The 56,352-nt window shown below is 55.2% G+C and carries 57 protein-coding genes and 1 tRNA gene (2 of these 58 running past the window's edge); 24 read left to right on the top strand and 34 right to left on the bottom strand.

Annotated elements, in window-relative coordinates:
* Positions 1-567, bottom strand: partial view of a DNA gyrase subunit A gene (gyrA, locus tag ATO67_RS00805; protein ID WP_067642956.1) — the 5' end (the start) only. It extends 2,265 nt beyond the left edge of the window; 567 of the gene's 2,832 nt are visible here — the first part of the coding sequence; the start codon lies at positions 565-567; its stop codon lies off the left edge, out of view.
* Positions 568-819: 252 nt separating this feature from the next.
* On the opposite strand from gyrA, the gene ATO67_RS00800 reads away from it, so the two are divergent.
* Complete coding sequence (locus ATO67_RS00800; protein ID WP_067642953.1) at positions 820-1,449, top strand: MarC family protein; 630 nt, start codon at positions 820-822, stop codon at positions 1,447-1,449.
* A gap of 537 nt (positions 1,450-1,986) precedes the next feature.
* On the opposite strand, the gene ATO67_RS00795 is transcribed toward ATO67_RS00800, so the two are convergent.
* Together ATO67_RS00795 and ATO67_RS00790 are read right to left on the bottom strand one after the other, a co-directional pair.
* Entirely contained in the window at positions 1,987-2,244 is a 258-nt protein-coding gene (locus ATO67_RS00795; RefSeq protein ID WP_067642950.1) for a hypothetical protein, read from the bottom strand.
* Between the two features lie 34 nt (positions 2,245-2,278).
* A complete protein-coding gene (locus ATO67_RS00790; RefSeq protein WP_067642947.1) occupies positions 2,279-2,809 on the bottom strand; it encodes a single-stranded DNA-binding protein in 531 nt (176 codons plus the stop codon).
* A gap of 289 nt (positions 2,810-3,098) precedes the next feature.
* On the opposite strand from ATO67_RS00790, the gene uvrA reads away from it, so the two are divergent.
* Together uvrA and ATO67_RS00780 are read left to right on the top strand one after the other, a co-directional pair.
* Positions 3,099-6,020 carry an excinuclease ABC subunit UvrA gene (gene uvrA, locus ATO67_RS00785; protein ID WP_067642944.1) on the top strand — a complete coding sequence of 974 codons (2,922 nt, stop codon included), beginning with the start codon at positions 3,099-3,101 and terminating at the stop codon, positions 6,018-6,020.
* 42 nt (positions 6,021-6,062) lie between these two features.
* Positions 6,063-6,863, top strand: a complete 801-nt coding sequence (locus ATO67_RS00780; protein ID WP_067642941.1) for a DUF72 domain-containing protein — start codon at positions 6,063-6,065, stop codon at positions 6,861-6,863.
* Between the two features lie 9 nt (positions 6,864-6,872).
* Here ATO67_RS00780 and dusA read toward each other — a convergent pair whose 3' ends face one another.
* Complete coding sequence (dusA, locus tag ATO67_RS00775) at positions 6,873-7,886, bottom strand: tRNA dihydrouridine(20/20a) synthase DusA (protein ID WP_067642938.1); 1,014 nt, start codon at positions 7,884-7,886, stop codon at positions 6,873-6,875.
* Positions 7,887-8,023: 137 nt separating this feature from the next.
* Between dusA and ATO67_RS00770 the strand changes: the two genes are divergently transcribed.
* Positions 8,024-8,713, top strand: a complete 690-nt coding sequence (locus tag ATO67_RS00770; RefSeq protein WP_067642934.1) for a fumarylacetoacetate hydrolase family protein — start codon at positions 8,024-8,026, stop codon at positions 8,711-8,713.
* A 14-nt stretch (positions 8,714-8,727) separates the two neighbouring features.
* A complete protein-coding gene (locus tag ATO67_RS00765; protein WP_067642931.1) occupies positions 8,728-9,255 on the top strand; it encodes a gamma carbonic anhydrase family protein in 528 nt (175 codons plus the stop codon).
* On the opposite strand, the gene ATO67_RS00760 is transcribed toward ATO67_RS00765, so the two are convergent.
* Genes ATO67_RS00760 through ATO67_RS00750 form a run of 3 tightly spaced genes read right to left on the bottom strand, consistent with a single transcriptional unit; the run spans position 9,252 to position 11,357 of the window.
* Complete coding sequence (locus ATO67_RS00760) at positions 9,252-9,656, bottom strand: Fur family transcriptional regulator (protein ID WP_067642928.1); 405 nt, start codon at positions 9,654-9,656, stop codon at positions 9,252-9,254. The genes ATO67_RS00765 and ATO67_RS00760 overlap by 4 nt on opposite strands.
* A complete protein-coding gene (gene znuB / locus ATO67_RS00755) occupies positions 9,653-10,471 on the bottom strand; it encodes a zinc ABC transporter permease subunit ZnuB (protein WP_067644158.1) in 819 nt (272 codons plus the stop codon). The genes ATO67_RS00760 and znuB overlap by 4 nt, the downstream gene beginning before the upstream one ends.
* Positions 10,464-11,357: an ATP-binding cassette domain-containing protein gene (locus ATO67_RS00750; protein WP_067642925.1), complete on the bottom strand. Its 894-nt coding sequence runs from the start codon at positions 11,355-11,357 to the stop codon at positions 10,464-10,466. Before ATO67_RS00750 ends, znuB begins: the two co-directional genes overlap by 8 nt.
* 102 nt (positions 11,358-11,459) lie before the next feature.
* On the opposite strand from ATO67_RS00750, the gene znuA reads away from it, so the two are divergent.
* Positions 11,460-12,470, top strand: coding sequence for a zinc ABC transporter substrate-binding protein ZnuA (gene znuA, locus ATO67_RS00745; protein ID WP_067642922.1), 1,011 nt, complete (start codon positions 11,460-11,462; stop codon positions 12,468-12,470).
* 80 nt (positions 12,471-12,550) lie between these two features.
* Positions 12,551-13,756 carry a zinc metallochaperone GTPase ZigA gene (gene zigA / locus ATO67_RS00740; protein ID WP_067642919.1) on the top strand — a complete coding sequence of 402 codons (1,206 nt, stop codon included), beginning with the start codon at positions 12,551-12,553 and terminating at the stop codon, positions 13,754-13,756.
* 107 nt (positions 13,757-13,863) lie between these two features.
* Here the strand turns inward: zigA and ATO67_RS00735 are convergent, their stop codons facing one another.
* The 3 genes from ATO67_RS00735 to ATO67_RS00725 form a co-directional block, all read right to left on the bottom strand.
* Positions 13,864-14,190: an RcnB family protein gene (locus ATO67_RS00735; protein ID WP_067642916.1), complete on the bottom strand. Its 327-nt coding sequence runs from the start codon at positions 14,188-14,190 to the stop codon at positions 13,864-13,866.
* Positions 14,191-14,366: 176 nt separating this feature from the next.
* Complete coding sequence (gene mgrA / locus ATO67_RS00730) at positions 14,367-15,401, bottom strand: L-glyceraldehyde 3-phosphate reductase (RefSeq protein ID WP_067642913.1); 1,035 nt, start codon at positions 15,399-15,401, stop codon at positions 14,367-14,369.
* Between the two features lie 90 nt (positions 15,402-15,491).
* Positions 15,492-17,948, bottom strand: coding sequence for a beta-mannosidase (locus ATO67_RS00725; protein ID WP_082760129.1), 2,457 nt, complete (start codon positions 17,946-17,948; stop codon positions 15,492-15,494).
* A 419-nt stretch (positions 17,949-18,367) separates the two neighbouring features.
* Here ATO67_RS00725 and ATO67_RS00720 point away from each other — a divergent pair, with 419 nt between their 5' ends.
* Positions 18,368-19,429 (top strand): LacI family transcriptional regulator, encoded by a 1,062-nt coding sequence (locus tag ATO67_RS00720; RefSeq protein WP_067642907.1) that lies wholly within the window; start codon positions 18,368-18,370, stop codon positions 19,427-19,429.
* A gap of 38 nt (positions 19,430-19,467) precedes the next feature.
* Here the strand turns inward: ATO67_RS00720 and gndA are convergent, their stop codons facing one another.
* The 5 genes from gndA to ccoG all read right to left on the bottom strand — a co-directional run bounded on the left by gndA (position 19,468) and on the right by ccoG (position 25,576).
* A complete protein-coding gene (gene gndA, locus ATO67_RS00715) occupies positions 19,468-20,898 on the bottom strand; it encodes an NADP-dependent phosphogluconate dehydrogenase (RefSeq protein WP_067642904.1) in 1,431 nt (476 codons plus the stop codon).
* Between the two features lie 127 nt (positions 20,899-21,025).
* Complete coding sequence (gene ccoS / locus ATO67_RS00710; RefSeq protein WP_067642901.1) at positions 21,026-21,202, bottom strand: cbb3-type cytochrome oxidase assembly protein CcoS; 177 nt, start codon at positions 21,200-21,202, stop codon at positions 21,026-21,028.
* Positions 21,199-23,496: a cation-translocating P-type ATPase gene (locus ATO67_RS00705; protein ID WP_067642899.1), complete on the bottom strand. Its 2,298-nt coding sequence runs from the start codon at positions 23,494-23,496 to the stop codon at positions 21,199-21,201. The genes ccoS and ATO67_RS00705 overlap by 4 nt, the downstream gene beginning before the upstream one ends.
* On the bottom strand, positions 23,493-23,993 hold the full coding sequence (locus tag ATO67_RS00700) for a FixH family protein (protein WP_067642896.1): 501 nt from the start codon (positions 23,991-23,993) through the stop codon (positions 23,493-23,495). The genes ATO67_RS00705 and ATO67_RS00700 overlap by 4 nt, the downstream gene beginning before the upstream one ends.
* On the bottom strand, positions 23,990-25,576 hold the full coding sequence (gene ccoG / locus ATO67_RS00695) for a cytochrome c oxidase accessory protein CcoG (protein WP_067642893.1): 1,587 nt from the start codon (positions 25,574-25,576) through the stop codon (positions 23,990-23,992). The genes ATO67_RS00700 and ccoG overlap by 4 nt, the downstream gene beginning before the upstream one ends.
* 114 nt (positions 25,577-25,690) lie before the next feature.
* Here ccoG and ATO67_RS00690 point away from each other — a divergent pair, with 114 nt between their 5' ends.
* Both ATO67_RS00690 and ATO67_RS00685 read left to right on the top strand, forming a co-directional pair.
* The gene (locus ATO67_RS00690; protein ID WP_067642890.1) at positions 25,691-26,092 is read left to right on the top strand and encodes an SRPBCC family protein; all 402 of its coding nucleotides are present in this window, start codon (positions 25,691-25,693) and stop codon (positions 26,090-26,092) included.
* Positions 26,093-26,101: 9 nt separating this feature from the next.
* Entirely contained in the window at positions 26,102-26,452 is a 351-nt protein-coding gene (locus ATO67_RS00685; protein ID WP_067642882.1) for a VOC family protein, read from the top strand.
* Positions 26,453-26,502: 50 nt separating this feature from the next.
* Here ATO67_RS00685 and ccoP read toward each other — a convergent pair whose 3' ends face one another.
* From ccoP to cobU, 5 genes are all read right to left on the bottom strand, one after another.
* The gene (ccoP, locus tag ATO67_RS00680) at positions 26,503-27,366 is read right to left on the bottom strand and encodes a cytochrome-c oxidase, cbb3-type subunit III (protein WP_067642879.1); all 864 of its coding nucleotides are present in this window, start codon (positions 27,364-27,366) and stop codon (positions 26,503-26,505) included.
* Positions 27,367-27,368: 2 nt separating this feature from the next.
* Positions 27,369-27,521: a CcoQ/FixQ family Cbb3-type cytochrome c oxidase assembly chaperone gene (locus ATO67_RS00675; protein ID WP_067642876.1), complete on the bottom strand. Its 153-nt coding sequence runs from the start codon at positions 27,519-27,521 to the stop codon at positions 27,369-27,371.
* Positions 27,522-27,532: 11 nt separating this feature from the next.
* On the bottom strand, positions 27,533-28,264 hold the full coding sequence (gene ccoO / locus ATO67_RS00670) for a cytochrome-c oxidase, cbb3-type subunit II (RefSeq protein WP_067642873.1): 732 nt from the start codon (positions 28,262-28,264) through the stop codon (positions 27,533-27,535).
* A 12-nt stretch (positions 28,265-28,276) separates the two neighbouring features.
* Positions 28,277-29,899, bottom strand: coding sequence for a cytochrome-c oxidase, cbb3-type subunit I (ccoN, locus tag ATO67_RS00665; RefSeq protein ID WP_067642871.1), 1,623 nt, complete (start codon positions 29,897-29,899; stop codon positions 28,277-28,279).
* Positions 29,900-30,068: 169 nt separating this feature from the next.
* Positions 30,069-30,593, bottom strand: a complete 525-nt coding sequence (gene cobU / locus ATO67_RS00660) for a bifunctional adenosylcobinamide kinase/adenosylcobinamide-phosphate guanylyltransferase (RefSeq protein WP_067642868.1) — start codon at positions 30,591-30,593, stop codon at positions 30,069-30,071.
* Between the two features lie 504 nt (positions 30,594-31,097).
* On the opposite strand from cobU, the gene ATO67_RS00655 reads away from it, so the two are divergent.
* The gene (locus tag ATO67_RS00655) at positions 31,098-31,793 is read left to right on the top strand and encodes a DUF599 domain-containing protein (protein WP_067644155.1); all 696 of its coding nucleotides are present in this window, start codon (positions 31,098-31,100) and stop codon (positions 31,791-31,793) included.
* 63 nt (positions 31,794-31,856) lie between these two features.
* The gene (locus ATO67_RS00650; protein ID WP_067642865.1) at positions 31,857-32,825 is read left to right on the top strand and encodes an acetyltransferase domain-containing protein; all 969 of its coding nucleotides are present in this window, start codon (positions 31,857-31,859) and stop codon (positions 32,823-32,825) included.
* Positions 32,826-32,832: 7 nt separating this feature from the next.
* Here ATO67_RS00650 and ATO67_RS00645 read toward each other — a convergent pair whose 3' ends face one another.
* Complete coding sequence (locus tag ATO67_RS00645) at positions 32,833-33,219, bottom strand: MerR family transcriptional regulator (protein WP_067642862.1); 387 nt, start codon at positions 33,217-33,219, stop codon at positions 32,833-32,835.
* A gap of 165 nt (positions 33,220-33,384) precedes the next feature.
* Positions 33,385-34,755: a magnesium transporter gene (mgtE, locus tag ATO67_RS00640; RefSeq protein WP_106404883.1), complete on the bottom strand. Its 1,371-nt coding sequence runs from the start codon at positions 34,753-34,755 to the stop codon at positions 33,385-33,387.
* A gap of 378 nt (positions 34,756-35,133) precedes the next feature.
* On the opposite strand from mgtE, the gene ATO67_RS00635 reads away from it, so the two are divergent.
* From ATO67_RS00635 to ATO67_RS00625, 3 genes are read left to right on the top strand one after another with little or no spacing between them, the layout of a single operon-like run.
* Positions 35,134-37,440, top strand: a complete 2,307-nt coding sequence (locus ATO67_RS00635) for an FdhF/YdeP family oxidoreductase (protein ID WP_067642856.1) — start codon at positions 35,134-35,136, stop codon at positions 37,438-37,440.
* A complete protein-coding gene (locus ATO67_RS00630; RefSeq protein WP_067642853.1) occupies positions 37,440-37,769 on the top strand; it encodes a hypothetical protein in 330 nt (109 codons plus the stop codon). The genes ATO67_RS00635 and ATO67_RS00630 overlap by 1 nt, the downstream gene beginning before the upstream one ends.
* Positions 37,770-37,786: 17 nt before the next feature.
* Entirely contained in the window at positions 37,787-38,278 is a 492-nt protein-coding gene (locus ATO67_RS00625; protein WP_067642850.1) for a peptide deformylase, read from the top strand.
* Here the strand turns inward: ATO67_RS00625 and ATO67_RS00620 are convergent, their stop codons facing one another.
* A complete protein-coding gene (locus tag ATO67_RS00620; RefSeq protein ID WP_067642847.1) occupies positions 38,279-38,701 on the bottom strand; it encodes an OsmC family protein in 423 nt (140 codons plus the stop codon).
* A gap of 128 nt (positions 38,702-38,829) precedes the next feature.
* Between ATO67_RS00620 and ATO67_RS22760 the strand changes: the two genes are divergently transcribed.
* Entirely contained in the window at positions 38,830-38,997 is a 168-nt protein-coding gene (locus ATO67_RS22760) for a Thivi_2564 family membrane protein (RefSeq protein WP_103088505.1), read from the top strand.
* 76 nt (positions 38,998-39,073) lie between these two features.
* Here ATO67_RS22760 and ATO67_RS00615 read toward each other — a convergent pair whose 3' ends face one another.
* Genes ATO67_RS00615 through ATO67_RS00605 form a run of 3 tightly spaced genes read right to left on the bottom strand, consistent with a single transcriptional unit; the run spans position 39,074 to position 42,174 of the window.
* Positions 39,074-39,901 carry a TolB family protein gene (locus tag ATO67_RS00615; protein WP_067642844.1) on the bottom strand — a complete coding sequence of 276 codons (828 nt, stop codon included), beginning with the start codon at positions 39,899-39,901 and terminating at the stop codon, positions 39,074-39,076.
* 5 nt (positions 39,902-39,906) lie between these two features.
* A complete protein-coding gene (locus ATO67_RS00610) occupies positions 39,907-40,491 on the bottom strand; it encodes a hypothetical protein (protein WP_067642841.1) in 585 nt (194 codons plus the stop codon).
* A 3-nt stretch (positions 40,492-40,494) separates the two neighbouring features.
* Positions 40,495-42,174 carry an NAD+ synthase gene (locus ATO67_RS00605; RefSeq protein WP_067642838.1) on the bottom strand — a complete coding sequence of 560 codons (1,680 nt, stop codon included), beginning with the start codon at positions 42,172-42,174 and terminating at the stop codon, positions 40,495-40,497.
* Positions 42,175-42,396: 222 nt separating this feature from the next.
* Here ATO67_RS00605 and ATO67_RS00600 point away from each other — a divergent pair, with 222 nt between their 5' ends.
* The 3 genes from ATO67_RS00600 (at position 42,397) to sthA (ending at position 46,641) form a co-directional block, all read left to right on the top strand.
* The gene (locus ATO67_RS00600; RefSeq protein WP_067642835.1) at positions 42,397-44,331 is read left to right on the top strand and encodes an LTA synthase family protein; all 1,935 of its coding nucleotides are present in this window, start codon (positions 42,397-42,399) and stop codon (positions 44,329-44,331) included.
* Between the two features lie 113 nt (positions 44,332-44,444).
* A complete protein-coding gene (locus tag ATO67_RS00595; protein WP_067642832.1) occupies positions 44,445-44,984 on the top strand; it encodes a DUF1003 domain-containing protein in 540 nt (179 codons plus the stop codon).
* Between the two features lie 244 nt (positions 44,985-45,228).
* Positions 45,229-46,641 carry a Si-specific NAD(P)(+) transhydrogenase gene (gene sthA / locus ATO67_RS00590; RefSeq protein WP_067642829.1) on the top strand — a complete coding sequence of 471 codons (1,413 nt, stop codon included), beginning with the start codon at positions 45,229-45,231 and terminating at the stop codon, positions 46,639-46,641.
* A gap of 18 nt (positions 46,642-46,659) precedes the next feature.
* Here the strand turns inward: sthA and ATO67_RS00585 are convergent, their stop codons facing one another.
* The 3 genes from ATO67_RS00585 to ATO67_RS00575 form a co-directional block, all read right to left on the bottom strand.
* Positions 46,660-47,316: a hypothetical protein gene (locus ATO67_RS00585; RefSeq protein ID WP_067642826.1), complete on the bottom strand. Its 657-nt coding sequence runs from the start codon at positions 47,314-47,316 to the stop codon at positions 46,660-46,662.
* Positions 47,317-47,777: 461 nt separating this feature from the next.
* Positions 47,778-49,250, bottom strand: coding sequence for a trigger factor (gene tig / locus ATO67_RS00580; protein WP_067644152.1), 1,473 nt, complete (start codon positions 49,248-49,250; stop codon positions 47,778-47,780).
* Between the two features lie 192 nt (positions 49,251-49,442).
* Positions 49,443-49,527: transfer RNA gene (locus tag ATO67_RS00575), tRNA-Leu, on the bottom strand.
* Between the two features lie 546 nt (positions 49,528-50,073).
* Here ATO67_RS00575 and ATO67_RS22200 point away from each other — a divergent pair.
* The 3 genes from ATO67_RS22200 to ATO67_RS22190 all read left to right on the top strand — a co-directional run bounded on the left by ATO67_RS22200 (position 50,074) and on the right by ATO67_RS22190 (position 51,156).
* Complete coding sequence (locus ATO67_RS22200) at positions 50,074-50,220, top strand: DUF1127 domain-containing protein (protein ID WP_082760104.1); 147 nt, start codon at positions 50,074-50,076, stop codon at positions 50,218-50,220.
* A 339-nt stretch (positions 50,221-50,559) separates the two neighbouring features.
* A complete protein-coding gene (locus ATO67_RS22195; protein ID WP_077100706.1) occupies positions 50,560-50,703 on the top strand; it encodes a DUF1127 domain-containing protein in 144 nt (47 codons plus the stop codon).
* Positions 50,704-50,970: 267 nt separating this feature from the next.
* Positions 50,971-51,156, top strand: coding sequence for a hypothetical protein (locus tag ATO67_RS22190; protein ID WP_082760103.1), 186 nt, complete (start codon positions 50,971-50,973; stop codon positions 51,154-51,156).
* Positions 51,157-51,279: 123 nt separating this feature from the next.
* Here ATO67_RS22190 and ATO67_RS00570 read toward each other — a convergent pair whose 3' ends face one another.
* Together ATO67_RS00570 and ATO67_RS00565 are read right to left on the bottom strand one after the other, a co-directional pair.
* Positions 51,280-51,528, bottom strand: a complete 249-nt coding sequence (locus tag ATO67_RS00570; protein WP_067642823.1) for a hypothetical protein — start codon at positions 51,526-51,528, stop codon at positions 51,280-51,282.
* A gap of 408 nt (positions 51,529-51,936) precedes the next feature.
* Positions 51,937-52,848 carry a PhzF family phenazine biosynthesis protein gene (locus ATO67_RS00565; protein WP_067642820.1) on the bottom strand — a complete coding sequence of 304 codons (912 nt, stop codon included), beginning with the start codon at positions 52,846-52,848 and terminating at the stop codon, positions 51,937-51,939.
* A 209-nt stretch (positions 52,849-53,057) separates the two neighbouring features.
* Between ATO67_RS00565 and ATO67_RS00560 the strand changes: the two genes are divergently transcribed.
* Both ATO67_RS00560 and ATO67_RS00555 read left to right on the top strand, forming a co-directional pair.
* A complete protein-coding gene (locus ATO67_RS00560; RefSeq protein WP_067644149.1) occupies positions 53,058-53,831 on the top strand; it encodes an NAD kinase in 774 nt (257 codons plus the stop codon).
* Between the two features lie 11 nt (positions 53,832-53,842).
* Entirely contained in the window at positions 53,843-54,337 is a 495-nt protein-coding gene (locus tag ATO67_RS00555; RefSeq protein WP_067642817.1) for a hypothetical protein, read from the top strand.
* Here ATO67_RS00555 and ATO67_RS00550 read toward each other — a convergent pair.
* The 3 genes from ATO67_RS00550 to ATO67_RS00540 all read right to left on the bottom strand — a co-directional run.
* Positions 54,334-54,804 carry a cysteine hydrolase family protein gene (locus ATO67_RS00550; RefSeq protein ID WP_067642815.1) on the bottom strand — a complete coding sequence of 157 codons (471 nt, stop codon included), beginning with the start codon at positions 54,802-54,804 and terminating at the stop codon, positions 54,334-54,336. The two genes, ATO67_RS00555 and ATO67_RS00550, sit on opposite strands and share 4 nt — an antisense overlap.
* A 77-nt stretch (positions 54,805-54,881) precedes the next feature.
* Positions 54,882-56,013, bottom strand: a protein-coding gene (gene prfB / locus ATO67_RS00545) for a peptide chain release factor 2 (protein WP_170063900.1) whose coding sequence is annotated in 2 segments (ribosomal slippage) — positions 54,882-55,943 and positions 55,945-56,013 — 1,131 coding nt in all. Because the reading frame shifts where the segments join, the coding sequence is not laid out codon by codon here.
* Between the two features lie 99 nt (positions 56,014-56,112).
* Positions 56,113-56,352 carry the final stretch of a penicillin-binding protein 1A gene (locus ATO67_RS00540; protein ID WP_067642809.1) on the bottom strand. Its footprint extends 2,196 nt past the window's final position, so only the last 240 of its 2,436 coding nucleotides appear in the window; its start codon lies off the right edge, out of view; its stop codon occupies positions 56,113-56,115.

The raw sequence follows: 56,352 nt of genomic DNA, 5'->3' as shown, positions 1-56,352 counted from the left end.
GTTGGTTGCCATGCCGACGGCGATGCCGCCTGCGCCGTTGACCAGAAGGTTGGGGAACTTGGCAGGAACCACGACGGGCTCCGACATGGTGCCGTCATAGTTGTCGCGGAAATCGACTGTTTCCTTGTCGAGATCGTCGAGCAGCGCGTGTGCCACCTTCTCGAGACGGCATTCGGTATAACGCTGGGCGGCCGGCGGGTCTCCGTCGATAGAGCCGAAATTGCCCTGACCGTCGATCAGCGGCATGCGCAGCGACCAGTCCTGGGCCATACGGGCCAAGGCGTCATAGATCGCGGAGTCGCCGTGCGGGTGGTATTTACCCATCACGTCACCGGTCACGCGGGCGGACTTGACGTATTTCTTGTTCCAGTCGAGACCGAGTTCGTTCATCCCGTAAAGAATTCGGCGATGAACGGGCTTCAGTCCATCGCGAACGTCTGGAAGTGCACGGCTGACGATAACGCTCATGGCGTAATCGAGATACGACCGCTGCATTTCCTCGATGATGGAAATCGGCTCAATGCCTGGCGGAAGCTTTCCGCCGCCTGGGGGGCTCTGGTCAGTCAAATCGGATCACATTCTATGTTAAGAATCGGATGGATTTTTATAGCGGAAACAGCACGAAAGCGCCAATTTCCAGCGCGGTTTTGAACAGTCTTTTGCGTCATTTGCAAGACGATGCACAGTTTTATCCCTGAGCATGGCGAAAACGGATGGATCAGGGTTCCAAACGGATGCAGACTTACCTACCATAGCACGAAAAATCGACCTGAGACCGAGGCGTTTGCCTTGATTTTCCAGGATGGATGGCGGGGACACATGGCAAGCACCGAACTTCTTCTCAACGCACTCACCACGATGCTTGTCACGCTAGACCCGCCCGGTCTCGCGCCTGTCTTTCTGGCCCTTACGGTTGGCATGACGCGCGCCCAACGTGGTCAGGTCGCCCTTCGCGGCTCGATCATCGCTTTCGGCATCCTTACCATGTTTGCGCTGTTCGGGTCGTCCATTCTGGATATGCTTGGTATCTCGCTGGGCGCCTTCCGCATTTCCGGCGGCATGCTGCTGTTCTGGATCTCGTTCGAAATGATTTTCGAAAAACGGCAGGAGCGTAAAGAAAAGACCTCGGAAGTGGCGATTACGCTGGATCACATGCAGAACATCGCCGTCTTCCCCTTGGCGCTACCATTGATCGCCGGACCGGGCGCAATCTCGGCCACGGTGCTGATTTCAGGGTCCATGCAAACCAGCTTTGACAAAATCCTGTTCATTCTTCTGCTGGCCTTCAGCATGCTGCTGGTTTTTCTGACACTGCTCGCCGCCGACCGGCTGGACCGTTTTCTCGGCAATACCGGTCGTGCCATCCTCACACGTCTTTTGGGCGTATTGCTAGCGGCTCTTTCGGTTCAGTTCGTGGTCGATGGCGTAAAGTCCACCATGGCTTCCTGAAAGAGACAACGCCGGATGCTCTTTTAAAACGCCAATTCACGTTGACATTCGAGAGCCTTGAGAATGCGAAATCTGCTGAACTATCGGGCTGGAGGCTATGCCGGTCAGTGATAAGAAACGTCCGCGCGCCACGGTATAGGCGCGTTGCTTGTCAAAGCCCCTCATCCGATGATGCGCGACCATCATTTCAAGGCAGTACCGATCACAACGACAAGGCAGAAGTCGTCGGTATCGGTACTCAGACGGATTTCCTCAACAAGCCTAGCTGGACGAAAGGCCGCCCAGCAGTCGGGCTAATTCGCCCTGTGCGCTGATATTGTCTGGCAGCAGCGCGCCATTGATAGGGTCGAGAACATTATGACGTACCCGGTCAAGACCGTCTCGCCGGATACGGCCATAGACAACACCATCATCATATTAGCGGAACAAGGCCCGCATTAATTCGCCGGTCGTCAGTAAACGCCAAACTCTCAGGCATCATTTCTCAGTCAGCCCTGATGATCGCGATGTTGGCAGACAAAGCCGAGAACTAGAGGGTTACCGCTTTGCCCTCAAAATCCGCTTCCAGATCGTGCCGCCCAGGAAGCGATTAAAAACAAGAAAATAAGCAACGATCAGCGCAAAGACCAAAACCGCTGGCATGCCCTGAACACTGAATCCGTCCTCCGTGCGCCCGCCAGAGACGGATGCGACGATAAAACCAAAAATCCAGAACGCAGTGAAGAAATCCAATATTGCGGCCAGCACGATACGCCAAGTCGATGGCTGGCGCGCTGGCGTCGTCGTTTCTGTCATAGCCAACCCTTGCCCCTATACGTTTTCCGATCAATCAGAACGGAATATCATCGTCCATATCATTGGAGAAATTACCAGCTGGTTGGCCACCACGGGAAGCGCCGCCGCGCGCAGGCTGGTCATTACCGCCACCGTAATTTCCGCTGCCGCCTCCATAGGATGCGCCACCACCAAAGTCGTCACCGCCACGGTTGCCAGCACCACCACCTTCGCCACGGCCATCCAGCATCGTCAGCGTGGAGTTGAAGCCCTGCAACACAATTTCCGTGGAGTAACGGTCATTGCCGGTCTGGTCTTGCCACTTACGGGTCTGAAGCGCGCCCTCGATGTAAAGCTTGGCGCCCTTTTTCACATATTGCTCGATAACCTTGCAAAGACCTTCATTAAAGACCACGACAGAGTGCCATTCGGTCTTTTCTTTTCGCTCGCCGGACGTGCGATCACGCCAGCTTTCAGACGTCGCGATACGAAGATTTGCAATCGGGCGACCGTCTTGTGTGCGGCGAATTTCCGGATCAGCGCCGACGTTCCCGAGCAAAATTACCTTATTTACGCTGCCAGCCATCTTCTCAATCCTGTCTACCGACCCTCATGGCCAGTATTTTATCTTTAAAATCCTGGACACCATAGCCCATCGTTCGGCCTGATGTGCACCAGATGGAACGACAATCCACAAGGAATGTTCTTTCAGGTCGCTTAGTCTTGCAATTCGTTCTTATTTTGTTCTATTAAGGCTGTATTGATGAGTCAAGTGCAACGAAAAGCGGACGTGAAAAGGTTAATACATCTCGACACGCCGGTCTGCGTCATTACATAAGAGCCTGCCCCTCCCAACGAGTATCCCGAGCCTTGTCATGAGTGAATTAAAGACGATTTCGATCCGCGGCGCCCGCGAACATAATCTCAAGGGCATCGATCTGGACCTGCCACGCAACAAGCTGATCGTCATGACCGGGCTTTCGGGTTCTGGCAAATCTTCGCTTGCTTTCGATACGATCTATGCGGAAGGCCAGCGACGATATGTCGAAAGCCTGTCCGCTTACGCTCGCCAGTTTCTGGAGATGATGCAGAAGCCGGATGTCGATCAAATCGAAGGCCTGTCTCCAGCGATTTCCATCGAGCAAAAAACGACATCGCGCAATCCTCGCTCGACTGTCGGCACAGTGACGGAAATCTATGACTATATGCGCCTGCTTTTTGCGCGCGTAGGTGTTCCCTATTCGCCAGCCACCGGCCTGCCGATTGAAAGCCAGACCGTCAGCCAGATGGTCGATCGCGTACTGGCGCTAGAGGAAGGAACGCGCCTCTACATTCTCGCGCCGATGGTTCGCGGGCGTAAGGGTGAATACAAAAAAGAGCTGGCAGACCTGATGAAAAAGGGCTTCCAGCGCGTAAAGGTTGACGGGCAGTTCTACGAAATTGCCGATGTCCCTGCGCTCGACAAGAAATACAAGCACGATATTGATGTCGTCGTGGACCGAGCCGTGGTGCGTCCGGATATGGCCGCGCGTCTTGCAGACAGTCTCGAAACCTCATTGAAGCTTGCAGATGGTCTCGCAGTTGCCGAATTTGCAGACAAGCCTTTACCCCCTGAAGAAACAGCGGCGGGCGGATCTGCAAACAAGTCTCTGAATGAAACGCATGAGCGTGTGCTGTTTTCGGAAAAATTCGCCTGCCCCGTCTCCGGCTTCACCATATCGGAAATCGAACCGCGTCTGTTTTCCTTCAATAATCCATTTGGTGCCTGCCCTACCTGTGATGGTCTTGGTTCGCAGCAGAAGGTGGATGTGGCACTCATCGTGCCGGAACCTGCGAGAACTCTGAAAGATGGTGCCGTGGCACCTTGGGCCAAATCATCGTCACCCTACTACAATCAGACGCTGGAAGCTTTGGGCAAGGCATTCGGGTTCAAGCTGTCCAGCCGCTGGGACGATCTGACCGACGCCGCAAAGAAGGCGATCCTGCGCGGAACCGACGACAAGATCGAGTTTCAGTATCAGGACGGCGCGCGTTCCTACAAGACGGTAAAAAACTTCGAAGGCATCGTTCCCAATCTCGAACGGCGCTGGAAGGAAACTGACAGCGCTTGGGCACGTGAAGAGATCGAACGCTATATGTCGGCAGCACCATGCCCGGCCTGCGCTGGTTATCGCCTCAAGCCGGAAGCGCTGGCTGTCAAAATCAACAAACTTCATATCGGTCAAGTCACCGAAATGTCGATCAAGCTAGCCCGAGACTGGTTTGAGGTTCTGCCCGAATCGCTGAATACTAAGCAGAATGAGATCGCAGCCCGGATTCTGAAGGAAATCCGCGAACGCCTGCGGTTCCTGAACGATGTCGGGCTGGAATATCTCAGCCTGTCACGAAATTCCGGGACCTTGTCTGGCGGTGAAAGTCAGCGCATTCGTCTTGCATCGCAGATCGGATCTGGCCTCACCGGCGTTCTCTATGTTCTGGATGAACCGTCGATCGGTTTGCATCAGCGCGATAATGCCCGCTTGCTGGACACGCTGAAACATCTGCGTGACATCGGCAACACCGTCATCGTGGTCGAGCATGATGAGGACGCCATTCTTACTGCCGATTACGTGGTTGATATCGGCCCTGCCGCTGGTATTCACGGCGGCGAAGTGATTGCTGAGGGAACGCCGCAACAGGTGATGGCCAACCCGAAGTCGCTAACGGGCAAATATCTGTCCGGTGAGTTGGGTGTCGCAGTTCCGTCAGAGCGCCGCAAGCCAAAAAAAGGCAAAGAGATCAAAGTCGTCGGCGCGCGCGGCAACAATCTGAAAAATGTGACGGCGTCAGTGCCGCTTGGTGTTTTCACGGCGGTTACGGGTGTTTCAGGCGGCGGCAAGTCGACGTTCCTAATCGAGACGCTCTATAAGTCCGCGGCGCGACGCGTCATGGGCGCACGTGAAATTCCGGCAGATCATGATCGGATCGATGGTTTTGAATTTATCGACAAGGTCATCGATATCGACCAGTCGCCTATCGGCCGTACACCGCGTTCGAACCCTGCCACTTACACCGGTGCATTTACGCCGATCCGGGACTGGTTCTCCGGCCTGCCCGAGGCGAAGGCGCGTGGTTATGCACCCGGTCGCTTTTCCTTCAACGTCAAGGGCGGACGTTGCGAAGCCTGCCAGGGTGACGGCGTCATCAAAATCGAGATGCACTTCCTGCCGGATGTCTATGTGACCTGTGACGTCTGCCACGGCAAGCGCTACAATCGCGAAACGCTTGATGTCACATTCAAGAGCAAGTCGATCGCCGACGTGCTCGATATGACCGTCGAGGAAGGTGTTGAATTCTTCGCAGCCGTGCCTGCGGTGCGTGACAAATTGCAGTCGCTCTTCGATGTCGGTCTCGGCTATATCAAGGTTGGCCAGCAGGCCAACACTCTGTCGGGAGGTGAAGCGCAACGCGTGAAATTGGCCAAGGAGCTATCCAAGCGCTCGACGGGACGTACGCTCTACATCCTCGATGAGCCAACGACCGGCCTGCACTTTCACGACGTCAAGAAGCTTCTGGAGATGCTGCACGAATTGGTCGATCAGGGCAATTCCGTCGTCGTCATCGAGCACAATCTCGAAGTCATCAAGACGGCGGATTGGGTGATCGACATCGGTCCCGAAGGTGGCACCGGCGGTGGCGAAGTCGTCGCGACCGGAACGCCAGAACAGATCGTCAAGGAAAAACGCTCTTATACCGGCCAGTTCCTCAAGGAACTTCTGGAGCGCCGTTCCGATAAGAAGATACAGGCGGCAGAGTAATAGACGTTCTGACGTGCAATGGATGCGTGGAGGGAGGAAAAGATGAGCAAGACAGGCACGATCCGAGCCGGTATCGGCGGTTGGACCTTTGAGCCCTGGGAAGGCACGTTCTATCCTGACAAGCTGGTAAAAAGACGCCAGCTTGAACATGCCAGCAGCCAGTTGCGAGCCATTGAGGTAAACGGCACCTATTATGGCAGCCAGAAGCCGGAAACTTTTGCCAAATGGGCATCGGAGGTGCCGGATGGCTTTATATTTTCGCTGAAGGCGAGCCGGTACGTGACCAATCGCAAGGTACTGGCTGAGGCCGGTGAATCAATGACCAAGTTTCTGACCCAGGGGTTGACCGAGCTTGGCGATCATCTCGGCCCGATCCTCTGGCAGTTCGCACCGACAAAGTCGTTCGAGCCTGATGATTTCGCAGCATTTCTCGCCTTGTTGCCGGAAAAGCAGGACGGGATGACGCTTCAGCACGTCGTTGAAGTCCGTAATCCGAGCTTTCAGGTGCCAGAATTCATCGACTTGCTTGCAAAACACAAGGTCGCCGTCGTCTGTGCCGATCATCACGACTATCCGATGCTGCCGGACGTAACGGGAGACTTCGTCTATTGCCGTCTTCAAAAGGGCGAAGACGATATCGAAACCTGCTATCCGGAAAAGGACATGAAGGCTTGGAGCGAGCGGTTGAAGACCTATGCGCAAGGCGGCGCTCCCGACGATCTGCCCTTGATCGCACCTGACCGGAAAGCGGAGAAAAAAGCACGGGACGTGTTTGCATTCTTCATCACCGGCGGCAAAGTCAATGCACCGAATGGTGCGCGGTTGATGCAGACGATGGTTTAGCGCCTGTTGCTAGACCGCAATATTGCTATCGGCAATGTCGAAATTGATCGCCGCGAAAGCGGCGGTAATTACCTCTGGACCCGCGCCCGGTTTCGTTGCGTCACTCGATAAAATCTGGCGAAACCGCCTTGCGCCCGGCATGCCCTGAAACAACCCGACCATGTGCCGAGTAACGTGGTTGAGCCGACCGCCCTTCGCGATATAGTCTCTCGCATACTCCATCATCGTGTCCCGCAACGCCATCCAATCGGCATCCTGCGCCGGTTTGCCGTAAATGCTGTGATCGACATCCGCCAGTATCGACGTGTTGTGATAGGCGGCGCGCCCCAGCATGACGCCATCCATGTGCTTCAGGTGCGCTTCCGCCTGATCAAGGTCGGTAATCCCTCCATTGATCCCGATGAAAATGCCAGGATTATCCTGCTTCATCCGATATACGAGTTCGTAATCGAGCGGAGGTACGTCACGGTTTTCCTTTGGCGAAAGACCTTGTAACCACGCTTTGCGCGCATGGACCCAAACAGCGTCCGCACCGGCCTCTACCACCTTGGAGATGAAGTCCGGCAATACCGTCTCAGGTTCTTGATCATCCACGCCGATCCGGCATTTCACCGTAACAGGCACGGTCGTGACCGCCTTCATGGACGCTACGCAGCGAGCGACCGTTTCCGGTTCACGCATCAGGCAGGCGCCGAACGTGCCCGATTGCACTCGGTCGGAAGGGCAGCCGACATTCAGATTGATTTCGTCATATCCGTAACCGCTGGCAATCTTCACCGCTTCCGAAAGCTTCCCTGGGTCCGAGCCACCAAGCTGGAGCGCGACTGGATGCTCGGCTGCGTGATAGCCCAACAGCTTGTCACGCTGCCCGTAGATAATGGCGTCGGCCACGATCATTTCCGTGTACAGCAAAGCATGACTGGACAACTGCCGGTGAAGAAAACGGCACCGCGTATCCGTCCAGTCGATCATCGGCGCGACTGCAAATATCTTGCCACCGGTTGCGAGAGCTTCTTCGTACATGGATTGTGACACCTCTTTTGCGGGGCTTTTAGCGCAATGTGTGCGATAAAGCCAGTTTACTGCCGAGTGTGATTTTAAACTGGAAATTCCGGCAGAATCGCGGGACAAACATCCCCTGAAATCAGGAGCCAAGCGCTATGTCCGCGACCGTTATTCCCGTTCCTCAGTCCGTTCTTCTGCCCGTTGATGGCACGAGCGAGACATTTCCGGTGCGCCGGGTCTATTGCGTAGGGCGCAACTACGCTGATCACGCGATAGAGATGGGACATGATCCGTCCCGCGAGCCACCATTTTTCTTCCAGAAAAATGCTGAAAATCTTCTGCCCGCGGGCAATGATTTTCCCTATCCTGCCCTCTCGTCCAATGTACATTACGAAGTTGAATGCGTGGTTGCGCTGAAAAGCGGTGGATCGGACATCCCAGTGGAGCAGGCGCTTGACCATGTCTGGGGTTACGCGGTCGGCATCGATATGACGCGCCGCGACATGCAGGATGCGCTCAAGAAAATGGGCCGCTCCTGGGAAAGCGCGAAAGCTTTCGAGCATTCCGCTCCCGTTTCACCTCTCGTTCCGGCCTCCAAAATTGGTCACCCAGCCAATGGCGCTGTTTGGCTGGAGGTGAATGGCGAGCGCAAGCAATCCGGCGATCTCGACCAGATGATCTGGAAAACAGCGGAAATCATCGCCGAACTGTCGAAGCTTTTCACGCTCGCAGCAGGTGATGTTATCATGACCGGCACGCCCGCTGGCGTCGGTCCCATCGTTGTCGGTGATCGTATCGATTGTGGCGTTGGCGGCATCGGCACCTTGTCGGTCAAGATCGTCTGAAACGGAGGAAAACCATGCCGCTTTATCGCCTCGGCGAACGCGTCCCCAAAACCCCGGATCATGACCGCTACTGGGTGGCACCCGATGCCAATGTTATCGGGTCTGTCACGTTGGGAGAGGATGTCGGCATATGGTTCGGCGCGACGCTGCGGGGAGACAACGAACCTGTAACGGTCGGGCGCGGTAGCAACATTCAGGAAGGTGTCATGGTGCATGCCGATCCCGGTTTTCCCGCAACGATCGGTGAAGGCTGCACCATTGGTCACCACGCGATCATTCACGGCTGCACGATTGGCGATAACTCGCTTGTCGGCATGGGCGCCACCGTGCTGAATGGGGCGAAGATCGGCAAGAACTGTCTCATCGGTGCCAATGCTTTGGTGACGGAAGGCAAGGAATTTCCTGACAACTCACTGATCGTCGGCTCACCTGCACGCGCTATTCGCACTCTCGATGACGCGGCTGTCGCAGCCTTAACGCAGTCTGCCAAAAATTACGTGCGCAACTGGCAACGCTTTGCAAAAGATCTGCAGCCGCTCTAGGACGCGCACGCCTCGCACAGTCCGCGAATTTCTATTGTGGTCTTTTCAGCTTTGAACTTCTGGCTTTTTGCCCAGTGGCCCAAGCTGTGATCGACCTGATGATCATGAAACTCCGTGACTTGGCCACAGGCATTGCAGATGGCAAACGCCACACTTCCATGATGATGCGTACAGCAATCTGTTTGCGTGTGAGCGCAAGCGACGAAAGCATTGAGACTTTCCAGGCGGTGAACCAGCCCCAATTCAATCAGCTTTTCCAGCGCCCGATAGACCTGCAGGGGCGCTCGAAAGCCGGCATCACGCAGCTTGTCGAGAATGACATAGGCGCTGAGTGGTGCCTGCGTGCGCGACAGCGCGTCATATACCAGCGACTGGTTGCGGGTGAGATTTGGTGTGGTCATGAGCGGCCTCCTTGCTCCGCCTTGCGCAGAAATCCGGGCGCAGGCAAGAGACTCAAGATGAAAAGCATAACAGCGGCAACAACGATGGATGGCCCTGACGGCGTGTCGTATTGCAATGAGCCCATCAGCCCTGCAATGACCGCGACAGCGCCGATCACGGATGCCAGAACCGCCATGATTTCTGGCGTAGCAGAAAACCGGCGAGCTGTGGCGGCGGGTATGATCAGAAGCGACGTGATCAGCATGATGCCGACAATCTTCATCGCAATGGCGATGACCAGAGCCATAAGCAACATGAAAAGCAGCTTGGAGCGCTCGGGACGCATGCCCTCGGCTTCCGCAAGTTCTGCATTGACAGTGGACGCCAGCAACGGCTTCCACAAATAGACGATCGCCAAAAGTACGATGATGCCGCCACCCCATATTAATTGGATATCGGACACGGACACGGCCAGAATGTCACCGAACAGGAATGCCACGAGATCGATACGAACCCAGGTCATGAAGGCGACGATGACGAGACCGAAGGCGAGCGCGGAGTGTGAGAGAATGCCAAGCAGCGCATCGGACGATAAAGCCTGACGCTTTTGCAGGAATAGCAGAATCAGAGACACGACCGACGCGACGATAAAGACACTGACGATCAGGTTGAGTTGGAACAGCAGGGAAAGTGCGACGCCCAGAAGCGCGGAATGCGCCATTGTATCGCCGAAATAGGCCATGCGCCGCCAAACGACGAAACAGCCGAGTGGGCCAGCCATTAATGCCACGCCCACGCCCGCGACGATGGCACGGACGAAGAAATCGTCAAACATGCTTGGCTCCGTGGCTGTGCTGTCCATGATCATGGTGCTGGTTAGCGCATCCATGACTATCTTCCGCATGTTCGAGATCATGGTGGTGGCCGTCATCGGGGTGACAATGATCTGTCAGCGTTCCATCGGCATGCTGCACGCGACCGTCTGGAAGATGCGTGTGGTCGTGCTGGTGGCTGTAAATGGCAAGTCCCTTCCCCGCAGCGCCGCCGAACAGACGCATATATTCAGCACTCCGGCTAACTGCTTGCGGCGTGCCGCGGCAGCAGACATGCCCGTTCAGGCAAATGACGGTATCCGTCTCAGCCATGACGATGTGCAGATCATGCGAGATCAGCAGAATACCGCAGCCTGTGGAATTTCGGATGTTTTTGATGAGGTCATAGAGGGCGATCTCACCCGAGAAATCCACCCCTTGCACTGGCTCATCCAGCACCAGCAGATCAGGCTTGCGGGCAATTGCGCGAGCCAGCAACGCACGTTGAAACTCGCCGCCAGACAAATGCTGTACCTCTGCTTTTGCTAGATGAGCAATGCCGGTGGCATCAAGAGCCGCTTCGATTTCGCCCACAGGCAATTTCCCGGTCAGGGTCATTAACCGCTGAACAGTCAGTGGCATCGTCCAATCGACGGACAATTTTTGCGGCACATAGCCGACTTTCAATCCGGCAATGCGCGCAACACTACCCTCGTCCGGCTTTAAAACGCCAGTCGACATTTTTGCACTGGTCGATTTGCCAGAGCCATTCGGGCCGATCAGGGTGACGATTTCACCACGACGAACGGAAAACTCCACGCCCCGCACCAGCCAGCGGCCGTTTCGTTTTACGCCCGCATTGGAAAGTGAAACGAGATCGTTGTCATTCCGGGCCGGAGAATGAAGCATATGTTTTTCCAATTGTCGCTGTTGCCTAAGGCTATTGCATACGTTATAGCGTTACGCAACATATGTAATAACATAACATACGCATACAAGTGGAGCTTACGAATGAAGACTATCGCCGCCATCCTCCTCGCTTCCGCTGCCATGATCGCGTCTTCCAACGCCATGGCTGCACCGAACGTGGTGGTTTCGATCAAGCCCATCCACTCTCTCGTTGCTGCAATCATGCAAGGAGTGGGCGACCCGACATTGATCGTGGATGGCGGCGCCTCCCCTCATACCTACAGCCTGAAACCCTCCAATGCCAAGGCCATCGAAAGCGCCGACGTGGTGTTCTGGGTTGGCGATGGGCTGGAAAAGTTTCTCGAAAAACCGCTTCAGTCACTGGCAGGAAAGGCAACAGTTGTGGAACTGGATGACGCAAAAGGCATCGAAAAACTGAAGTTCCGGGAGGGCGGTCCGTTCGAAGCCCATGACCACAGCGAGCACGAAGGCGACGATCATGCTCACGAGACAGGTCATGATCATGCGCATGGGGAAGACCACAAGCATGAGGCAGAACATAAGCACGACGACGGACACGGCCACGATCATGACGAGGGTGAGTACGACATGCATCTTTGGCTTGATCCCGAAAATGCAAAAGCCATGGCCGTTGAAATTGGCAAGACGCTGATGACGGCCGATCCCGCCAACGCCCAAACCTATCAGGACAACACCAAAAAGTTGGTCGATAACATCGACGCTCTCGACAAGGAAATCGTTGCGACCGTGGCGCCGATCAAGGACAAGCCCTTCGTGGTCTTCCATGATGCCTATCAGTATTTTGAGCATCGCTATGGCGTGAAGACCGCCGGCTCGATAACCGTCAGCCCGGAAAACACACCCGGTGCTGACCGCATCAAGCAAATCCATGCCAAGGTGAAAGCGCTGAACGCCACATGCGTTTTCGCAGAACCCCAGTTCGAGCCGAAGCTTGTCAACGTCGTCATAGAAGGCACCAATGCCAAGTCCGGCACACTTGATCCTGAAGCGGGAACCCTGAAAGCCGGCCCTGATCTCTACTTCCAGATGATGCGCAATATCGCCACATCCTTGAAAGAATGCCTTTCGTAAATCGGACTTGATGTGGAAGGTGGCGCTTGCCGCCTTTCATTTTAACTATCAATGTAATACTATTACAATAGGATTTCACAATGGCTGGAAAACTGCCTGTAACTGTCTTGTCGGGATTTCTTGGTGCCGGAAAAACCACTCTTCTCAACCACATTTTAAGCAATCGCGAAGGGCTTCGCGTCGCCGTAATCGTCAATGACATGAGCGAGGTCAATATCGACGCCGCGCTGATCAGGGATGGTGACGCCAATCTTTCCCGCACGCAGGAGCAGTTGGTGGAAATGACCAATGGCTGCATCTGCTGCACTTTGCGGGACGATCTGCTGAATGAGGTTCGGCAATTGGCCGAGCAGGACAGGTTCGATTATCTCCTGATCGAATCCACAGGCATCGCAGAACCCCTGCCCGTTGCCGCAACGTTCGATTTCCGTGATGAAGACGGAAACAGCCTCTCTGACGTTGCAAAGCTGGATACGATGGTGACGGTCGTTGATTGCGCCAATCTGCTCAAGGATTATGGCTCAGCAGACTTTCTGGCGGATCGTGGCGAGACAGCGGGTGACGGCGACAATCGAACATTGATCGACTTGCTGGTGGAGCAGATCGAGTTCGCCAATGTCGTCATATTGAACAAGGTTTCCACCGCCACGGAGACCGAGCGAGATGCCGCCCGAAAGATCATTATCGGCCTCAATCCGGATGCAAAAATGATCGAAGCGGACTTCGGCAGGGTTGAGCCCAAGCGCGTTTTGGGCACAGGTCTTTTTGATTTTGCAGAGGCTGAAACGCACCCACTGTGGTTCAAGGAACTGCATGGCTTCAAGCAGCACATTCCTGAAACCGAAGAATACGGCATTCGTTCATTCGTCTACAGGGCAAAACGCCCATTCGATCCTGCACGCTTTCATGACTTCATCAACCGCGAATGGCCCGGGGTTATCCGCGCCAAGGGATTTTTCTGGCTGGCCACGAGACCCGACCATGTTGGAGAAATAAGCCAGGCCGGCGCGCAGGTGAAGACAGGAAAGATGGGGCTGTGGTGGTCATCCGTACCCAAACAGCGATGGCCGGAAGACCCGGGTTTCGAGCGGATGCTTCAACCTTACATGGATAATGTATGGGGAGACCGGCGGCAGGAAATTGTCTTTATCGGTGCCGACCCCATGAAGGAGGACGAACTTCGCGCAGCACTTGATCAATGTCTGGTCGACGCAAAGGTATTTACGCCGACCGCATGGCGTCATCTTAAAGATCCGTTCCCAGACTGGAACTGGAAAGCGGCATGAGAAAGGTATCGAACTTCCACTGCACGGATGTTACGGATGATACCTCCTCAAACGAAGACTGCGGCCATGGGGGATATCCACGACCGCAGGTGACGTCGCACGACGGCTTAGCGCGCGCCGGACAGTCCGATGATAATGCCGTTAGCAACGTTGATCAGAAGGTACTGATTGTTGACGCGAACCCAGCGCTGACCCCTACCAGGCTCTCTCAGGCTATGGCGGCGATAATCACGGCGATCGATAATGTTACGACGTTCCGCCGCAGATAGGCGCTGACCGCGATCCCAGCGATGCTTCTTGATGATCACCTTCTTGGTGGTCACAGTTCGTTCCATCGTTCTGTGGCCTGGGCGGTCATCATGACGGCTCTGTGCCTGCGCCATAGGGGCTGCGAGAACGGTAGCGGCAATGAGAATGGAGAAGAGCTTTTTCATGGATGCTTCCTTTCGTGAAGTGATGACACGACATTATCGTCACACGGATGAACGGAAACTGAACTTTGAAATTACAATTCTGTAATGGTTCTTAATGCTTAGCTGGATCAATTAAAGTTTACATTCAAAATCAATCAACGAAAAGCCGCCCTGATAGACATCAGGGCGGCGTGGTTTTATTTTTTAAGTTCTGCGGATTTGGCCCATAGATTGATGTCCGCATCCTTAGCGAAGCGGTCAATTTCTGCCAGTTCCTCCACGGTGAAGTCGGGCTTATCGAGGGCCTTGACGCAATCTTCGACCTGCTCCGGACGGCTGGCACCAATCAACGCCGTGGTAATTCGCCCACCGCGCAGCACCCAGGCAAGTGCCATCTGCGCCAACGTCTGGCCACGGCGTTCAGCAATCGCGTTCAGCCCACGGATGTTCTCGATGTTACGTTCATTGAGGAACGCAGGGTTCAGAGATTTTCCTTGGCTGGCGCGGCTCGTGTCTGGCACACCGCCCAGATACTTCGTCGTCAACATGCCCTGAGCCAGCGGAGAGAACACGATTGATCCGATGCCAAGCTCTTCTAATGTATCGACGAGACCGTCTTCCTCAATCCACCGGTTGATCATCGAGTAGCTGGGCTGATGAATGATACACGGGGTTCCCAGCTCTTTCAGGATAGCGGCAGCCTCGCGCGTGCGCTGCGAATTATAGGAGGAGATGCCGACATACAGCGCCCTGCCCGAGCGAACGATGTGATCGAGTGCCCCACAGGTTTCTTCCAATGGCGTATCGGGATCGAAGCGGTGTGAATAGAAAATGTCCACATAATCCAGACCCATGCGCTTGAGGCTCTGGTCGCAGGAAGAGATCAGATATTTGCGGCTTCCCCACTCACCGTAAGGACCAGGCCACATATTGTAGCCAGCCTTGGACGAGATGACCAACTCATCACGGTATCCCGCAAAATCGGTCCTCAGTATTTCACCGAAGGCTGTTTCGGCGCTGCCGGGAGGCGGGCCGTAATTATTGGCGAGATCGAAATGGGTGATGCCGAGATCAAAGGCCTTTCGGCAAATATCCTGCTTGGTCTTGTGCGAGAAGTCGTTTCCGAAATTGTGCCACAGTCCCAGCGATATCGCTGGAAGCTTGAGGCCCGATGCGCCGCAATGGTTATATTTCATGGACGCGTAACGGTTCTCAGCCGGTTGCCAAGCCATGGGTAGTCCTCCCTAAACAATTATTTGCCTGAGAAAGAACTCCGCAGGCTCTGATGTGGTGGTTTGAACTTAAAGAGATGAAACGTCTCGTCAACCGTGCGACTGAGACGAAAACAGATCAAAAAGCTTGAAAGACGGCGGTAATGTTAGCGTCTTATCTAGCGGCGAGAAGATGATGCGTCGTGTTTCTCCGGCCGTCAGATCGAACAGGTTGTCTGAATAGCGCCCGGCGACATCGGCCTCGACCATCACGAACAAAGCAAGCCCGGTGGCGCTGACCTCCAGCTCGAACTGCCCGTCATCCAGCGCTTTGACACTGTGTGCGAGACCGGGAGGTTGCAGCTCGAGCGCCTTGTAGGTCTCGGCCACGTGGTGCCCCTCGCCCGTCATGCCATTGGAAGCGATGAAATTCCACGACAGCAACGCACCGTCAGGTAGCTGGGCCATATCCACATCGGCCATGATGACTGCCGCATCCGGCCCGCAAGCGCCGCTTGCGGACTTCAGCGGCATGCGTGTGCCATCCGTCAACAGTGCGAAGATGTTCATGTCGATCTCCACCTCCTCCGCCGTATCGTTGACGGTAGAGAACTGCACAACGTTGGTGCCTTCGGATGGAATGGCCGAAACTGCAACGGGCTGGAAAAAATGCCGCGCGGCGTAATGCAGGGCTTTCCAACTACCGCCATAATCCAGGCTTGACCACGAGGCCACAGGCCATGTGTCGTTCAACTGCCAATAGAGCGTGCCCATACAATGTGGTTTGAGCGACCGCCAATATTCTACCGCGGTCTTAATCGCCAGCGCCTGTTGCACTTGGCTGATATAGACGAAGTTCTCGAAGTCTTTCGGGAAGCGGAAGTATCGGAAGATCGTGCCAGCAATCCGTTCATTCCCGCCCGCATTCTTCTGGTGAAGCTCGATGACCGGTGACGAAATATTCATGTCCTTTTCGTCCGCGTAGGTCCTGATCACAGGCATGGACGTATAGGACTGGAAGCCGAACTCCGAGCAGAACCGTGGCTTGACGGCCCGGTAATTGTCGAAAGATTTGTTCTCGTGCCAGACGGACCAGTAATGCATATCTCCGGAACCATCCGCGTGCCAGGCATCGCCGTAATCCAGATAACCGGACGCCGGGCTGGATGGCCACCACAGCGCCGATGGAGCGGCCTTCTTCAAGGCTCGCTCTATGGTTCGGTTCAGGCGGTCGTAAGCGACGAGGTAGCGATCACGGTTATCGCGAGATTCCTCGAACCAGTTCAGCGCACCGACGAGTTCATTGTCACCGCACCAAAGCACGATTGACGGATGCGACGACAGGCGTCTGACCTGATAATCGACCTCGTGTTCGACATTGTCGAGGAAATCGTCTGTGCAGGGATATAGATTGCAGGCGAACATGAAGTCCTGCCAGACCATGAGTCCCAAACGATCGCAAAGATCGTAGAACCAGTCCTGCTCGTAAAAGCCGCCGCCCCAGACCCGGATCATATTCATATTGGCTTCAGCAGCAGATGATAACAGGTCCTCGGTTTTCTCCCGGCTGGTCAGCGAATGCAGAGCATCGGCCGGTATCCAGTTCGCGCCACGGCAGAAGATTTCCCGGCCGTTGATGCGAAACGCAAAGCGGCTGCCCGCCTCGTCCTTATCCGTCAGCAATTCCACCTTACGAAAGCCAATCTGCTTGGTGACGGTCTCGTCCGGTAGTTCCACGGTCAGCGTGTAAAGCGCTTGCTCACCGCTTCCGGCAGGCCACCAAAGCTTTGGGTCTTCCACGAAGAAGACGTGGCGAATAACGGTGTCGCCGGCGCTCACACCGCAATCCAGCCGCAGCCGCTCATCGCCCAGCGACAGATGGGTTGGCACGCTGGCTGGCTGCGCCGCATGAAGCGTCAGTTCGACATGCAGTTCCACGCCGCCATCGACATGATGCTGCGAAGTGCTGACATGGTCGATACGCGCCACGTCCAGACGTCGCAGGGCAATTGTGCCGTAGATTCCAAGGGGTGCCAGTGCGATGTTCCAATCCCAGCCGAAATGGCATTGCGGCTTGCGCAGCATATTGCCGTGCGGGATCGGCGAATTACCGGGATGGTAGGGAACATAAAACGGTTGCGATGCCTGGCGGTCTGCACCCGCCTTGATGCTGGAATGGAAATGGATGCGAATAGTATTTTCACCCTGCTGCAGGGCGCTGGAAACATCTGGCCTGTAGCGTCGGAAACAATTATCAGCCGAAAGAACGGGAATATCGTTCAGGAAGACGACAGCAACGGTATCGAGATAATCGACGTCCAGATACCAGGTAGCATCGGGCTCATCGACGTAAAAACTGCGTTCAATGATCCAGTCGCGATGCCCCACCCATTGCACATCGTTTTCATTGCGCCCGAAATAAGGATCGGGAATGACCTTAGCATCGCGCAAGGCCGTGTGCACATCGCCGGGTATATCCATACGCACCTGATGATCGCCTTCAGCCGATGACAGTTTCCATATGCCGGAGAGATCGATTGCAACGTCGCTTGCGTAAGAAGATGTCATGTCCCATGCCTTGTCATTGTCGTAATGCACCATGTGAGGATAATGAAACACAGAGTCGAAATTCGGGAGCCAGCCTCGTACCCAATGAGCAGGTAATTTGCGAATTTTCTGTGATCGTCCTCCCATCGGTAACGTTACTGTAAAAATAGCAAGGCGTCACGAGCGAATGAAAACAGTCGATGGATCAGTTTGAAAGACGCCAAAAAACAAAATTAAATTCGAATAAAAACATTATATATCAAATATTTATTTTAATTTATTAGTGTAAAGTATATCCTTGAAAAAGGAAATTCCCTTCCTCAAAGCCTTGTCATGGCCGTTGGCACAACGCCCGATCATGGAGGGCGGCGGCGTCTTTGCTATGCAATGGCAAAAAAGCAATCTACCATGGTCCCCCGCAAGGTAATGCGAGTGGCGACATGAATGATGGCATAGAGACTGAACCGGGTGGACAACCGCTGCCCGGCAATGAGCGGCCAACGCTCAAGACAATCGCCTTGATGACAGGCCTTGGCATAACCACAGTTTCTCGAGCTTTGAAAGACGCGCCTGATATCGGCGCCGACACGAAGGAGCGAGTGCGCAAGGTCGCCCAGCAAATCGGCTACCAGCCAAATCGCGCCGGAGTTCGTCTGCGCACCGGCAAGACGAATGTCATCGCGCTGGTCTTGAGCGTGGATGAAGAGTTGATGGGCTTCACCACACAGATGGTATTCGGCATTACCGAGGTGCTGTCCAGCACCCAGTACCATCTCGTCGTTACGCCCCACACCCATGCCAAAGACCCGATGATCCCGATCCGCTATATTCTGGACACGGGCTCTGCCGATGGCGTGATTATCTCGAAGATGCAGCCGGACGATCCACGGGTCCGTTTCATGACCGAACGCAACATGCCATTCGCCGCTCATGGGCGCACCGACATGGGCATCGAACATCCCTATCATGATTTTGATAATGAGGCTTACGTCTATGAGGCAGTGAGACGGCTGTCACAATGCGGGCGAAAGAGAATTGCCGTCCTTTTACCACCGACACAATTTTCATATCACGATTTTGCCCGGCGCGGCTTTGACCGCGGCCTGCGCGATTTCGGTCTCCATGAATTTCCGCTGAACGGCATCATCAGCAACGACACGCCTTTGGACCAGATCAAGGAGGTCAGCCGGACGATGATGAGTGCAGCAGATTGTCCCGACGGGTTGGTGTCGATCAGTGGCACCTCCACCATCGCCTTCGTCGCAGGCGTCGAAGAGACAGGTAAGAAAATTGGCAAGGACATCGACGTCGTATCTAAACAGTCGGCGGATTTCCTCAATTGGCTTCGCCCTGAAATTCACACGATGAACGAAGATATCAAGCTCGCTGGTCGCGAACTGGCAAGGGCGCTACTGGCGCGTATCGATGGAAAACCGGTAGCGGGATTGCAGAGCCTCAGCCAACCGGTCTGGTCCAGCCGCGCACCAAAATTCAGCGAATAACAAAAGGCCCGCAGTAAGCGGGCCTTTCAATGTCAGGATCAGAAAATGTCCAGGCCACTGCCCCATGGACCGTGCGGCTTGTCCACACCGTCGATGCGCTCGAAACCATGCGCGCCGAAGAAGTCGCGCTGCGCCTGAATGAGATTGGCGCTGCCACGGGCGCGGCGGTAAGCGTCGAAATAGCCAAGAGCGGATGCCAAGGCCGGAACCGGCAGGCCAGAGAGAACGGCATGAGAGACGACCCGGCGAAGCGGTGCGTCCGTGTCCTTCACCATCTGTGAGAAAGCGGGCGTCACAATGAGGTTCGCAACGTGCGGATCCTTCGTGAAAGCCGAGGTGATTTCATCTAGGAACTGTGAGCGAATGATGCAGCCAGCGCGCCAGATGCGGGCGATGGTCGGCATCGGCAGGTTCCAGCCGAATTCCTTGGAAGCGGCAGACATCACAGCAAAGCCCTGTGCATAAGCACCGATCTTTGCCGCCAGAAGCGCATTTTCCAGATCGGCGATGAATGCCTTTTTGTCAGCAGGTGCTGCCAACGCCTTTGGCAGACCGAAAATCTTTTCGGCAGATTCGCGCTCGTCTTTCTGCGATGACAGAATACGTGCGGCAACGGCGGCCTCGATGGCAGTGGCTGCAACACCCATATTCTGCGCTTCGATCACGGACCACTTGCCTGTGCCCTTCTGGCCAGCCTTGTCCAGAATGAGATCGACCATCGGCTTGCCGGTGATCGGGTCCGCAGCGCGCAGAACCTTCTCCGTGATTTCAATGAGGTACGAATTGAGGCGACCCTTGTTCCACTCGGCGAAGACATCAGCGATTTCAGACGCGGAAAGATTGAGGCCATCACGCAGGATGCCGTAGATTTCGGCGATCATCTGCATGTCGGCATATTCGATGCCGTTATGGATTGTCTTGACGAAGTGGCCTGCGCCATCATTGCCAAGCCACGCAACGCACGGCTCATTATCGTACTTGGCGGAAATCGATGTCAGAACCTTTTCGACACGCTTCCAGCTGTCTTCCGTACCACCAACCATGATCGACGGACCGTGGCGCGCACCTTCTTCACCGCCGGAAACGCCCATGCCGATAAAGGTCAGGCCGCTGTCCTTGAGGTTGTCGAAACGGCGGATGGTGTCGCGGAAATTCGCATTACCGGCATCGATCATGATGTCGCCGTTTTCGAGATGAGGCTTCAAAATTTCCATTTGCTGATCGACCGGATCGCCAGCCTTGATCATGATGATGATCGGGCGCGGCGGGCGGATAGCGGCGACGAATTCCTCGATGGTTTCGCAAGGAATGATCTGGCCCTGCAATTCGCCTGCGTCGGCATAGAATTTCTTCGTGACTTCCGGGGTTCGGTTGAAAACAGCAATCTTGTTGCCTTTTTCCGCGATGTTGAGCGCAAGGTTCGAACCCATTACGCCAAGACCGATCAAACCGATTTCTGCCTGTTCCACGGATGTATCTCCAAATTGCTTATAACGGCGATGTTGTGGCACTCTAATGTGGAAACGGCAAGGCTGCTGCGATCTGAAACGATTAAATTTTGATGACGCAACTCAGCTTTGCGACAGACGCATGAGACTAGCCTTTACCCACTTGCCCCCTACCGCATGGCTTATCGTCTCCATCGTCCAGCGCGCGCCATGCCGCCCCGTCCATGTCTTCATATTGTCCGTTTTTCAGCGACCACATGAACGCGAAAAGCCCGAGAGCACCCAGGAACAGCGCCACCGGAATGAGGAAGAACAGCATATTCATGCAAAACGAACTCCCGAAGATTGTCCGGTCACGGGCGTCTCTCCGATGGCATCCGGCGTTTTTTCGAAGACGTTGAGACGCAGAGCATTGGCGACGACGAGGAGCGAAGATGTCGACATGGCGATGGCCGCAATCATCGGCGTCGCATATCCAGCAAGCGCAATCGGCACAGCGATGATGTTGTAGCCGATGGCCAATGCGAAATTCTGGCGGATGAGGTTACCCGCCCTCTTGGAGATATCGATTGCGAACGACACTGCGCGCAGATCATCGCGCATGAAAACGAAATCCGCCGCCTGCCGCCCAATGTCTGCTGCGGTCGCGGGCGCCATCGATACGTGGGCAGCCGCGAGCGCGGGCGCATCGTTTATGCCGTCACCGACCATCAAAACGTGCCGACCTTCGCCTTCAAGGACTACGCAACGATTGGCCTTATCAGCGGGTGACAGCTCACCTTTCCACATCGAAATGCCGACACGCTGCGCAACCGCTTCGACAGCCCGCGGCCGGTCGCCAGAGACGATTTCCATTGTGAAACCAGCACGCTCGAGTTGGGCGATGGCAGCAGTCGCGCCGGGACGAATCCGGTCTTCAAACTGAAACTGTGCGATCTCGCGTCCGTCGATCGAAAGAACCACCTCCGATGCCGAATGCCGCGTCTCAGTGTCGATGGAATCATCTGGGCAAGCAAAACGCCTGTTACCCAGCCGATACGTGCCGGACGATGTTCTGACCTCCATGCCCGAACCCGGGATATCAACGATCTCTTCGAAGACCGTCAACGGGCCGCCAACTTCACGCAACAGCGCCTGCGAAAGAGGATGCAGTGAATTTGCAGCGATGCTTGCGGCAATTTGCATCGCCTCTAGCGAGATAGAAGCGCCATTCATCAATTGTGGTTGCCCCAGCGTCAGCGTACCGGTCTTGTCGAACAGAACGGTATCGGCCTCCGCCAGCCGTTCCATCCCTGAGCCGTCCTTGACCATGATACCGTTTTTGAACAGCCTTCCAGCGGCAACCACCTGCACGACCGGAACGGCGATGCCGAGCGCACAGGGGCAGGTGATGATCAGAACCGCAATCGCAATCAGCATTGCCTGCTTCCAGTCACCACCCAAGACGCCCCAGGCAATGAATGACGTCAGCGCCAGCAGATGCACGACCGGTGAATAATATTGCGCGGCCCTGTCAGCCAGACGGCGATAACGCGCCCTGCCCCCTTCGGCAGCCTCCATAAGCCCGATGATTTCGGATAGGAAAGAGTCCCGCGCCAACGCCGTCGCTTCCATCACCAGCGGCCCTGTCAAATTGAGCGTCCCGGCCTGGATGAGATCACCGGCATGCACCACACGCGGCCCGCTTTCACCATTAGCAATGGAGACATCCAGATCGCTGTTGCCGCTGACAATCCTGCCATCGACCGGTATCCGCTCGCCCGCTGTAATCGCCACCCGGTCACCGGGTGTAATTTCGCTGACGGCTCGGTATTCACGGTTGCCATCATCAAGCAGAATGGTCGCACCCCGGGGCGAAAGCCGTGCCAACCCTGATATGGCGGAACGCGCCCGATCGCGCATGACATGATCCAAAGCCCGCCCGATCAGCAGGAAAAACAGCAGCGAGACAGTCGCATCGAACCAGGCGTGGGCGCCGCTGTGCATCGTTTCCCAAATGGACACGCCATAGGACAACGTAATCGCCAAAGCGATCGGCACATCCATATTGGTGCGACCGCGCCTCAGTGCGTTGTAGGCAGATCGATAGAAAAACCGCCCGCCGTAAATCAACGCCGGTGCAGCGATCAGCGCAGAAATCCAGTGAAACATGTCGCGAGTTGCAGCATCGGCCCCGGACCAGACCGAAATCGACAGCAGCATGATGTTGACAGCCGCAAAGCCGGTAATGCCAACGGCGCGGATCAGCTTGTTGCGCATGTCATCTGATATCTCCAGCCCGGAGCCGAACAGATGCGCCTCGTACCCCGTAGCCGCAACGGCCTTTGCCAGATCGACAGGGTCCGTCCTAACACCAGCAACCTCTTCCATCCAAACAATGGAAATCCGCTTTGACGATAGGTTGACGCGGGCGCGCTCCACCTGGGGCATCCGTGTCAGCATGTTTTCGATCGTGGTGATGCAGGCGCCGCAGTAAACACCAGGCACGGAAAGATCAGTTTGCCGCAGCCCCTGCCCAAGATCGCGGCTTGCCAGCATCAACTCCTCTGAAGACGGCAATGCTCTCTTCAATCCCGCCTGCTCAAGAGCAATTTCGGTGCCAGGTGCGCAGCAACTCATCTCACACCTCCGGTAATATCGATGCGTTTTCCCTCGTGCACGATGATCGCCCCATCCTTTACGGCGATTGCTTCAACGATCCAGTCGCCTGCGGCCAGCTCGTGCCGCGCGGAAAATGTGTTGGGGCTGTGTTTTTCGAGAGGAAGTGAAAAGTCCTGATGCTCCCCCACCGGACGGCGGAAGTTCAACGTCACCGTATCGGTGTCGATGCCCCCGCGCTGCGGATGGGACACCTCGTATTCGATGATGCTTCCATCGATATGAAGCTCACCGACGATGCCGGTGGCGGCGCGGGCCTTTGCCGCCTCCGCCTTGCCGTTGAATTGCTGGCTGGCGACATAGGTGTTTGGCACCACAAGTCCGCTCCAACTTGTTACGGCGTTCCAGGCCATCGTCACATTCACGGAGATGACCGTGCCAAAGAACAGCAGCATGATCGCCAGCATGTGCCAGCCGGTAAAGGTAAAGTGCTGTCTCTTACGTTGTTCAGCGCTCATTTCCTTGCTCCCGGCCCGTTGAAGACGGCCTTGTAATACGCGGTTTCGGAATATTCGTCGTCGATCGCTATGAAGATGAAATCTTCGGCTGTGCTGGCAGCTGTGCCGCTGGGCGTCGTTACGAAAACCCGCAGATTGGTCACCTCATCCGGCTTCACCTCGATGCTGAAGGACCGGGCGGGCGCATCCGCGATGCCGTTGATCTTCATCACCGCATTCGGCAAGCCATTGAGAGAAAGGGTGATGGTCCGAGGTTGAGCAATCATGTTCAGCAACCGCACGGTATAGCCGTTGCGGATTGCGCCATCCGATTCCATCACATATTGCGGGTTGCGATCATGCAGAACGTTAACGGACAGCCGCTCTCTGGTTGCCAGCGTCACCAGCATGACGATGCCGACGAGGCACCAGACCGTTAGATAGAACACCGTGCGCGGGCGAAAAATGATGCGCCAGTTGAAGTGCCTGATGCCATTGACGAAGCTTCCATCCGCGTTTCGAACGTTGGCGGGGCGGATGTCATGCGCATCACCATCAGTGGCAAGCGCCATGTTGTCTTCGTATTCGTTCAGCGTGGCATAGGCGATCAGGCCGCGCGGCTTGGAAAGCTTGTCCATGACGCTATCGCAGGCATCGATGCAAAGCGCGCAGGTAATGCATTCCATCTGCTGGCCGTCTCTGATGTCAATGCCCATGGGACAAACCGCAACGCAGGCGTTGCAATCCACACAGTCACCCACCGGTTCCCCAGTGGCAATGGCCTTCTTGGCATGGCGTGAACGCCGTTCACCGCGCCAGTCATTATAGGTCACGACCAGCGAATGCTCGTCCAGCATGGCACCCTGAATACGCGGCCACGGGCACATGTAAGTACAAACCTGCTCGCGCATCAGCCCGCCGAGCACGTAGGTCGTCGCCGTCAGCGTAGCCACGGTATAATAGGCGACCATCGCCGCCTCGCCGGTCAGAAACTGCATGGCGAGCGTTGGCGCGTCGGCGAAGTAGAAAATCCACGCACCACCGGTTAGAACGCCGATGAGAAGCCATATGGAATGCTTGAGTACCCGTTTGCGTATTTTGTCGAATGTCCATTCACCGGCATCGAGCTTCATCCGCGCATTTCTATCACCTTCGATAAAACGTTCGACCACCAGAAACAGGTCAACCCACACGGTCTGCGGACAGGTATAACCGCACCAAGCTCTGCCTACCGCAGAGGTCAGCAGAAACAGCCCGAACCCGGCCATAACAAGCAATCCGGCGACGTAGAAAAATTCCTGCGGCCAGATTTCGATGAAGAAGAAATAGAAGCGCCTGTTGGCAATGTCGATCAACACAGCCTGATCCGGCGCATAAGGTCCACGGTCCCACCGAATCCACGGCGTCAGATAATAGATGCCGAGCGTGATCAGCATCACGATCCATTTGAAGCGCCGGAACCGGCCTTCGGCGCGCTTGGGAAATATCTTCCTGCGGGATTCGTAAAGCGGTTGTCTGATTTTAGCGGAATTGACCGGCTCCGCGTTCAGTCTCTCAACCGTGTCTGAGCTGTTGCCGTTGGTGACAGCGTTGTAGATGTTCATGGTCGTGGGCCCGGTTTCTTACCCTTGCCTTTTGGCATTTCGCCGGGCAACCATCCTTGACTTAGGTCAAGTCAAGACAAAGTGGCGCAGGCCACGCACCATAAGGAGGCCGCAATGACCACCATGTTTTCCCGCATCGTCCACATTCCGATCGAGCGTCCCTGGAAAGAGGTCTACGCCTTTGCAGCTGACCCTGCACGAATGCCGCAGTGGGCCGCCGGTCTTGCCAGCGGTTTGACGCAGGATGGCGATAAATGGATTGCGTCCGGCCCGCTTGGCGACGTCCGCGTCAGCTTTGCCCAGCAGAATGACTACGGCGTCATCGACCACATCGTCACCCTGCCGGACGGGACGGAGGTCTACAATGCGCTACGTGTCACACCCAATTGTGGTGGAGCGGAAATCGCATTTACGCTACTCCGTATGCCGGGTATGAGCGATGCGGATTTTGAACGTGATGCCGCTGCGGTATTTGCGGATTTGACCACGCTCAAAAATATGCTTGAGAAGAAATAGGAACTTCCGATGACCGGCCGCAATCGCAATATTGACTATATTGAGTTCAACGTCAGCGATATCGAAAAGACAAAGAGCTTTTACAATGCTGCCTTTGGCTGGACGTTCAAGGATTACGGCCCGGCATATTGCGAGTTTTCGGACGGCAGGCTGACGGGTGGTTTCACGACGACAGGGCCAGTGAATGCCAAGGGCGGCGCGCTGATCATTCTGTTTGCGGATGATATCGCTGCCATGCAGGCCAGCGTCGAAAATGCCGGTGGCAAGATCACCACGCCAGTCTTCGAGTTTCCCGGTGGACGGCGTTTCCACTTCGCGGACCCGGACGGTTACGAACTTGCTGTCTGGTCGGATCGGTAAAATGGAAAGGACCGCAAAACGCGGCCCTCTCGCTTTCCGGGCGGCAGCTTTTACTCCCCGCCACCAAGAGAATGAACGAACAACGTCAGTTGCTTGACTGTCGTGTCGCTCAGACGCTCTCCCCAGGCGGGCATGACGCCGTGCTTGGGCATGCGAATCTGCGCGACAATTCCGTCCTCCCCATGCGCCTTCAGCCAGATGGCGTCGGCAAGGTTTGGTGCACCCATATCGCGGTTGCCCTTGGCATCGTCGCCGTGACAGGACGCACAATTATCCGCGAAAATTCGCGCGCCGGGCTCCACCATGGACGCATCACGCGCGGTTCCAGTGAGGCTGACGACATAGGCAGCAACCTCGCGGATTTCGTTACTCTTCAGCATTTCACCAAAGGCCGGCATCTCCGAAATCCGGGTGTCGGCGTCTTCGGTAAACCGGATGCCATGCGTGATCGTGGTGTAGATGTCGTTGGCAGTCCCGCCCCACAACCAGTCGTCATCGTTGAGATTTGGATAGCCATTGCCGCCTTCCGCACCAGAGCCGTGGCACTGGACGCAATTGATTTTGAAGGCGGCAGCGCCGCCAGCCACTGCCAACTGCATGAGTTCGCTATCCGCTTGAATATTCTCCAGCGAAGACGAAGCGATTTTGTCCAGATAGACATTTTGCGCAGCCTTGGCGTGCTCGCTGTCAGCGACGAAATCTGAGCGGCTATGCCAGCCGAGAAGACCTTGCGTACTGCCTGATATCAACGGCCATGCCGGAAAGGCAATCGTGTAGCCGATAGCCCAGAGGATGGTCATGTAAAAAGTCCACACCCACCAGCGCGGCATGGGGTTGTTCAGTTCTCGAATGCCATCCCACTCGTGACCGGTGGTTTCAACGCCGCTAATGTCGTCAATGTGTTTATCGGACATGATCAGTCCTCCCTGAGCGGAATGCGGGCGGCATCATCGGCGGATTTCCTGGAACCCGGGCGAAGCGTGAAGAGGACGACGCCTGCGAAGAAAAGTGTCATAACAAGCAGGCCCCAGCTGTCGGCGAAGTGGCGCATGGCCGTGTAGGTTTCCATGGCGTTTCTCCTCACCGATATCCGGCGGCATCGTCATAGGTCGAGAAATCGACCAGCGTGCCGAGCATTTGCAGATAGGCGACCAGCGCATCCATTTCGGTGACCTTGGACTGGTCGCCGTCGAAATCACCGATCTTGGCCTTCGGATAGCGCGCCTCCAGCCCCGTCGTATCGGCATTGGGGTCGGCTTGTGCGTTCAAGTCCGCTGCCGCGTTTTCGATCATCTCGTCGCTATAGGGAACGCCGACCATGCGGTTGGCCTTCAGATCCATGGAGATGTCCGTCACCTTGAGTGGCGTCGTCTTAAGGAATGAATAGCTGGGCATCACGGATTCCGGAACGACGTCGCGCGGTTCAATGAGATGCTGGACGTGCCACTCGTTGGAGTAACGTCCACCCACACGCGCAAGGTCTGGCCCTGTGCGTTTCGATCCCCACTGGAATGGATGGTCGTACATGCTTTCTGCGGCCAGGCTGTAGTGACCATAGCGCTCCACTTCGTCACGGAACGGGCGGATCATCTGGCTGTGGCAGACGTAACAGCCTTCGCGGAGATAAATGTTGCGCCCCGCCAGTTCCAAGGGCGAATATGGCCGCATACCCTCCACCTTCTCGATGGTATTTTCGAGGTAGAAAAGCGGTGCGATTTCCACAATACCGCCGATCGAAACCACCGCTAGCGAACCGACGAGCAACAAGGTCGCGTTTCGTTCGATGACGCCGTGTTTGTCGAGAATAGACATCGTTGAAACTCCTTATTCCGCAGGCTGCAGCTTGGGCGCTGCGGTCTTGAAGCCCGCCTCGTTGCGCTGGTAGCCCAGAATTGTCATGGTGACGTTGTAGGCCATGATCAGCGCGCCCCCGAGGAACAGCGCCCCGCCCAGCGCACGCAGCACATAGTAGGGAAAGAGTGCGGCGACCGATTCAGCGAAGGAATAGACCAGGAAACCTTGCGAGTCGTATTCGCGCCACATCAGCCCCTGCTGGATGCCAGCTACCCACATGACGGCGGCGTAGACGACGATGCCGAGCGTTGCGAGCCAGAAGTGCCAGTTGACCATCTGCATGCTGTAGAGGCGTTCACGGTTCCACAGTTTTGGCGTCAGATAGTAGATCGCACCGAAGGTGATCATGCCGTTCCAGCCAAGTGCGCCGGAGTGAACATGGCCGATGGTCCAGTCGGTATAGTGGCTGAGCGAGTTGACGGCCTTGATGGACATCATTGGACCTTCGAAGGTCGCCATGCCGTAGAAGGCAACAGCCATAACCATCATGCGAACGATCGGATCGGTGCGGATCTTGTCCCATGCGCCCGACAGCGTCATCAGGCCGTTGATCATGCCACCCCAGGACGGCATCCAAAGCATGATGGAAAACACCATGCCCAGCGTCTGCGCCCAGTCAGGCAGAGCCGTATAGTGCAGGTGGTGCGGACCAGCCCAGATATACATGAAAATCAGCGCCCAGAAGTGAATGATCGACAGCCGGTAGGAATAGACCGGGCGGTTCACTTGCTTGGGAATGAAATAGTACATCATGCCGAGGAACCCGGCCGTCAGGAAGAAGCCGACAGCGTTGTGCCCGTACCACCACTGCGTCAACGCATCCTGCACGCCCGAGAAAGCCGAGTAGCTTTTGACCCCGAGGAACGACACCGGCATCGACAGGTTGTTGACGATGTGCAGCATGGCGATGGTGACGATGAAAGCGAGGTAGAACCAGTTCGCGACATAGATGTGCGGCTCTTTGCGCTTCAGGATCGTACCCAGGAACGTGATGAGATAACAGACCCAGACAATCGTCAGCCAGATATCGACATACCATTCGGGCTCGGCATATTCCTTGCTCTGGGTGATACCCAGAAGATATCCCGTCGCCGCCATGACGATGAAGAGATTGTAGCCCCAGAACACGAACCAGCCGAGATCGCCGCCGAACAACCGCGCACGCGACGTCCGCTGCACGACGTAAAACGACGTGGCGATGAGCGCATTGCCGCCGAAGGCAAATATCACGGCTGACGTATGGAGCGGACGAACACGCCCGAAATTGAACCACGGCTCGATGTTGAGATCAGGAAAGGCGAGTTGCAGGGCGATTATGACGCCGACGAGAAAGCCGACGACACCCCAGAACACCGTTGCAATCACGCCGTAGCGAATGACCTCATCGAAATATTCAGATTGAAGCCGTTCCTTTGCGGCAGGGTCAACCGGCGCAAAGGATACGCAGCGTAACATGATGACCGCGCCAATCATCAGCACGCCAAACAGCACCCACATATGAGCGGCGAAAAGTTCATCGTAAGCGAAAGCCGCCCCGAGCAAAGCGAGGAAAGTACCAATGCCCACCATCGCCGTTCCAAATAGAGAGTTCATTGTTGGTTTCCCCCAACGTCATCGCAGATATGACGCGGGTCACCGGACCACTCATAGAACAGCAGCAAACGTGCTTTCGCGTCGTTTGCTGCTTTGCCACCGCCTTGGACGAGCGGCCTTGATCCAAATCAAGTTGAGACGTTTAGGTGCGGCGGCTGACGGAGATAGCCTAGCCCTTCATTTTAAGAGGAAGCCCCGCCGCAATGAAGTAGACTTCGCTGGCCACAGACGCGATCTGCTGATGCAAACGCCCGACGTGGTCGCGGAACTCCCGTGCCATACGGTTGTCAGGCACAATGCCGAGGCCGACTTCGTTAGACACGAAGACAATATTTGCACGCGCCTTTGCTGCATGTTGAACGAGGGCGGAAAACGCGCCTTCGACATCAGCGCCCTCCTCCAGCATCAGATTCGTAACCCACAATGTAAGGCAATCAACGAGGATGACATTATCAGGCTGATCGAGTTGCTGCAGGACATGTGTAAGGTCAATCGGCTCCTCGTGGATATTCCACACGTCGCCCCGCCGCTCTCGATGCAGCGCAATACGCTGCTTCATCTCGTCATCCCAGGCGCGGCCTGTAGCAATGTAATGCGCAGATCCGTCGCCCGAAAGAACCAGATTTTCGGCAAACGTCGATTTTCCGGAACGCGCTCCGCCCAGCACCAGCACACAGCGAGATATGGAGGTCATGAGAAAAACGATCCGGTAGCCATTGCGATACCAATCGCAAGCCGCGGAAACGAAAACATGAAAAGAGAACGATTCGTAGATATGGAGGCGTTCTCCCGGTCAATCATGCCATGCTTGCGCGGTGGTGTATCGAGGCTTGTTTACCCGCCCGCGGCATGCGGACATGTCAGCAAATTCGTACGATACAAAAGCGCCGGATCGTTAGGAAGAAAATAGGTCCACTCAGGGTTCTTGTCAAATCAACAAAAGCCAAGCACGTGATGCACTAGCCTGCGGAGAACGAGGCGCCTTTCGGAACATGAAAGGCTAAGGCAGCACCGGTACGCAAAACCAAATCCGGCGTGCATGCAAAGTCATAGAGGCAGAGTGTTACCGGATGGTTAGCATCCACAACGAAAACAGCCGATAAGGGAATTTTCCAGCCAGATTGCCTTAGCTTGAAATCGCATCAATATTGCGCGGGAGATTCGCAACCCTGCGGCCAGAGGATATGCAGTGATCATATTGACGACAATGGATTATGTCGCCCTCATCGTTTTCATGGTGCTGTGGACGTCTTACACCTATATCACCACCGCCAAAACGCCGTTTTCGCGCACCAGCCTCAACCAGGCGATGGCAGACCGCCGTCGTAAGTGGATTTATAATTCGCTGACACGCGATCTGAAAATGATCGATACCCAGATCATGGCGGGCCTGCAGAACGGTACGGCGTTTTTCGCCTCCACCTCGATCTTTGCCATTGGTGGATGTTTCGCGCTGCTGGGCGCGACTGACCAGGTGGAATCGGTCTTCCGCGATATGCCCTTCGTGCACTATGCCGGTCGCACCGCATTCGAAGTGAAGGTCATCGGGCTGACATGCCTGTTCGGCTATGCCTTCTTCAAGTTCGGCTGGTCCTACCGCTTGTTCAACTACTGCACCATTCTGTTCGGTGCGATGCCGATGTTGCACGAAACGAATAGCAACAGGCAGGCGGCGGAACATGCCGCCGAAAACGTCATTCGCATGAATATCATCGCCGCGAAAAACTTCAACGACGGGCTGAGAACGATCTTTCTGTCCATCGGTTATCTCGGCTGGTTCATCAGCCCTTATGTCTTCATCGCATCCACGGTCATCATCACCGTAGCCCTGCTGCGCCGACAATATTTCTCTGAAGCGCGCCGCGCCATCATGGATGATTTCCACGCGCCATGAAATCGCCGCACTTCACAGGCGAAGCGCAGGCAGCAGACTGTAACCGTTGTAAAGGACGGATAAATGAGTAACGATCCGGCAGCTCCAGCGGTGTCAACGTCGAAAGGCCGGATCGGCGGGCTCGACACGCTGCGCGGTATCGCGCTGATTGCCATGGCGAGTTATCATTTCACCTGGGATCTGGAGATGTTCGGTTATCTCGATCCGGGTACAGCAACGCAAGGCTTGTGGCGGCTCTACGCGCGGGGAATTGCAAGCTCATTCCTTTTCCTTGCAGGCTTCAGCATCTATCTTGCCCATCGGCGCGGCATCCAATGGACCTCCTTCGGCAAGCGTTTCGCCATGGTGGCGGGTGCCGCACTTCTGATTTCCATCGCAACCTATTTCGCGGTGCCGGATGGCTGGATATTCTTCGGAATTCTGCACAACATTGCCGTTGCGAGCCTCATCGGCCTGATATTCCTGCGGCTTCCGATGGTCGTCACGCTGGTGGGCGCGGCAGCTGCGCTCATTGCACCGATCTATCTAAGCTCCGATGCCTTCAACCCTATCTGGCTATCATGGATCGGTCTGTCAACGACGCCTCCGCGCTCCAACGACTATGTGCCGCTTCTGCCGTTTCTAGGTCCCTTCCTTCTGGGCCTGGCCGTCTCGCAATTCGTAACGCCGCGTGGCTGGCTGGACCGGTTTAGAAAGCCGAGCGCAAGGCGAGACATTTTCGCCCTGTTCGGTCGTCACAGTCTGCTTTTTTATATCGTTCACCAGCCGGTGTTGATCGGAATCGTCTATCTGGCGTCGCTCATTGTGCCACCGCCCCCTGTCGATCAGGTCGAGGCCTACAAGAAAAGCTGCGAGGCCGGCTGCATGCAACAGCAGAACGGACTTGAGCTCTGCCAGAGTTTCTGTGGCTGCACGCTGGAAAAGCTTCAGGCCGAAAGCCTGTTCGACCCGATGATGGCGAACGCACTTGTTCCTGATCAGCAGACAAAAATCGGCGAGATCGCGGCGCAGTGCTCGCAGACAGTCCAGTAAGTGTGGATCAAGTGCCGACGCCGATTTCGGCGAGGCGCGTCAGACAGGCTTCCTCGACATTATCAAGTTCCACAAGCGTCTCCTCGATGTCCTTGCGCTTCTGGCGCAGGTCGGCGCGCTTTTCGTCCACCTTCTTCATCAGAAGTTCGAGTTGGCCGGATTCGCCCGGTGGCTCCTTGTAGACCTGAATGATTTCGCGGATTTCAGCAATGGTGAAGCCAATACGGCGTCCACGCAAAATCTCCTGAATGAGCCTGCGATCCGCCATACGGAAAAGCCTTGTGCGGCCACGGCGTTCAGGATGTATCAGGCCCTCGTCCTCATAAAAACGAAGGGTACGGGTGGAAACCCCGAATTCGCGCGTCAATTCCGTAATGCTGTAATATTTATTCAAGGCTTCATCCGATTCTGGAGCATCGGACCGAAACAGACAGACGGTTTTCGGAATATCCGTTGCTCGAACAACAAGATAGAATGACGAAGCGGCTCATGCTTCACACCCCAATCTCCATGAAAAGCAATATGATTGACCTTAACGTAAAAGTCAATTTTCAACCGATCAGATCGGAACGCCAAACCACCATGTTGCAAGGCCGAGAAAGGAGAAGAAACCGACGATGTCGGTAACGGCGGTCACGAAAACCGCAGAGGAGACAGCGGGATCGGCCCCGTATTTATCCAGCAACAAGGGAATGATGATGCCAGCGATGGCCGCCGCAAACATGTTGATCATCATGGCAGTTGCAATGATGCCGCCCAGATTGACATCCTGAAACCAAAGGCCGGCGATGATGCCGATTGCGCAGCCGAACAGTGCGCCGTTCAGTAGACCAACACCCGCTTCGCGTCGGATGATACGGGCAGCATTATGAATATCGAGATTTTTCGTCGCGAGCGCGCGCACCGACACGGTCATGGTCTGTGAGCCGGCGTTGCCGCCCATACCGGCAACGATCGGCATTAGAACAGCCAGCGCAACAATCTGCTCAATGGTCGCGTCAAACAGGCCGATGACGGAAGCGGCCATGAATGCCGTGATCAAATTCACAGCCAACCAAGGAACGCGTGAGCGTGAGGTGACGGCGATGGAGTCGGACAGCTCCTCATCACCCACACCGCCAAGGCGCAGCAAATCCTCTTCCGCCTCTTCCTGCATGACGTCGACCACGTCATCGATGGTGAGAACACCGACCAGCCGGCCGTTATCGTCCACCACGGCAGCCGACAAAAGGTCATACTGCTCGAAAAGTTGCGCGGCCTCCTCCTGATCCATCTCCGCCGCAATGGGATGGTTCGTCTCGTGCATGATCGTTTCGATCTTCACTTGCCGCTTGGAGCGCAGCAATCGGTCGAGATCGAGCGCACCAACCAGTTTGAAGGTCGGGTCGATGACGAAAATCTGCGAGAATGATTCAGGCAACTCCTCTTCTTCGCGCATGTAATCGATGGTTTGGCCGACGGTCCAGAATGGTGGCACCGCCACGAACTCCGTTTGCATACGCCGACCGGCTGAACTTTCCGGATAATCCAGCGCCCGCAAAAGCAGCACGCGCTCGGTAAACGGCATCTGCGCAAGAATGTCTTCGCGATCTTCGCGATCCATGTCTTCGAGAATGTAGACGGCATCGTCCGAATCCATCTCACCGATACCGGCAGCGATCTGGTCGTTCGGCATCTGTTCCACGATGTCGAGGCGGATTGCTTCGTCCACCTCGGTCAGCGCGGTCATGTCGAAGTCGGAACCCAACAGGCGCACCATGGCGTGGCGCTGTTCCGGCATAATGGATTCGAGCAGGTCTCCGAGTTCGGATTCGTGTAGGCGGGCTACGTTTTCACGCAGAAACAGCACGTCGCGATCCGCAATGCTCGCACCCACCATCGCCAGAAAGTCAGACCGAATCGAACCATCTTCGGAGTAGATGTCAGCCATCACTTCCGGCCTTTTGGCATGGTCAGGCGCGCGATGATCGTCGTCGGCTTGTGTCAACTTGCGCCCCTTTTTCCGGCTGAGTGCCCTGCTTCGCGAAAGCGCAGGAGAATGGCTTTTAAAAACACAATGTCAACAACAGGATAGGAGAAAATAGGTTGCAATTTCCTATCCCCATCCTGCTCAGCTGCGAGGTTTTTCTTTAACCAGTCGTGAAACAGTCTCGCTGAATTGAACGCCCTGCTTAAGTTGCGAGCAAGTTACGAGTTGACATATGATAGTTATCCGGGAATCTGGAGCAAAATGCTGCAATAACAATCGCTCCGGGTGGCACCGGAGTCGAGCGGCAAGATAAGAATTATATCAGAAAGAGACCTTTCAATGGGCAAGATGGATTTTATCGGCAAGGCTTCCAGTGCGGCTGGCGGCTGGGGCGCACTCAAGAGTGTGGGTAAGCGCCTGTTGGAATCGGGCGCGCCGATTTCCGGTGCCAGAACCCTGCTTAAGGCAAATCAGCCGGATGGCTTCGATTGTCCCGGTTGCGCCTGGGGTGACCCCGAGCACGGCTCTTCCTTCGAGTTCTGCGAAAACGGAGTGAAGGCCGTTGCATGGGAAGCCACCGAAGCGCGCGTGCCGCCTGATTTTTTTGCGGGTCACACGGTTTCCGAGCTTCGCACATGGTCGGATTACAGCCTCGAAAAGCAGGGCCGCCTGACGGACCCGCTACGCTATGACCGCGCGACAGACAAATATTTGCCCGTGTCCTGGGACGATGCCTTTGCTGAAATCGGCAAGGTTCTGAATAGCCTCGACAGCCCTGATCGTGCCGAATTCTACACATCCGGCCGCGCGTCCAACGAAGCCGCCTTCATTTATCAGTTGATGGTCCGTCTCTACGGCACCAACAACTTTCCTGATTGCTCCAACATGTGCCATGAGGCAAGCGGCGTTGGTTTGAAGGCCTCCGTTGGCGTTGGCAAGGGTACAGTTCTTCTGGAAGATTTCGAGAAGGCGGACGCCATTTTCGTGATCGGCCAGAACCCCGGCACCAACCACCCGCGCATGCTGGGTGACTTGCGTCGTGCCGCCATTCGTGGCGCGCGCATCGCTGTTTTAAATCCAATTCGTGAAAAGGGTCTGGAGCGATTCACCGACCCGCAAGACAAGCTGGAAATGATCACCGGCGGCAACACGAAGATTGCTACCAACTATTACCAGCCTCGTCAGGGTGGTGACATGGCCGCCGTTCGCGGCATGAGCAAGGCTGTGTTTGCTGCAGATGATGCGGCCCGTGCCGCTGGCAAGCCTGCCATTATCGATTACGATTTTCTGGCCGAACACGCAGTGGAATTCGAGGCCTATCGTGCTGCCGTCGAGGCGACCAGCTGGGAATCTATTCTCGACCAGTCCGGCTTGACGCGCGACCAGATCGAAGAGGCCGCTGGCATCTACATGGCCTCGAACGCGGTGATCGCAACCTGGGCGATGGGCATCACACAGCACAAGCATTCGGTCATCACGATCCGCGAAATCACCAATTTCATGTTGCTGCGCGGCAATATCGGTCGCCCCGGTGCAGGCCTCTGCCCGGTCCGTGGCCATTCCAACGTTCAGGGTGACCGCACAGTCGGTATCGATGAGAAGGCGCCACCTGCCCTGCTCGACGCGTTGGAAAAAGAACTCGGTGTGCCAATGCCGCGCAATCGCGGCCACAACACGGTCGAAGCCATCACCGCCATGCTGGATGGAAAGGCGCAAGCCTTCATTGCACTGGGTGGCAACTTCCTGCGCGCCACGCCGGACAGCCCGCTGATCATTAAGGCGTTCGAGAAGCAGAAGCTGACGGTCAACATCGCCACCAAGTTGAATCACTCGCATCTGGTTCCCGGCGAAACATCCTTCATTCTGCCATGCCTTGGCCGCACCGAAATCGACCGCAACTCGCAGGGCAAATCGCAGATCGTGACCGTGGAAGATTCCATGAGCATGGTCCACGGCTCCGGCGGTATCAACGAACCCGCTTCGCCGGAACTGCGCTCGGAAGTCGCCATCATTGCCGGCATTGCGGCAGCGACGCTTGGCAATGAGCGCGTTCAATGGGCAAAGCTTGCTGACGATTACGATCTGATCCGGGATATGATCTCGCGGGTTCTTCCCGGCTTCCACGAGTTCAACGAGCGTGTGCGCGTGCCGCGCGGCTTTCATCTGCGAAACGCAGCTGCGGAACGCGAATGGAATACGGCGGCTAAAAAAGCCACCTTCTTCACCGGTGCCCTACCGGAAAAGACGGACCATCAGGAAGCGCTGTCCAAGAATGGTATCTTCGTTCTGCAGACATTCCGCAGTCACGACCAATACAACACCACCATCTACGGCATGGATGACCGTTATCGCGGCGTTTATGGCGAGCGTCAGGTCATTTTCATGAACCCCAAGGACATGGAAAAGCTGGGTGCGCATGCCAAGCAGCGCGTGGACGTGATCGGTGAATATGGCGATGGTATCGAGCGCATTGCCGAGAACTTCCGCCTCGTGCCGTACAATATTCCAGAGGGAAGCGTCGGCGGCTATTACCCGGAGCTGAACGTTCTGGTACCGCTGCACAGTTATGGCGAAGGCAGTTTCACGCCGACATCGAAATCCGTTCTGGTTTCGGTTCGCCTTCGCAAAGAGGCAGAGGCCGCCTGATGACTGAGGATCAATCCGCCGCGCGCTTTATGGCGGTGGCGGAGCAGATCAGCCTGACGGCTCCGGTTGCGCTGGACGCCACCGGGGCCGCGCTCGTTGCAGCCATTCATCTGGGGATCGGCACCGACAGCCGCACCCTTTCCAACAGGCTCGGCATTGCGCATGCTCTCGTGCTGCGGGAAATCAATGCTCTGTCCGGCAAGGTGCTGACCGTCGTCAAACGCGATACGCGCACGCAGCGAACATGGGTGGAACTCACCACTGAGGCGTCGTCTCTGGCGCTATCCGCCTCTGAACTCTTGCTGAAACACTCAGGTTCAGCCGAATAGAAGAGATGGAGCGTCATATGGCAATTCGTTCTCTCGTGCGCTATCCGCACCCTGCACTCGCGGCCAAGTGCGAGCCCGTGACGGATTTTGGACCTGAGCTCGCGCAGCTTGCCCGGGATTTGCTGGAGACGATGCGCGCAGCGCCGGGCGTCGGCATTACGGCGGCGCATATTGGCGTTCTCCAGCGTCTATTCGTTCTTGAACTGAAGCCGGGCGATGTGCGCACCTACGTCAATCCGGACATTTTGGAGACGTCGGCAGACACCATGCGGCAGATGGAAGGCAGCGTTTCCATGCCAGGCTCTACCGAGGAAGTTGAGCGCCCGTCGAGTGTAAAGCTTCGTTTCCAGGATGTCTCCGGGCAGTGGCACGAAGAACTGGCGGAAGGCTTTCACGCCATCTGCATTCAGCACGAGATCGATCAGTTGGACGGCATGTTCTGGCTGAAACGCCTGTCGAAACTGAAGCGCGATCGACTCATTCGCAAATGGGAAAAATCCCAGCGGTGATCAGCCGATTGTAAGATTGAACTGCGGTTCGCCACGCAACGTGTTGCTGACAGTGCAGATGTCTTCCGCCGTGTGAGCGATGGTTTGCTTCATCTCATCATCGAAATCACCTGAGATGACCAACCGCATATCGAAGCGGATGATCCGCCCCGGTTCGCCGTCTGACTTTTCACCGCTAACGTTCGCTTCGGCCTTCTCGAAACGATCAAGCACGCCTAACTGGCTTGCAGCAATACGAGCGCTCAGGACAAGGCAAGCGGCCAGCGACGAATAAAGCAAGTCAAGCGGATTGAAACCGGGCTCTGACGCAGCCGTAACCACGGAAAGCTCCCCGCCAGTTGGCGTCTCAATCTGCGGGTGGCCTTTCCGTCTCAGCGTTGCGGTGGCGCCGGTCTCGCGCTTTTTTACCCTGAAATCGCTCATTCAATGTCCTATTTTTTTATTTTCGAAAATTACATTTTGCACAATGGAACCAAATTACCCGCTTGCGCTTTTACTCACGGAACGGTGATCGACCGTTATAGATTTATAGAAAATAGGAGCTGGGACACATGGCTACAGGCGCACTCGTTAGTATTCTGATCACATTTCTGGTCATCGTACTCATTCTTTGGCTGATTAATCGCCTGCCGGTCGGCGGTAGCGCAAAGCAGATCGCCCAGGTGATCGTCATCATCATCGGTATTATCTCGCTGCTGAAGTATCTCGCAGTCTTTTGATCGATCCGACATAAATGTCTAAAAGCCCGGCCCGATTTTAAATCGAGGTCGGGTTTTTTTTTATGAGGACGACTGACTAAACCGGAAAATATCTGACATAGGCGAACTCATCACCGCTAGGTGACCAATTGGGGGAATTCATAGTCCCCTGCCCGCCGAACAATTCGAACAATGTTTCCACGTTGCCACCATCCGTATCCATCATGCGCACGCGCACATTCAGATCGCGCGGATGATCAAAGACATCGGCGTCATAGGAAATGAAGACCACCTTGTCACCCTTAGGTGACGGATGGGGAAACCAGTCTCCATATGGACTGTCTGTCACACGCTCGACAGCAGAGCCATCCACCTTCACCCGCCATATCTGCATACGCCCGGTGCGGCTGGAGTTGAAATAAATCCACTGCCCATCTGCCGAGTAATCTGGCCCGTCATTGCGTCCCTCGCCATGCGTCAGGCGCGTCTCCGTACCGCTTTCGATGTCCATGGAATAGATGTCGAATATCTGATCGCGAATACCGCAATAGGCAAAGCTTTTGCCATCCGGCGCCCAGCCGTGCCAGTAAGACGGCAGGTTATGCGTCATGAGCTTCGGCGTGCCGCCCGCGGATGGCAGCAAATAAATCGTGCTTTTACCGAACTCCACCTTGTCGGAAATCGCGTAAAGCAAGCCGTTCGGCGAAATTCCGTGGTCGTTGTTACACTGGCTTGCAAAACCGGTATCGACCTTCTCAATAGCTGTACCACCAGCCAGCGACAGGCGGTAGAGCAGCCCCTCGCTATTGAGCAAAAGATATCGCCCATCAGGCGACCAGTTCGGTGCCTCGAACAGCTCCGGCATCTGCCAGACCACCCGGTTTTGCCGCGTGCGAATGTTGAAGATTTCAACGGAACTGCGCATTATCCTTATGTATCCTGTATCGAATCGAAGACGTCTTTCAATGCAACACGTATAAGCTGATCGAGAAATAGTTGTCGTCCTGACGTAATTTTAGCTTCATCCACGTCCTCCTCAGTAAACTCTGGATCGACCGCCATATCGACATTCAAAATCCACCAGACATCAATCTTCCGCGCAATTTTGTTAATCTCAAATAACAGTTCGACATCAAGGGCGTCTTTGTTGTCATCTAGCAAAATTGCATAAAGCTCATGGGCAACTTCGTTGCGGTACTTTGAGAAACGATCAATAAGCTGCTCATCCTCAACTGAAATTGCACCGATTTCCAAGTGGAAATTACTGCAGGCCCGAAATACGCTTTTACCCTTTATAAGTTCTCCATATTTCGAGTTGGGCTTTCCAACTAGCTTGCCGTCAACCACTTCCCATTCAGAGGTGAAAAAGTCTTTTACCTTTCCCTCAATAAGCTCCTTCAAGTTTTCGTAGATGACAAGAAATAGCGCCGCCACGCGGAGATTAAGGGAGACGCCGTTATGATCTTCCTTCAAAAGGCTTTTTATTTTCTGGTACGGAAGATCATCTATCTCCACCTTCTACCTATCCCTGAAGCGGTTGGTGATCGGATAGCGACGGTCGCGACCAAAATTCTTCTTGGTGATCTTCACGCCCGGCGCGGATTGGCGGCGCTTGTATTCGGCGAGATAAAGCAGATGCTCGATACGATGGACGGTTGCTATATCGTGACCGCGCGCGACGATCTCCTCCACCGACATTTCCAGTTCCACGAGGCATTCGAGAATATCGTCTAGCGCCGGATAGGGCGGTAGCGAGTCCTGATCGGTCTGGTTGGGGCGCAGTTCTGCCGAGGGTGCTTTAGAGATGATGTTGGCCGGGATGACTTCGCCTGATGGACCAAGCGCCGTTGGCGGAACGTGGGCATTTCTCCAGGCGGAGATCGCATAGACCTGCATCTTGTAAAGGTCTTTGATTGGGTTGAAGCCACCATTCATGTCGCCGTACAGCGTGGCGTAACCCACCGACATTTCAGATTTGTTGCCTGTCGTGACCACCATGGAGCCGAACTTGTTCGAGATGGCCATGAGGATAGTACCGCGAGCGCGGCTTTGCAGGTTTTCTTCGGTGATGCCCTCTTCCGTTCCTTCGAACATTTCAGCCAGTGAAGACAGAAAACCATCCACTGGCTCAGCAATCGGGACGATGTCGTAACGGCAACCCAGCGCCTTGGCGCAATCCGCCGCGTCCTTGAACGACTCTTCCGACGTGTAGCGATAGGGCAGCATGATGCAGCGCACTCGCTCTTCGCCCAGTGCGTCCACAGCAATCGCGGCACATATCGCTGAGTCGATGCCACCGGACAGGCCCAGAACCACGCTCTTGAAGCCGTTCTTGTTCACGTAATCACGGAAGCCCAGCATGCAGGCGCGATAATCGGCTTCCTCGCCCTCGGGGATTTGCGAGAACGGTCCTTCGTCGCAATGCCAGCCCTTTTCGGTCCGCTTCCAGTCCGCGACGGCCAAGGTCGCTTCGAACTGGCTCATCTGGAAAGCCAGCGTCTTGTCCGCATTGAAAGCAAAGCTTGCACCATCGAAAACAAGCTCGTCCTGACCGCCCACCTGATTGGCAAAAACAAGCGGTAACCCGCTCTCGATCACCTGCCGCAGGGCGACCTGATGGCGCACATCTACCTTGCCGCGATAGTAAGGCGAGCCATTTGGCACTAGCAGAATTTCAGCGCCGCTTTCAGCCAACGTCTCACACACACCGAGGTCGTTCCAGATTTCTTCGCAGATCGGAATCCCGATTCGAACTCCCCTGAAATTGTAGGGGCCGGAAATCGAACCTTCGGAAAAGACACGCTTTTCATCGAACTCGCCATAGTTGGGCAAATCCACCTTGTCGCGCAGGGCAACGATACGGCCACCGTCCAATAGCGCAACGGAATTATGCCGCCCGGTTTCGCCCTGACGGGGAAATCCGATGATAATGCCCGGCCCGCCATCTGATGTCTCGGCGGCAAGCTCCTCCACTGCCTTCAGACATGATTGCAGAAATGCAGGCTTCAGAACCAGATCTTCCGGCGGATAGCCAGAGATGAACAGCTCGCTCAGCAGCAACAGATCGGCACCTTGCGAGGCAGCGTCGGCGCGGGCTTCCCGCGCAAGCGAAAGGTTGCCAGCGACATCGCCGACAGTGGGGTTGAACTGCCCTACGGCAATTCGCAATACATTGGGATCGGTGTGTATTTGGCTCATGACTCTCATTTACCGTGGCTAAGCAGGCCGTGCAACGCAAGCCTTTAAACTCGCTCAAAATAACCGCATCGGGAAGGCAACCGCCTTACGCAATGGTTATTCGGCTACCTTGTGAATTTTGCATAGTTCATATCGCATTCACGCCGCTTATGTGACAGTTACATGACATCCTCGTGACGCCCGATTCACGCGGCGGATTACAGACGACCGGAGTTTAATATAGTGCGGAATTCGGTGCCCAAAATAACGGCTGCCGGAAGGACGAAACGCGTCCTTTCACGCCCTTCGACATGGAACGTTATCAGAGTTCTGTCGGACGTGCGTCCCCTCATAAACCTCACGCTCGCGGCCCTGTTGCTGGTCGTCTGCGTGGAATGGATCGCGCGCGGCTCGCTGCAAGACGTAGGCACATTCCTGACCTCCACCACCCGGCCCGGACTGACGACACTCTTTGCCGTCATCCTCGTTCTGCTGGCGTTCGATGCGCTGCTCGGCCGGCACTACCAGTCTCTGCTTGTCGCGGGACCGCTTCTTCTGTTGCCAGCCGTCATGTCGCATCAGAAGCAACTCTATCTTTCGGACCCGCTCTACCCTTCCGATCTGCTGTTCGGTCGCCAGATCCTGCAGCTCTTGCCGACGATGCTGAAAGCGCAGCCGCTTATGGCCATCGCCATCGCGCTTGGTCTGATCATGGCTGCCGCGTTGGCTGTCATGCTGTGGCGCCTATGCCGGGACCACGCGCCGGTCATGGCGGCAAAACAGCGCGTGTTGCGGCTGATGCTGGCCATCCCGCTGCTGGCTGGCATTGGCTCTTTGATGGACTATTCGCAAAACTCCTGGCTGCGTGACCGCCTGAATATCATTCCGATGATGTGGGACCAGAAGGAAAATTATCGCCAGAACGGCTTTCTCATGGCTCTCGCCTTCAACATTCCCATGGCAAAGGTGTCGGCTCCCGCAGGTTACAGCGAAAATACGATTTTAGACATCGTCTCGGATGGCTCGGCTCATGCCGTCAACCACAGCACCTTTCCAGACGTCATCATGATCATGAGCGAATCGCTTTGGGACCCGACACGGCTGCCCAATGTATCACTTTCCAGAGACCCTATGCCGACAATCCGAAGCAGGCAGTCGGGTCACGTTTTCTCTCCGGAATTCGGCGGCATGACTGCCAATGTCGAATTCGAAGCGCTGACAGGTTTTTCCAACGCCTTCCTGCCCTATGGCAGCATCCCCTATCAACAATATGTACGGCAGCCCCTGCCGTCACTCGCCACCTTCTTCAGAAGCGAAGGCTATTCCGCCATTGCGATGCATCCGTTTCAGGACTGGTTCTGGAACCGTCGCGAGGTCTACAAATCCTTCGGCTTCGAAGAATTTCGATCGGAAGAAACGCTTCCGGTCATGGAAAAGCGCGGTACCTTTGCTTCAGACGAAGCATTGACGTCGGAGATCATGCAGACCGTGGATGCGGCGGAGAGCCCGCTTTTTCTGTTCACAGTCACTCTTCAGGGGCACGGGCCTTATGAACCGAACCGCTATATCAACAACACAATCTCGATCAACGGCTCGCTTTCGGAACAGGCAACGGAATCGCTTGCCACCTACGCCCAAGGCGTATCGGAAGCAGACGACAATTTTGCCCACCTGATCGATTGGGCGAAAAACCGCGAGCGCGATACCGTGATTGTCCTTTTCGGAGATCATCTGCCACCGCTGGGTCAAGTCTATGTCGAAAGCGGCCACATGGCCGACATGGTCGCGACCCGTCGTGCACCTTTGGACACCATGAAAAAAGAGCATGAGACACCGCTGGTCGTCTGGTCGTCAAAGACCGGCCTGCACAACAGGATCGGCACGATCAGCCCGTCGCTGCTACCCTATCATGTTCTGAAAACCGCCGGCTTCAACGACCCATTCTACACCGGTGTCCTTGGCAAAGTGCAGTCATCCTATTCGGTTATCGACCGGCACATGCTGATGGAAAAGGACGGGTCGGCTGTGCCCGACTGGTCCACGGGCACGGTCGCCATTCCCTCTGCCATTAACGAATATCGCCAGCTTCAGTTCGACATGATGTTCGGACGGCAATTCGGAAAAGATCGTTTCTTCCCTGGATATGTCTGGGTTAATCCCGCTCAACCTTCCATCTGAAGAGGAATGACAGAACCATCGAATTTATTTGAATTCGGCGGTAGCCAGGATTACTCATCAGGAATATCGGACCCGTCGTCCATGGCGGTTTCGAGCCTGGCTGGAGACTGATAATGCCTGCTATCCCCGATTATATTGCCTCTCATTTCAAACGATCGTCCAAGGAAATCGGAGAGGTCGAGCGGCGCATTCTCGACGTCGCACATCAGCGAAAACTTATTTCGACGGATACCAACGTCGCATTTTCGAAAAACTCCACATTCGGCGAACGGCTTGCGGATGGCATAGCGCGCGTCGGCGGTTCCTGGGGCTTCATCATTAGCTTCATGGTGTTTCTGTTCATCTGGGCCATCATCAACACGGTAGTGATGACAACACAGGCTTTCGACCCCTACCCCTTCGTGTTTCTCAACCTCATTCTCTCCATGCTGGCGGCCATTCAGGCTCCCATCATCATGATGTCGCAAAATCGGCAAGGTACACGCGACCGTTTCGAAGCGGCCAAAGATTATGAGGTCAATCTCAAGTCGGAACTCGAGGTCTTGTCGCTGCACGAAAAGATCGACCAAAAAGTAATTGCCGAATTGGCGGCGCTGCGAGAAGAGATAGCCAAGCTGCACAACCGCCGTGAAAATGGCAGCGACTGGGCGTAACTTGCACGATGGCAACAGGTCTTTCGTAAACGATCGTCGTTTTGCGCCTTTTTCTACATTGGTTACGAATCCGTCAGATTCTTCCGCTACAGATTGACGCGGGCATTTGTTGCATTGCACTCTTGGTGCAGCGACTCGGAAGTTACTTCCGTATCAGAATGGCATCACGCTTTTCCGAGCAGCGACGCCTCCGCGCTGGAACCGTTCAGTCCGGAAATCGAATTTCTGTTCCGAGGTCTTTTTCATGAACCAATATGATCTTGTTGTTGTCGGTAGTGGTCCCGCTGGCAGACGTGCTGCCATTCAGGCTGCGAAGCTGGATAAAACGGTCCTGGTCATCGAAAAAGGCAGCCGTGTCGGCGGTGTCTCCGTTCATACCGGAACTATTCCGTCGAAGACGATGCGCGAAACGGCGCTCAATCTCTCCGGTTGGCGCGAACGCGGCTTTTATGGTCGTTCCTACCGCGTCAAGCAGGAAATCAGTGCGGAAGATTTGCGCCGCCGTCTGCTCATCACGCTGGATCATGAAGTCGAGGTTCTGGAACACCAGTTCGCGCGCAACCGCGTCACTCACATTCGCGGCAAGGCGGCATTCGTCACGCCTGATACGATGGAAATCACCAAGGACGATGGCGAGGTCATTCACGTCAAGGGCAAGAGCATTCTGCTGGCCGTTGGTACCCGCCCCTTCCGCCCCGATTACATGCCTTTCGATGGCAAGAAGGTTATCGACAGCGATGAACTGCTGGAGCTGCAAAAGCTGCCGCGTTCCATGGTCGTTATCGGCGCGGGTGTTATTGGCATCGAATATGCGACCATTTTCAGTGCGCTCGATACCGCCGTCACTATTATCGATCCCAAGCCGACAATGCTCGACTTCATTGATAAGGAAATCGTCGAAGACTTCATCTATCAGTTGCGTGATCGCAACATGAAACTGTTGCTGGGCCAGAAGGCCGAAAAGGTCGAGCATACGCCCGAAGGCAAAGTCATGCTCACGCTGGATAGCGGCCGCACCCTGACAACTGAAATGGTGCTGTTCGCCGCGGGCCGGATCGGCGCGACTGATACACTCAATCTCGCAGCAGCAGGCCTGACAGCAGACAATCGCGGCCGCCTTTCCGTTAACCCGGAAACCTTCGAGACATCGGTTCCGGGCATCTTTGCAGCTGGCGATGTCATCGGTTTTCCAAGCCTTGCCTCTACGTCCATGGAACAGGGCCGGATTGCTGCTCGCGTGGCCGTGGGTGCCATCGGCATGGAGCCGCAGAAATATTTTCCCTACGGCATCTACGCGGTGCCAGAAATCTCCACATGCGGCCTGACCGAAGAGGAAATGAAGGAACGCGGCATTGCCTATGAATGCGGCATAGCGCGCTTTCGCGAGACATCACGCGGCCATATTATGGGGCTGGACACCGGCCTGCTGAAGCTCATCTTTTCGCTGAAGACACGCAGGCTTCTGGGTGTGCATATCGTCGGTGAAGGTGCAACCGAACTCGTTCACATTGGACAGGCGGTTCTGAACCTCAAAGGCACGGTCGAGTATTTCGTGGAAAATACCTTCAATTACCCAACACTTGCCGAGGCCTACAAAATCGCCGGTCTCGATGCTTGGAACCGTATGGGCGACATCAAGAAGAACGAAACCGTTTGAGCAACCTTTGCAGCGCCCCTACCACCGGATATTGTAGCGGGCGCTGACGGAGGGCCGAAACCGGTCCTGGTACCCCTGGTCGAGATTGCCGGATACCGTAAGATTTTTACCTAGCTTCTGTTCCAAGCCGACCTTCGAGGTAAAATCATCGAACGTATCGCGGCTGGCACCCGTCAGCACAAAGGCGGTGCCGGTTGCTGAGCGGGTCAACCGCAGAGACTGAGACACATCAAGTCCACTCCACTGCTGCGCCGTGCCATCATAGCGAACCGTCACATTACGATTCGATTCGAAATCAAGTTCCGATGTTGCAATGCGTTTCTGCGAGGTCGTCATCGTCCAGGCGCTGGAACCCGTCAGAGCGTTCATCAACACACCGATATCACCAGCGACTTTCGCGCCGGGCAGGTTGGAGGACAATAACGTGACTGTCCCCCAGAATTTGACCGGCGTATCCAACAGCGCGCCACCATCCGAAGCATTCATACCCATTTCGAGGCCAGCCCGTATGGGCGTTTCGGTCGGAAGTTTCGCACCGATCCGCGCAGTATAGGATGTGTCGGAGTTCTTTGCAGGAGCCCAGATGAGGCCTTTTTCCTGCGCATGACCTAATCCTGATGACAAGCCAATGGCGACGGTGGCGACGAGAACGCCGTGTTTCGTTTTCAAAAACATGTCTCTTCCTCAAGCTTTCATAAAGCGCACCGTCCTTGGGAGACACGGAACACCTTGTTTGGCTATCGACGACACTCACATTCAGGAGCAATCGCTTTAAGTTTGCCGGTGACGCTGCAAGCGACGTGGTTCAGCCCACATCTGTCGTAGCATTCAGCTTCGCAGGCGCGTCTGTGATCATCGGGCATAACGACTGCAACCGCCGATGCCAGATGGAGAGTTGAAACTAGGGGCAAAATGCCGGGCCACGCACTCCGCGCGACGGATTTGGTTCAAGCGTCAAGCGCTACAAATCAGTGACCCGAGACTGCCAGATGAACGGTAGATGAACAAGAGCAAACGCAGCAAAAACGCGTTGTGCGCTGCAATGTGATCGAAACGTAACAGAGGTTAACAAACGTCACAAACGCAAAAGGCCGCAGCGAACGCCACGGCCTCTCGAAAATTTTATGAAAAAAAGCTTACTCGGCGTCGCCTTCAGCAGCCTTCTTCTTGGCAGGCGCCTTCTTCTTCGGAGCGGCTTCTTCGCCTTCCGCAGCTTCAGCCTTGGCTGCTGCCTTCTTCTTGGCAGGCTTCTTCTCAGCCTTTTCGCCTTCTTCGGCGTCTTCCGCCAGCAGCTCTTCCTTCGTAACGGTCTTATCCGTTACAGAGATTTCTTCGAGCAACTTGTCGATGACCTTCTCTTCGAAGATCGGAGCGCGGAGCGAAGCGGAAGCACCTGGTGTGTTGCGGAAGAAATCGAGGATCTCTTTCTGCTGGCCCGGGAACTGCTGAAGCTGTGCGAACAGAGCCCGCTGCATTTCTTCTTCAGTGACTTCAACGCCAGCCTTTTCGCCGATTTCGGAAAGAACCAGGCCGAGACGAACGCGACGTTCAGCCAGCTTGCGGTATTCTTCGCGAGCTTCTTCTTCTGTCGTGTCTTCGTCAGCGAAAGTCTTGCCGGACTGAGCAAGATCGGTGTTGATCTGACGCCAGATGTTTTCGAACTCTGCATCAACCAGACCTGCTGGTGTGTCGAACTGGTAAACTTCGTCCAGCTGATCGAGAATCTGACGCTTCACCTTCTGGCGAGTGACGTTGCTGTACTGGCTTTCGATCTGGCCGCGAACGACTTCCTTCAGCTTTTCAGCAGATTCGAGACCCAGCTTCGTGGCCAGATCATCGTTGATTTCAACAGCAGCTGCGGAAGCGACGTCCTTGACGGTGATGTCGAACACGGCTTCCTTACCAGCGAGGTTCGCCGCAGGATATTCGGTCGGGAACGTAACGGTAATGGCCTTTTCATCGCCAGCCTTGACGCCAACGAGCTGGTCTTCGAAGCCAGGAATAAAGCGGCCCGAGCCGATAACGAGCTCTGCATCTTCAGCAGCGCCGCCATCAAAGGCTTCGCCATCGACCTTGCCGAGGTAGTTCATGGTGACGCGGTCGCCTTCAGCGGCCTTGCCCTTCTTTGTTTCATAGGTACGAGCGCTCTCGGCGATCTTGAGGATCTGCTCGTTGATCTCTTCTTCGGTCACTTCCACGACTTCGCGGATAACCTTGATGCCTTCGTTGGACTTCAGCTCGATCGCTGGAATCACTTCGTAAGCGAGTGTGAATTCCAGATCGCTTTCGGCTGCCAGAATCTTTTCTGCTTCGTCCTGATCTTCCGTCATGGAAATCGAAGGCTGCGTCGCAGACTTCTCGCCGCGGCCGGAAATGATTTCAGAAGGCTTGTCGCGAACGAGTTCGTTCACAAGGTCGGCCATGATGGACTTGCCATACATCTTTTTAAGATGGGCCATTGGCACCTTGCCGGGGCGGAAACCGTTGATGCGAACTTTGTCCTTGGCGTCGGCAAGGCGCTCGTCGAGGCGAGACTTCATATCGGCGGCCGGGATAACGACCTTGATTTCGCGCTTCAGCCCTTCAGCGAGCGTTTCGATAACCTGCATTTTCATACCTTCACATCATGGCGGCGGTGCTCAGACAGCCGTTGGTTTATGTTCGAGCACAGCGCCGGAACCTAAATTCACCGGCCGTAACTATATAAACTGCATGCACAAGCATTTTGCTGGGCAAAAACTGCGCTTGAGCCAGAGAGGCGGCGAAGCAAAAGCATCACACATACCTCTCGGCGATTCATTTGGTGCGGGTAGAGGGACTCGAACCCCCACAACTCTCGTCGCCAGAACCTAAATCTGGTGCGTCTACCAATTCCGCCATACCCGCGCTCTTGAATCCTGCATAAACAACATCTGGCACACGAGGCCTTCCGGAGCGCGCGTCTCTATATCACCCGTTTTCCAGAGCGCAAAGGAAAAATGACGGTTTTACGATGCTATTTCGCACCATTCCGCCGCTCCACCACTCTCTATACATACTGCGCACGGACATTTCATGCGCTAGGACACGTCGCATAGGCACCCTCCCCTTGCCGACGGTTGGAGTCGGAGTATGAACAGACAGCGCGCCTGGCATCGAAGGTAATTAATTCCATCAATATCGCGGCTTCAATTCGTCAAACGACCAAAACAGAATTGCACAACGGTAATTTGCAGCCTTTGAGAGAAATAGCAGCAAGAGTTTCGATTAACTGCCGCTCAATTATGCAAACATTAACAAAATCGCCTAGGAATTAACGATCGCCATGCGTCGGGCGCATAGGTGGCATACTTCATTGTCTGTTTTTGTTCTCGTTAAACCGATTATATTGGGTGTCAGGAAATGAGTTGAGCGCTGATCCCAAGCGGCGCCACAGACAAAGAGGACACGATTATGAACATCACTCGCTCGCTGAACAACTGGCGCAAGTATCGTCAGACAGTTACTGAACTCGGCCGCATGAGCGACCGCGAACTGACTGACCTCGGCATCGGCCGTAGCGACATCCGTCGCGTTGCACGTACAGCAGTCGGCATCTAATTATACGAAATACCGCAGGCGGAACTTCCGCATTATCGGTTGCTATCCTTAAAAAAGGTCTCGAGCTTCGGCTCCGGGGCCTTTTTCTTTGTTTTATCGTGTTTTCGAGCTTTTTTTCCACGCTCGCTTTTGATTTTGCTGTTGCGCCTAAAAAATATACACAGAACGATAAAGGATGCAAAAATAGCCGACACATTGCACAAATGCATGGCAGTCGCCTAAAAACTGCACTCCACATTAGCACTCAGCATATGTATATACACATCAACAGCAGAACGCAGGCAACTGCCTTCGGCAAACAAGTTTAGAAATCAAGAAACAAAGATTGAGGAAATCATCATGAACCCTATCCGCATCGCAAAGAACTGGATCTCTTATCGCCGCACTCTGAACGAACTGGGCAGCCTTTCCAGCCAGACGCTCAGCGACATCGGCCTGACACGTTACGACATCCGCAACGTAGCTTCCCGTTCGTTCCGCTAATCAGCGTAACCAGTCACCTGCTGACCGACCTCCCACGGACGCGGGTTGACCGAGCGACAGGAAATAAAAACGGCGCCTTGTGCGCCGTTTTTTGATTCTGGGATTGAGAACCAGAACTGACATCATTGGGTGGTAACAGCGGATCGAGGATTCCGCGATCTCATACCCAAGACCTTTCCCTCTCCATTATTTACTTCATGCCACTTGATTCGCTTGACACGAGAAACCAAACAATAGAACATAAAGTGAACAAATGGAGTTGCAGCAATGCCAGCAGCAGATAAAACCATTGAAAAGGCTCTTAGCCTTGTCGCTCAATCCCGGAGCCTTCGCGAAAGGGCGCTCGAGCGTCGCCGCGAACTACAGAGACGAACGGAATATATGACCGCAAAGCCGGTTTATATTTTAAAGAAAAATGGCGGCAGGCAATTATCGCTTCGCCTGGACAGTTAGGGCGCCAGCACAAGGTTACGTGCAGGGTCTAAATGCACCCATAGACTAAAGCTGGCAGCAGCCACAAAAAATCCCGTACCACATGTCATTAGCACGGGATTTTTTCGAGCGTATAAACTTGCCTCATTGCATGCGTTCGAGTGCAGACTGTGGGGAAGCTGTTGCTGTTTCGGTGTTACCGAGCAAGCGACTGGTCTTTTTCAAAACCAGAACTGGCTTTTGTGCTCGCTCCGTCGGCATGGCGATACTGGCGGTCTTGAATTCTCGGTCCACCGGAATGGATGCGTTAATTTCTGGCTGTACAATAGAGTCAGCGAGGGCGGCCGATGCGGAGAGGCCAACCATTGCTGCGAGGATGAGAGCTGCCTTCATGTCATTCTCCCTTCGTTTCTATGTTTGAACATTGCTTTTACTTGGGAAACTTGAAATCCTCATGGAGGATCATTCCAAATGAAAAATCGGGCTAATTCTTTCTCATATCGAGTCTATTCTGAAGAGAGCGACGGAAAATCATTGCAACATACGTTCCTCTCAATGGTATGATGAGGGGCTTGTATGTAGAGGCGGCCGTGTTATTGGCGGCTTCTATGATACGGCGAGTATCGGAACTGTTTTGCGACTTCATGTCACGTCTCCTTCGCCGAATTAAACGGAAGAAGAGCGCTTTAGTTCCTCGCCTGCGGGCCAAAGGTTAAGATTTGCGACCGAAAGTTATTAACGCCCCATCACAAGCCCGTTACGAAGTCGAGGCGTCGGGGGCGGAACATCAAAAAGAATGCGTCAAATATCGAAAGTGCCTGTTGCCACGCGCACAGCGTGACCCCCGATTCGTGCCCGCGCGATCTCCTTTTCCTTCACATCCATATGCAGGTGAATGTGAGAGGGTCGGGCCATCTCGACGCCTTGTTCGATGAGGATAGGGTAATGTCCATCTGCCAGACTATCGAAGTGGTGAATAGCGCCAGAGAAAGCGGCAGCCGCAGCGCCGGTCGCCGGATCTTCCGATATGCCCATGCTTGGAGAAAACATGCGCGTATGAAACTTTGCGGCGTGATTGACGCCACCGCGGCAATATAAATAGGCCGAGGCCAGACGTCCTTCCACCAATGGCGCCAGTTTCAGCCATAGAGTGGGATCGAAATCGACTTCCTGCATCGCAGAGAGGTTTTGAACGGGTATCACCAAAAACGGCACGCCAGCCGTCCACAGCGACGGCGCGTGATTCTCAAAGCCGATCTGTGCCTCTGCCAACCCGATGGCATCGGCGATTTGAGCATGATTCAGAGGCAAAATCACGCGGGACGATTTTCTGGGTAGATCGAACTCGGCGAAACTCGCCTCACCCGGGCGAATGCGGATGGCGCAGCGTACCGGCCCAACCAGCTCCTCAAGCACTGAAACCATATCGACTTCGCCTTCGCCATGATTGCTTTCGGCAATCGCAATGGCAGCACCGACGGTGGGATGACCGGCAAAGGGCAGTTCAAAAGCGGGCGTGAAAATACGCAAGGACGCGGCATAGGCTGGATTATCGGACGTCTTGACGAAGACCGTCTCTGACAAATTCATTTCGCGAGCGATAGCCTGCATGGTTTCATCGTCAAGGCCATCTGCACCGAACATCACAGCCAGTGGATTGCCCGCCAGTTTCTGGCGCGTGAAAACATCGTAGATACTGTAACTTATCGCCACGCCTCACACCTTCCGTATCGATGTTCGTTGTCGCAAACTGCCCGACCTCACCGGCCTCCGCAACCCCGATTAATCACGCGTCGGCAAGAAGCTGTGGACTTTTCACTGGCCAGACATGCGTCTGTCGCCTGCTGATGCGCTTTGGCTTGAAAGAGCTTGTCCTGACAGGACTTCTTCATGTACCACAGACCGTCAACAGGGGTGACGGCATGTCGCGTTCAACTGATCATCTATGTTTCGTAGCGTCGACCACCGATGAAGCGCAAGATGCGCGAGACACTCTCATCAAGCAGTATGGCAATACCTCCTTCGAAGAGGCCGACGTGATCATCGTTCTGGGTGGTGACGGATTCATGCTGCAAGTGCTGAATGAAACGATGAATTCCGGCAAACGCATCTATGGCATGAATCGTGGCTCTGTCGGCTTTCTTATGAATGATTATCGTGTCGATGATCTGCCGGAGCGTGTAGCCAAGGCCACCGGAAATGAGTTTCATCCGCTTCGAATGACCGCCATCGATGCCAATGGCGAGGAATTTACTGCCCTTGCAATGAACGAAGTCAGCCTTTTTCGCCAGTCCCATCAGGCAGCCAAGTTGCGCGTCGATGTGGACGGCAAAACGCGGCTCGAAGAACTGATCTGCGATGGCATGATGGTTGCGACGCCAGCAGGCTCTACTGCCTATAATTTTTCGGCCCACGGTCCCATCCTGCCGCTCGAATCACCACTTCTGGCTCTGACACCGGTTAGCGCTTTTCGCCCTCGGCGCTGGCGTGGTGCGCTTCTTCCGAATAAGGTAACCGTCGATATCCATGTTCTCGAGAGCGAAAAACGCCCCGTCAACGCGGTGGCTGATCACATCGAGGTCAAGTCGGTGCAGATGGTGCGTATTGCGCAATCCAAGGACAGAACCGCAAAAATTCTGTCGGACCCGGATCGTTCGTGGTCGGACCGTGTGCTTGCCGAACAATTCACGAATTGACGAAGACAATGATGATCAAAACACTTGTTGCCACCACATTCCTCGCAGCCAGCATCTTCTGCGCCCCAGCCCAGGCGCAGACATCAGATATCGACGCCCTGCCCGCTTCGGTAATTTTCGTTGCAAGCAGCGGCATGTGGGAACAGACTGCCAAGATGCAGGATGGCGCAACCGTCCCGCAGACCAACGGCGGCGAGCCGACACGCGGATATTACAAGGTTGTTGCCGTGCGTCAGGGCGACGGTACGGCCAGAATTTACCTCCAGCAGCTTGCCTATACCGCAGACGGCCCGAGCCTCGTGGAGACTGTGGAACTCGAAGAATTTACGCAGATGAAGGTTTACGTGACGGACATCAGGCCCGAAAGCTCATCTGGCGCGTCCAATGTTCCCGGCCTTTTCGTTACTGTCCACCTGAAAACCGATCCCACCCAGACAGAAGCGGACGCATGGACGGTTCTGATCGATGAGCTCGGTGATATGAAGATCGAAAGAGCTTCCAACTAGATTTCCAGTTCGTCTGGACCCGCAAGCACCGCGCCAAAATGGTGTTGCCACAAGCGCGCGCCCAGAGCGCCGGAACGGTCGAGGCTGGAGCCGATGGTGAGCCACGGAACGAGCGTCGGCTGCAATCCGGCATCAAAGAATGAAAAGCCGGCAGCCAGAACGCAGGTATCTGCCTGGATGCCGCAGACCAGAACGCGGTCGAGGTCAAGTGAGCACAGGTAATCTATGGCCGCCTTCGGTGGTGCATAACCATGCTTGATGAAAATGCGGTCGGCAGGAACGAGAGACTCATCGGCTTTGCCCGGCTTCCAGCCCAACTGACGCTCGAATGGCGTTACGCTTTCGTCGTGACGTTCAACACTCGCGATCGATGGCAGTGATTTGGCCAATTCGGTAATATCGTCAACGAGTTTGGCGGGCGGGCTGAAACTCGGTTGAACATCGACGATATAAAGCACCTGCTTCACTGCTCACCTCCAAAACAAAAAACCTCCCGCAAAACATATTGGGAGAGGCCAATCTTTTATCGACAAGTCCCGGAGGATCAGTCGATATCGGCAACCTCGACATCCGCACCACCGCTGATGCGGTGGGCAAGAGCTGCTTCCATGAATTCGTTCAACTCGCCATCGAGCACATTGCCCGGAGCCGTGCTTTCAACGCCTGTGCGCAAATCCTTGACCAACTGGTAAGGCTGTAGCACGTAGGAGCGGATTTGGTGACCCCAGCCGATATCGGACTTGGAGGCTGCCTGCGCGTTGGCAGCGGCTTCCCGCTTCATCAGTTCAGCCTCATAAAGGCGCGAGCGCAACATTTCCCAGGCTTTGGCGCGGTTCTTGTGCTGCGAGCGCTCCTGCTGGCAGGCAACCGCGATGCCGCTTGGAATATGCGTGATACGCACAGCGGAGTCGGTGGTGTTGACGTGCTGCCCACCGGCACCAGACGAGCGGTATGTATCGATGCGGCAATCGCTTTCGTTGATGTCGATCTGGATCGAGTCATCAACCACCGGATAGACCCAGATGGATGAGAACGACGTATGACGACGCGCATTGCTGTCGTAAGGCGAGATGCGAACGAGGCGATGAACACCCGATTCCGTTTTCATCCAGCCGAAAGCATTGTGGCCCTTGACCAGAATGGTCGCGGATTTGATTCCCGCTTCTTCGCCGTCATGAATTTCAAGGATTTCGACCTTGTAGCCTTGGCGTTCCGCCCAGCGCGTATACATGCGCAGCAGCATGTTGGCCCAGTCCTGGCTTTCCGTACCGCCAGCGCCGGAATGGACCTCGACATAGGTGTCGTTACTATCGGCTTCGCCAGACAGCATCGCCTCCACCTGACGGCGGTTGGCTTCGCTGCGAAGCGACTTCAGCGCGTCTTCGGCTTCCTTGACGATGTCGGCATCGCCTTCGGCCTCACCCATTTCGATCAACTCGATGTTGTCGTTGACCTGCTGTTCCAGAAGTTTCACGCCATTGATGGATTCATCAAGTTGCTGGCGCTCACGCATCAGCTTCTGTGCTTCGGTGGCGTCATTCCAGAGGTTGGGATCCTCGGCCTTGTTGTTCAACCAGTCCAGTCGTCTTATCGCCTGGTCCCAGTCAAAGATGCCTCCTCAGCAGGCTTATGGCCTGCTTGATTTCGTCGACGACGTTCACGATCTCATTGCGCATTTCGCAGATACTTCGCTTTCATTGATAAACTGGGTGGCTGAATAAATGCGAGGGGCGCGGATGTAAAGACCGCGCCCCTCGCCTTTCCATCAATTGAGATCAATAGAGGCCGCCGCCACCGCCGGTAATGGCCTGCTGCGCCTGTGGTGAGGCACGCAGAATATCTTCCTGCGACATCGAGCCATCCATCCCGATGACCGAGAAGCTGCTGGCAGGACCGGTACCTGGCTTGAAGGCTTCCATGATAGTGTCAGGTTCACCTTCATTGGCAGCCATACCGGTCTTGCGGTTGACAGCCACGAACTGCATTCCATCGGGAACGATGAACTTGCTCTGCGG

This window comes from Agrobacterium bohemicum (genome assembly GCF_001562555.1).
Classification (GTDB): Bacteria; Pseudomonadota; Alphaproteobacteria; order Rhizobiales; family Rhizobiaceae; genus Agrobacterium; species Agrobacterium bohemicum.
The sequence above is the reverse complement of the archived record's forward strand: the minus strand, read 5'-3'. Positions and strand labels throughout refer to the sequence as shown.

Excerpts from the sequence above, each read along its gene's own strand:
- ATO67_RS00615 (WP_067642844.1), bottom strand. The coding sequence starts at position 39,901 with ATGCGCAGTTCCGTTGAAATCTTCAACATTCGCACGCGGCAAAACCGG.
- ATO67_RS00685 (WP_067642882.1), top strand. The coding sequence starts at position 26,102 with ATGACCGGCCGCAATCGCAATATTGACTATATTGAGTTCAACGTCAGC.
- ATO67_RS22200 (WP_082760104.1), top strand. The coding sequence starts at position 50,074 with ATGAACATCACTCGCTCGCTGAACAACTGGCGCAAGTATCGTCAGACA.
- ATO67_RS00555 (WP_067642817.1), top strand. The coding sequence starts at position 53,843 with ATGATCAAAACACTTGTTGCCACCACATTCCTCGCAGCCAGCATCTTC.
- ATO67_RS00605 (WP_067642838.1), bottom strand. The coding sequence starts at position 42,174 with ATGAGCCAAATACACACCGATCCCAATGTATTGCGAATTGCCGTAGGG.
- ATO67_RS00595 (WP_067642832.1), top strand. The coding sequence starts at position 44,445 with ATGCCTGCTATCCCCGATTATATTGCCTCTCATTTCAAACGATCGTCC.
- ATO67_RS00780 (WP_067642941.1), top strand. The coding sequence starts at position 6,063 with ATGAGCAAGACAGGCACGATCCGAGCCGGTATCGGCGGTTGGACCTTT.
- ATO67_RS00635 (WP_067642856.1), top strand. The coding sequence starts at position 35,134 with ATGGGCAAGATGGATTTTATCGGCAAGGCTTCCAGTGCGGCTGGCGGC.
- uvrA (WP_067642944.1), top strand. The coding sequence starts at position 3,099 with ATGAGTGAATTAAAGACGATTTCGATCCGCGGCGCCCGCGAACATAAT.
- ATO67_RS00800 (WP_067642953.1), top strand. The coding sequence starts at position 820 with ATGGCAAGCACCGAACTTCTTCTCAACGCACTCACCACGATGCTTGTC.
- zigA (WP_067642919.1), top strand. The coding sequence starts at position 12,551 with ATGGCTGGAAAACTGCCTGTAACTGTCTTGTCGGGATTTCTTGGTGCC.
- ATO67_RS22190 (WP_082760103.1), top strand. The coding sequence starts at position 50,971 with ATGCCAGCAGCAGATAAAACCATTGAAAAGGCTCTTAGCCTTGTCGCT.
- ATO67_RS22760 (WP_103088505.1), top strand. The coding sequence starts at position 38,830 with ATGGCTACAGGCGCACTCGTTAGTATTCTGATCACATTTCTGGTCATC.
- mgrA (WP_067642913.1), bottom strand. The coding sequence starts at position 15,401 with ATGGCTTGGCAACCGGCTGAGAACCGTTACGCGTCCATGAAATATAAC.
- ATO67_RS00570 (WP_067642823.1), bottom strand. The coding sequence starts at position 51,528 with ATGAAGGCAGCTCTCATCCTCGCAGCAATGGTTGGCCTCTCCGCATCG.
- ATO67_RS00630 (WP_067642853.1), top strand. The coding sequence starts at position 37,440 with ATGACTGAGGATCAATCCGCCGCGCGCTTTATGGCGGTGGCGGAGCAG.
- ATO67_RS00750 (WP_067642925.1), bottom strand. The coding sequence starts at position 11,357 with ATGCTTCATTCTCCGGCCCGGAATGACAACGATCTCGTTTCACTTTCC.
- mgtE (WP_106404883.1), bottom strand. The coding sequence starts at position 34,755 with ATGGCTGACATCTACTCCGAAGATGGTTCGATTCGGTCTGACTTTCTG.
- ccoO (WP_067642873.1), bottom strand. The coding sequence starts at position 28,264 with ATGTCTATTCTCGACAAACACGGCGTCATCGAACGAAACGCGACCTTG.
- ATO67_RS00790 (WP_067642947.1), bottom strand. The coding sequence starts at position 2,809 with ATGGCTGGCAGCGTAAATAAGGTAATTTTGCTCGGGAACGTCGGCGCT.
- ccoN (WP_067642871.1), bottom strand. The coding sequence starts at position 29,899 with ATGAACTCTCTATTTGGAACGGCGATGGTGGGCATTGGTACTTTCCTC.
- ccoP (WP_067642879.1), bottom strand. The coding sequence starts at position 27,366 with ATGTCCGATAAACACATTGACGACATTAGCGGCGTTGAAACCACCGGT.
- ATO67_RS00620 (WP_067642847.1), bottom strand. The coding sequence starts at position 38,701 with ATGAGCGATTTCAGGGTAAAAAAGCGCGAGACCGGCGCCACCGCAACG.
- ATO67_RS00690 (WP_067642890.1), top strand. The coding sequence starts at position 25,691 with ATGACCACCATGTTTTCCCGCATCGTCCACATTCCGATCGAGCGTCCC.
- sthA (WP_067642829.1), top strand. The coding sequence starts at position 45,229 with ATGAACCAATATGATCTTGTTGTTGTCGGTAGTGGTCCCGCTGGCAGA.
- znuA (WP_067642922.1), top strand. The coding sequence starts at position 11,460 with ATGAAGACTATCGCCGCCATCCTCCTCGCTTCCGCTGCCATGATCGCG.
- cobU (WP_067642868.1), bottom strand. The coding sequence starts at position 30,593 with ATGACCTCCATATCTCGCTGTGTGCTGGTGCTGGGCGGAGCGCGTTCC.
- ATO67_RS00795 (WP_067642950.1), bottom strand. The coding sequence starts at position 2,244 with ATGACAGAAACGACGACGCCAGCGCGCCAGCCATCGACTTGGCGTATC.
- ATO67_RS00650 (WP_067642865.1), top strand. The coding sequence starts at position 31,857 with ATGAGTAACGATCCGGCAGCTCCAGCGGTGTCAACGTCGAAAGGCCGG.
- tig (WP_067644152.1), bottom strand. The coding sequence starts at position 49,250 with ATGCAGGTTATCGAAACGCTCGCTGAAGGGCTGAAGCGCGAAATCAAG.
- ATO67_RS00735 (WP_067642916.1), bottom strand. The coding sequence starts at position 14,190 with ATGAAAAAGCTCTTCTCCATTCTCATTGCCGCTACCGTTCTCGCAGCC.
- ATO67_RS00675 (WP_067642876.1), bottom strand. The coding sequence starts at position 27,521 with ATGGAAACCTACACGGCCATGCGCCACTTCGCCGACAGCTGGGGCCTG.
- ccoS (WP_067642901.1), bottom strand. The coding sequence starts at position 21,202 with ATGAATATGCTGTTCTTCCTCATTCCGGTGGCGCTGTTCCTGGGTGCT.
- ATO67_RS00705 (WP_067642899.1), bottom strand. The coding sequence starts at position 23,496 with ATGAGTTGCTGCGCACCTGGCACCGAAATTGCTCTTGAGCAGGCGGGA.
- ccoG (WP_067642893.1), bottom strand. The coding sequence starts at position 25,576 with ATGAACATCTACAACGCTGTCACCAACGGCAACAGCTCAGACACGGTT.
- ATO67_RS00720 (WP_067642907.1), top strand. The coding sequence starts at position 18,368 with ATGAATGATGGCATAGAGACTGAACCGGGTGGACAACCGCTGCCCGGC.
- dusA (WP_067642938.1), bottom strand. The coding sequence starts at position 7,886 with ATGTACGAAGAAGCTCTCGCAACCGGTGGCAAGATATTTGCAGTCGCG.
- ATO67_RS22195 (WP_077100706.1), top strand. The coding sequence starts at position 50,560 with ATGAACCCTATCCGCATCGCAAAGAACTGGATCTCTTATCGCCGCACT.
- ATO67_RS00585 (WP_067642826.1), bottom strand. The coding sequence starts at position 47,316 with ATGTTTTTGAAAACGAAACACGGCGTTCTCGTCGCCACCGTCGCCATT.
- znuB (WP_067644158.1), bottom strand. The coding sequence starts at position 10,471 with ATGTTTGACGATTTCTTCGTCCGTGCCATCGTCGCGGGCGTGGGCGTG.
- ATO67_RS00560 (WP_067644149.1), top strand. The coding sequence starts at position 53,058 with ATGTCGCGTTCAACTGATCATCTATGTTTCGTAGCGTCGACCACCGAT.
- ATO67_RS00700 (WP_067642896.1), bottom strand. The coding sequence starts at position 23,993 with ATGAGCGCTGAACAACGTAAGAGACAGCACTTTACCTTTACCGGCTGG.
- ATO67_RS00765 (WP_067642931.1), top strand. The coding sequence starts at position 8,728 with ATGCCGCTTTATCGCCTCGGCGAACGCGTCCCCAAAACCCCGGATCAT.
- ATO67_RS00760 (WP_067642928.1), bottom strand. The coding sequence starts at position 9,656 with ATGACCACACCAAATCTCACCCGCAACCAGTCGCTGGTATATGACGCG.
- ATO67_RS00725 (WP_082760129.1), bottom strand. The coding sequence starts at position 17,948 with ATGACATCTTCTTACGCAAGCGACGTTGCAATCGATCTCTCCGGCATA.
- ATO67_RS00770 (WP_067642934.1), top strand. The coding sequence starts at position 8,024 with ATGTCCGCGACCGTTATTCCCGTTCCTCAGTCCGTTCTTCTGCCCGTT.
- ATO67_RS00625 (WP_067642850.1), top strand. The coding sequence starts at position 37,787 with ATGGCAATTCGTTCTCTCGTGCGCTATCCGCACCCTGCACTCGCGGCC.